The organism is Prevotella sp. P5-92 (assembly GCF_002251245.1).
GTDB lineage: Bacteria > Bacteroidota > Bacteroidia > Bacteroidales > Bacteroidaceae > Prevotella.
The window spans coordinates 57,672-115,342 of record NZ_NPJG01000001.1 but is presented as its reverse complement, the minus strand read 5'-3'; the positions used below and the strand labels follow the sequence as shown (position 1 = coordinate 115,342).

Here is a 57,671-nt window from a genome sequence, read left to right as displayed (position 1 = left end):
AAGCCGCTTCTTCACTCTCAAGACGGGCGACATCATCTATACCGGCACACCGGCAGGAATAGGTCCTGTGCATATCGACGACCATCTTGAGGGATATATAGAAGAACGCAAGGTGCTGGAATTCAACTGCAAATAACATGACTCGAAGATTTGTTTCCGTCATCATCCTCTCGCTCGTCTGCATGTTTTCTTTCAGTCAGACGATCAGAAATCTTACCGCGCAAGAGGTAAGGATAGATGACGCATTGCCCATGGTGAGCCAAGTGTTTGACATAGACGATGTTGATGGCGACTACTATGTGACGATAGACTATCCCACATTTTTCAACATGACATCGTCAGACATCAGAAGGCTAAAGAGGATAACCTCCGACACCTTTCCTGCCTCACCCGAGATCATCATCAGCAAGGGCGTGGAAAAGAAAAAAGCAAAGTTGAGAGCGTCGTTCATCCCTGTGGTCTATCGCGACGGACAATGGAAGAAGATAGTCAGCTACCAACTGACGCTCCACAGACGGCCGTCGATGCGCGCCAAGACCCGCGCTGGCGAGGAGTCGTTGCGCTACGCCTCACATTCGCTGCTCAGTAGCGGCAAGTGGGCGAAGATAAGGGTGGCGGAAACGGGCGTTCACGAACTGACGGAGACCGTGATCCGAAAGGCGGGATTCAAAGACCTCTCGCGTGTGGCTATCTACGGCTATGGCGGCAACCTTCAGCCTGAGGTGCTTACAGACAGTTATCTGAGGGAGAACGACGACTTGAAGGAGGTGCCATCGTGTGTGGCAGGAGGCAAACGTCTGTTCTTTGCCCGCGGACCAGTCAGCTGGAACGAGGCTGGACGCATACGTAACCCTTACTCTGACTACGGTTATTACTTCATCACCGAGCGTGACACGGCTGTGGCCACGCTCGCCGAGGATGAGTTTATAGACACTTTCCACCCCGCTCCCGAAGAGAAGAATGTGCTTTACGAGGTGGACGACTACGCCTGGTATCAGGGCGGCCGTAACCTGTATGAGGAAGCCACGATAGGCAGTGGAAACACGCGGCAGTTCTTGCTTAACTCCTGCGCCAAAGAGTCAGGAACGGTGGTATTGAACTTGTCGGCCGACAGGGCTGTGTCGCTCGACGTATCACTCAACGGCAAGATGATTGGCTCCATTTCGTTCTCAAAACCTGGCGAATATGAAGAGGCAAAGATAAGCGGAAAGACATTTCTCGTTGACCTTACGGGAAAAGACACTTTGACCATAAAACAGAACGCCGACGGAAACGTACGCCTCGACTATCTTGCCCTGATGCCCTACAACGACGCCGAACGACCTCAGCTCACCTCGTCTGACTGGAAGGTAGCGGAATATGTGGGACCGATAGCCAACCAAGACCTGCACGCCGACCACGGCATCGACATGGTCATCGTCATGCCCGAAGGACTGAAATGGCTCAGCGAGGCACAACGGCTGAAAGCCTTCCACGAGGAGCACGACGCACTGAGAGTGAAGATAGTGGCGCAGAACGAGATATGGAACGAGTTCTCCAGCGGCACGCCTGACGCCACTGCCCTCAGACGATATATGAAGATGCTTTACGACCGCGCCTCAACCGAGGCCGAAATGCCTAAGTATTTGCTTCTCTTCGGCGACGGGGCATTCGACAACCGCATGAAGACATCGATGTGGAAGAATGCTGACCCGAAGAACTTCATCCTCTGTTTTGAAAGCGAAAACTCGGTGAGCCACGTTGAGAGCTTCGTCACCGACGACTACTATGCCTTGCTCGACGACAACGAGGCGCTGAAAACCGGGACACAATATACGGGTCTGCCCGACGTGGCCGTAGGACGACTCTCGGCACGCTCGGCTACAGAGGCGAAAATCCTTGTGGACAAGATCCTGCACTACGTGAACGACTCAGAGACAGGTACGTGGAGGAACACCGCGGTATTTATGGGCGACGACGGCAACGGCAACCTGCACATGAACGACGCCGAAAAGGCGGCACAACTGTTCGTCAGCCTGCAACCGTCTATCGACGTGAAGAAAGTGATGTGGGACGCTTATCCTATGGTCACCACTTCTACGGGCGACGGATATCCTGAGGTGACAAAGCTGCTGAGACAATACATGCAGAACGGAGCTCTTCTCATGAATTACAGCGGACACGGACGCGCCGACTGCATATCGCACGAGATGGTGCTTAAACTCAGTGACTTCAGTTCCATAAAGACTTCGCGACTGCCTATGTGGTTTACTGCCTCGTGCGATATCATGCCTTTCGACTCGCAAGAGGACAACATCGGCGAGACGGCCATGAGCTATGCCGACGGAGGGTCGATAGCTTTCCTCGGCACCACACGCACCGTCTATGCCGACCGCAACAGCACCATCAACCGCGCCACGATAAAAAATCTCTTCACCAAGGGCACGGACAATAAGATGCCTACCATAGGCGAGGCGGTGAGAAAGGCAAAGGTGGAACTGGGTACCGTATCGCCGCCAGGCACAACGTCTGAAGGCAAACTGCAAGACCTCTCGATCAACAAACTTCAGTACGTGCTGCTCGGCGATCCAGCCATACGTCTTCACACTCCCGAACTGACCGTCGTGGCAGACACCATCAACGGAGTACCGACAGCCGGCGACAACCTCATCACGCTGAAGGCGGGACAGACGGTGAAGGTGGCAGGACACATTTCTGACGGCAACAGACAGCTCAACGACTTCAACGGCACGATGACTGCTACCGTGAAGGGAGCGGAAGAGACCATCGTCTGCCGACTGAACAACACCAGTTCCGACGGTGCTGAGACGGCATTCTCGTATGTTGACCGCACAAACGTCTTCTTCCGCGGCACAAACAGCGTCAGCGCCGGACGTTTCAACTTCGAATTCATCGTGCCAAAAGACATCGTATATAGCGACGAACCAGGACAGATACTCCTTTATGCAGCCTCCACCGACGGACGCCAGGCAAACGGACAGACCACCGACGTGGCGTTTACGGGCACGGCGCTCGACGCCAACGACAACATAGGCCCCGCGGTGTTCTGCTATCTTAACTCTGCGGCATTCACCAACGGCGACATAGTGTCGCCATCGCCCTATTTCATTGCCGAGATCAACGACGAGAGCGGCATCAACACCTCGGCAGCAGGCATTGGACACGACATGACCCTTACCATAGACGACAGCGAAAGCTATACACTCAACGACTATTTCTACTTCGACTTCGGCAGCTATAAGAGCGGCACCGTAGGTTTCCAGATACCATCACTGGCCGACGGCGAGCATAAGCTGACGTTCCGCGTATGGGACATCTACAACAACTCGACCGTGTCGATGCTGCAGTTCAGGGTTGACAAAAACGCTGCGCCAAAGGTGTTTGACATCGACTGTACGAACAATCCAGCTTCCACTTCCACCACGTTCCGCATCACTCACGACTGCATAGGAAGCGACGTTGACATGACGGTAGAGATATACGACATGTCGGGACGCAAGCTATGGACAAGACGACTGCAGGAAACGCCATCGTCAAACGTGATCTCACTCGACTGGGATCTCACCATGTCGGGTGGCGGCAGATTAGGCAACGGCGTGTATCTCTACAGGGTCAGAATGATAACAAAGGGCGGAGAACTGAAGACAAAGGCAAAAAAACTCATCATCCTAAGCAATAAATAAGCATGAGATTACGTTTATAACAATATAAACAAACAGAGAATGAAACGGATAATTATATATATGGTGCTGCTCTTTGCAGCCTTCGAGACAACCTCGGCTCAGGAAGACAAACTCCAAGAGTTCAACCAAGTGGAACATGCGGTGATATCACAGACCATCGCTCCTGACGCACGTGCGGCCGGTATGGGCGACGTGGGCGCGGCCACCGACCCCGACGTCAACTCGCAGTTTTGGAATCCCGCAAAATATCCTTTCTGCATCAGCAGGGCAGGACTCGCGCTTAACTACACGCCATGGCTCCGTCAGCTCGTCAACGATATCGACCTCGCTTATCTCGCTGGTTACTATCGCATAGGCGACTATAGCGCCGTGTCGGGTTCGCTCCGCTACTTCTCGCTGGGTGAGGTTATCACCTTGGACGAGTCGATGACGGTCAATCCGTATGAGATGTCGCTCGACGTGGCATATTCGCTCATGTTGAGCGAACACTTCTCCATGGCAGCCGCCTTGAGATGGATCTACTCCGACTTGCGCTATGACTATTCTGAGGATTCGGCTCCAGCATCTGCCTTTGCCGCCGACCTTGCCATGTATTACAACAACTATTTCAACATGGGCAGCCGTGAATGTCAGCTCGGCATCGGTCTCAATATCAGCAATGTAGGTAGTAAGATTTCTTATTACGGCGACGACCGCAGCCAGTTTCTTCCAGCCAACATGCGACTCGGTCTGTCGCTCCTCGTGCCTGTTGACGAGTATAACCGCTTCTCTATCAATGCCGACGCCAACAAGCTCCTCGTACCCACAGTGCCAAGACAGGAAGAGGGCGAGAGCTCTGCCGACTATCAGGAACGCGTCATCCGCGAATACAGCGACGTGAGCGCTATCTCTGGCATCTTCAAGAGCTTTGGCGATGCGCCTGGCGGATTCAAGGAAGAACTGCAAGAGATACAGTGGAGTGTGGGTGCTGAGTATGTGTATCACGACCAGTTCTCACTGCGTGCTGGTTATCACCACGAGAGCCAGAACAAGGGCAACAGAAAGTATTTCACCGTCGGCGGCGGCTTCAGGATGAACGTGTTCTCGCTCGACGTGGGTTATGTCATCTCCACCGCGCAGAGCAACCCGCTCGACCAGACTTTACGCTTCACACTGGCGTTTGACATGGATGGAATAAAAGACTTGTTCAGAAGATAAGGAGGTTGACGAGATGACAAGTAAACAAGTTGACAAGTTAATTACTCCAATACCCGCCGATGTGGGATCTTACTTCATGTAAGACCGCAGCCCGATTAATTGCTCCAACGCTGCCATAAAACCACGGTATTCGTGTGATTTTCAACAAGACATACCAAATCGGCTCTCGAAAGCAACAACTAAAAAACAAAAAAAGATGAAGATACGTGTAGGATTCGGATATGACGTCCATAAATTGGTAGAAGGACGCGACTTGTGGATGGGAGGAATAAAAATCGACCACTCGCTCGGACTTTTGGGACATAGCGATGCCGACGTGCTTATTCACGCCATCTGCGACGCTCTTCTCGGCGCTGCCAACATGCGCGACATTGGCTATCACTTCCCCGACACCTCGGCCGCCACTCTCGACATCGACAGCAAGATACTGCTGAAGAAAACCATCGGACTAATAGCCACCAAAGGATATAAATTGGGAAATATCGACGCCACCATATGTGCCGAACGGCCAAAGATGAACCCGCATATTCCCGCGATGAAGAAGTGTCTCGCCGACGTGATCGGATGCGACGAGGACGACATCTCCATCAAGGCCACGACAACAGAGAAACTCGGTTTCACCGGTCGTGAAGAGGGAATAAGTGCTTATGCAACCGTGCTTATTGAAAAAAGCCAGTCTGACTAACGTGTCTTAAACTTCTGTAACTCCCGCAATGACGGCAGCGCACAGCCAGTCTTGTTGTCAAACAGTCCGCGGTTGAGGTTGCCCTTGGTCACTTCCTTCCCTGACGCGTTCTCCTCGGGGAACCACCAAAACAGGCCTGTCACGTTCTTATGACGGCGGAGTTCTGCCACAAGCTCTTTCGTGAACATCGTCTGTCCGTCAACAGAGATGGGATAGAACTCAGAGTATGTGTCGGGCTTCGACCACGGGTCGTTGTCGTGCGAATAATATGCGGCGGTCTCCACGATCATCACGTCCTTGAAGGGGAAGTAACGCTCTAAGGAATCGAGCGTTGCCGACAACACACCCATATTGCGGTGCCACATCGGATAGTAGCTCAGACCAATGATGTCGTAGTCGTTGCGGTGACGGCGTAGCTCCTCGTAGAATCGTTTCGTTATTGCCCAGCTGCCAGCCTTCTCGGTGTGGATAATGATTTTAGACCTCGGACACACCTCACGGCAAGCCTTAGTACCGCTTTCAATCATGCGGCACAGGATGTCCCAATTGTCGCTTTCGTTGTGGTTTATCTTTCCCACTGGCCAAAGCATACCATTGGTTATCTCGTTGCCCACCTGTATCAGTTCAGGTTCGGCTCCCGCTGCCTTCATCCTCATCAGCGACGCCTTAGTGTGCGCATACACGCTGTCGCAAAGAGCCTCCTCGGTATGAGTAGCCCACTGGTGAGGAATAAACTGCTTGCCTGGGTCAGCCCAAGTGTCAGAATAGTGGAAGTCGAGCATCAACTTCATGCCTTTCTGCTTTATCTGCTTGCCGAATCTTGCCACATAGTCGATGTCCTGACACACGCCCTCGCCCTTATTAATGCCTGGAGCCTTGCTTGGATCGACAAACAGGCGCACACGGATGCAGTCCCATCCGTTTTGCTTGAAAAAGTCGAGCGCACCCACAGCATTCCCTTCGGCATCGCGATACACGGTGCCCTTCTGTTCGTAAGAAGGCAACAACGACGCGTCGCCACCCAAGAGCCTTTCCCTTACGTCGGGCAGGTTAAACACTTCAGAGAGTATGCTCTGGCTCCAGCCGCCAATGGCAATGGCTGTCATGACAATGAATAAAAATGTTTTTTTCATTCGTTATTTCAAGTTAGTTCGTAATTACTCTTTATTCGTCTTCAGAGATAATGCAAAGATAAACATTCTTTTTGTAAGCACCAAATTTTTCTACGCTTTTCTGTTGTTTAAGGGAAAATTACCCTCGAGGATTGTAAAATCTGTTGGTGACAGTTTTATTCCTAATAAAAAAAATGGCAAAATATTTTGTCGTTTGCAGAAAAGTATATAAATTTGCAAGCGACAAACCCATCGTGTAACCAAAGACAACGAGAATGAGACATCTATTTACGTTCTTTCTATGTATGTTTCTTGCCTATATAAATAAGGTGGAAGGACAATCGCTCGACGCGAGGAGCAACCTCGCCGTACTCGACATGCATGCCGGTTTGCCACACAACTTTGTCAACGACATTTATGAAGACACCCGTGGGTTTATATGGATATCCACATACGGCGGCGGACTGACGCGCTACGACGGATATTCGTTCCTCTCATTTACTTTTGGCAACCGCCGTCTCAGCCTCCGGAGCAACTCTTGCAGAAATGTGGTGGAGGACAGGTTCGGACGCCTCTGGGTGTCGTTTGACGAAGGCACCGACGTGATCGACCTCAACAGCTATCAGAAGGCTGAAATAACATCAAAGGTAGGCGACATCAACAAGATTCTTTCGCAACCGTCAGTCGCCGTCTATCGCGACACGAAAGACAATATCTGGCTGCTCACCAATAGCCATATCTATCGATTCTCATTCGATGAAACGGGCAATATTTGCGATATTAACACGGGAAAATACACCAGCAACACTCCTGAGGTACACCTACGCGACATTAACTCCGACGGGTCTGTATGGCTTTCCTCTGGCGGACGGTTAATGCTATTCACAGCCAAGAAAGGAAATATTGTTGCAAGCAAGATATCAAGCAGTCTTGATATTATCAACAACACTTATGTCACCGACATGATAAAATATCGCGGCGAGGTTTGGATTTCAACAAACATCGGACTTTTCCGCTATAATCCTTCCACCAAGACGGTACGGACATACGACAGCAGCAGTTTCGGACTAAATGGCATAGCCTATGTCACTTCGTTAGCTGTGTCTAACGACGACCTTCTGTTGGCTGGCACACTGGGCGGCATGTTCACTATTGATGTCACTGCCGGCACGTTTACACCTTGGGACACATCGGTCGTAGGAAGACATACAGGCGATTTCGTACATTGTATTCTTGTGCGTCCTGGCGTGGTATGGATAGGAACAGAGACGGTTGGCATCTATCGGTTCTCTCAGCAACAACTGAAGATAAACAACTATGTCCACACCGACAATCCCTCGACATTGTCGCCCAATTGCGTTAACGCCATGTACGTGGAACCTGACGGTACGCTCTGGGTGGGAACAGTGGATGGCGGTCTAAATCAAAAAGAGCCCATTTCATCGGAGTTTCAGCACTTCACTACACAGAACAGCAACCTTGTTCACAACGCCGTCTCCACTCTCGCAGCCGACAATAGGCGACGACTGTGGATTGGTACCTGGGGCGGCGGTGTCGATATTCTCATGCTCGACAATCCTGATGAGATTTATCATCTTGACGTAGCGGAGAATTACAAACGACTACTTTACCATGTTGGTGCTCTTGCCTACGACAAATATAACGACGGCATGTGGATAGGAACCAACGACGGACTATTCTTCTACGATTTCCAGACGAGAACGCTGTTGTTGCCTTTCAAGGGATGTCTTGAGGTACGGGGATGCATTGGCTCACTCATTGACAGCAATGGCTTGCTATGGATAGGCAGCCAGACTGGAATGAGAATTATTGATCTGACCCAACGCAATCATAAGGCAAAATTCCAATTCACACATCGTAGCTATATGTTTAAGCTCGACCAACCCGATGCCAAGATCGTTGACAAGATAACGTGCTTCTGTCAAGCCAAGGACGGTTATATCTGGGTAGGCAGCAACGGATATGGTATATATAAGGCATCACGCGGCGACGACGGCGAATGGCATTTCAAGGCTTACTCTATGGAAAACGGCCTTGCCAATAATGGAGTAAAAGGCATTGGCGAAGACCAAAACGGCAAACTATGGATCACTACCAACAACGGCCTGTCGGTATTCGACACGCAGGAAGAGACCTTCACTAACTTCGACCAGTCTGACGGGTTGTTGTCGTCATGCTTCTATTGGAATTCCTGTCTTGTGGCTGGTGCGAAAATCTATCTCGGGTCAGACAAGGGTCTGTCTGTCATCTATGGTTCCACTCAGATGTCTGACACCGACAACCGTCTTGTATTTACAACCCTTGTCGTCGATAACCAGATAGTGTCTGCAGAAAGCGACTATCTCGACACCGATATCTCTGTAGCAAAAAGAATCAACCTGCATGAGTCTGACAAGGCGTTCAGCATCTCATTCTCGGCCCTAAGCTATGGCAATGACGCCAAGGGTGTATATTGTTACCGTCTGAAAGGACTCGACCGCGAATGGACTCGCATGCGCCCCGGCGAGCACTCTGTCCGCTACTCCGCCCTACCCTCTGGCACATACACCTTTGAGGTGAAGTATCAGTCGGCCATCTCTGGCAGCGAGGTGGCAACAGCAAGTATAGAGGTAAGAGTGTTGCCTTACTTCTGGAAGTCGTGGTGGTTCTTGCTTCTTGTGATGATATGCATCACGATAGTCGCCACCTTGTTATATAAGAGGCGCATGGCAGTGATACGCGAGCGGGAGACTTTACGTCTGCTCACTCCTATACGTGAGGCGCTCGAAAACTCCGACAACCCCGAAGTGACACAAGAGCGCATACGCAAGATTCTCGACAATCAGAAACGCTATCACGAAAACTATGTACGCATAGCTGAGGAGGACCAGCAACAAGAAGCCTCAAAACGCCGCTCGTTCTTGGATCGCCTCATGATGGTTATGAAAGAGCAATATATGAATTCAGAGCTGGACGGCGACCACCTTGCCGACGCGTTAGGTATGAGTCGCAGTCTGCTTGTAAAGAAAATGAAGAGCGAGACCGGCCAGACCACGTCTCAGTTTATCAAAGACTACCGACTAAACATTGCCCGCGAGATGCTGTCACATAACGAGGGAATACGCAATATCACCGAGATTGCCTACCGCGTGGGCTTTAACGATCCTAAATACTTCACACGCTGCTTTACGAAGAAGTACGGAATCAGTCCGTCTTCTTACGTTGACTCTATGACAAAATAGAGTGAAAAAATAGCGAATAGACGCTTTTGTCCACCTAAATTGCATGTTTTTCCACCTCGTTAGACCTAATAACCGCTAAATTTGCACCCAAAAAGTGAAAATTAACCCTAATTAAACAAACCTAAATGAATTAAAATGAAGAAACAATTATTCTCCATGTTGCTATGCTTAGGTGCTGTCGGCGGAGCTGCTATTTGCCCGCTGCCTACTTTTGCCGCCGTAGCACAGAACCAGACCATCAAGGTCAAGGGACAAGTTGTTGATGAGAATGGTGAACCGCTCATCGGTGCTACCGTAAGGTTGAAAGATGCCGCCACTGGTGTCATCACCGATTTCGACGGAAACTTCTCTATCGATTGTAAGAGCAATGCTACTCTTATCGTGAGTTACATGGGTTACAAAACCCGTGAGATTGCAGTACGTGGGCGCGCAGCGCTCGAACCTATTGAATTAACTTCTGACACTAACGTGCTCGATCAGGTGGTTGTAGTAGGTTATGGTGTGCAGAAGAAAGCAGACCTTACGGGTTCTGTATCTATCGTGAATGCGGATGAACTCAAGAAAGTTTCTAACTCCAACATCTCTACAATGCTCGAAGGTAAGGTGCCTGGCGTGCAGATCACATCTGACGGACAGCCTGGCGCCGACCCATCGGTTCGCATCCGTGGTATCGGTTCTTTCGGCTCCACCGCTCCTCTCTATGTAATCGACGGTGTGCCAATGGGTACAACCATCCGCGATTTCTCTCCTAACGATATCGAGACCATTCAGGTGCTCAAGGATGCTGCTGCAGGTGCTATCTACGGTTCGCGTGCCGCCAATGGTGTGATCATCATCACCACCAAGAACGGTAAGAAAGACCAGCCTCTGAAGGTGAACTACTCTGGTTACTTCGGTATCGACCAGATTTCTGACGGTGTTTACGACGTGATGAACGCCGACCAGTACAGCAACTATATCGGTCAGGCTTGTGCCAACTCTGGCACAACTCTCCCCGGTGGATACTCTCTTGACCCAACCACAGGCAAGTACAAATTTATGGACAACACCAATACCGACTGGTTCAAGGAAGTGTTCAAGACTGGCACTCGTCAGAACCATAACGTGAACCTCAGCGGCGGTAGTGCCCATAGTACATATAACATCTCTCTCGACTACTTCAACCAGAAGGGAACACTCGAGGGAGCAGGACCAAACTACGAGCGTTACACTGCACGTGTGAACAATACCATGGATGCTAAGTTCATCAAGTTCCGCACAAGCCTCGTTTATTCACACTCCGACCAGGACAACATGGGTCTTTCGAATGCCTCTGAGTATGTACAGGGTCTCTATGGAGACGTTACCAACGTGCTCCGCGGTACACTGCTCATGCAGCCAACCATCAAGGCGTACGACGAATCCACCTGGGTTCTCGACGACAAGGTGGGTCTCGCCAACGGCTACAAGTACGACGCTTATGGATATGGTGTTTACTACGACAACATCCACGGCGATATCTCGGCGTCAAACCCGCTGCTCGTCAACAACATGCTCCAGCGAAACACTAGGGTTGACCGTTTCGTAGGTACAGCTTCTGCTGATGTTGACCTGTTTGACATGGTTGGACTGAAGTTAAAGAATCACTCGCTCCATTACAACATCAACCTCTCTTACAGCAAGACACACTGCAAGGACTTCACCTGGATTGCAGCATGGGCACAGAGCAACCGTGTATATCTCGACAAGTCCAACGAAAAGTTGACAAAGGGTTCGCGCGACTATACCGACGCCCTGATTGAAAACACACTTACTTACGACGGCACCATCGGCAAACACCATGTGAACGTCGTTGTAGGTCAGACATACGAGGAGGAATACACCGACGAGCTGACTGGCTGGGCAGTGAACTTCCCAGAGCCATACTTCCTCCAGCTCCAGAATGGCGCAAGCACCTACTCTTCTTCTTATGAGTATAAGCACGCCATCGCTTCTTACATCGGACGTATCAATTACAACTACGACGAGAAGTACCTGCTTTCTGCTGTAGTACGTCGCGACGGTAGCTCACGCCTCTCAAAAAACATCCGTTGGGGTACATTCCCTTCAGTATCTGTAGGTTGGCGTGTAGATAAGGAAAAGTTCTTCCCATTCACACCAGACGTGATGAACATGTTTAAGATTCGTGGTAGCTATGGTGTGCTCGGAAACGAGAACATCGGTGAATTTATGTTCCAGACCACCATGAACCGCAACAACATGACATATAGCTTCGGCAATATACCTGTAACAGGTTCTGCTGTTTCTACCTTCACCGACAACAACCTTGCATGGGAGAAGAAGAAGACCACCAACGTGGGTATCGACGTGGCAATGTTCCGCAACCGTTTGGAGTTCACCTTCGAGTGGTACAAGAACGTGTCTGAGGACCTCCTCTATGCTGTTCCAGTTCCTGCACAGGCTGGTGTAAGCAACACCACAGTGACAATGAACGCCGCCTCAATGGAAAACAGCGGTTTCGAGTTCTCTGCTACATATCGCAACAACGACCACGATTTCAAGTATCAGATTGGAGCAAACCTCAGTACACTGAACAACAAGGTCACTTCACTTGGATTCGGTACTGATTCATATATCGAAGGTGCTTACAAGACTGAGGTAGGACAGGAAATCGGTAAGTTCTACGGATGGGTTTATGAAGGTATTGCACGCACACAAGCTGACCTCGACAACCACGCCACTCAGTCAGGAGCCAATGTTGGCGACTGCCTCTACAAAGATATCTCAGGTCCAGAGGGAGAACCCGACGGCGTGATCGACGCATACGACCGGACAGTGCTTGGCAGCGGTCTGCCAAAGATCAACTTCGGTCTTAACGTACGCTTCGAGTACAAGAACTTCGACTTGAGCGTGGCTACCTTCGGTGCTCTTAACTATCACGTTAGCGACGACATCTACAACAGCCTTAACTCTTGCTATGGTTGGGGAAACAAGGACGTAGCAATGGGCGATGCAAACCGTTGGTCGGAGGATGGTACCACATACCTGTCAAGCGTTCCACGCACTTACGCAGCAAACAACGCCACACTGGCATGGAACGACCTCTTCAGCGAACGCAAGATTCAGAACGCAGCCTACTGGAAGATTGCCAATGTAGAGCTTGGCTACAACTTGCCCGACAAGTGGTTCGGCAACTATGTTTCAGGAGTTCGCGTATATGTATCTGCCCAGAACCTCCATACCTTCACCGGTTACAAGGGCTACAATGTTGACTATGCAGGCGGTACATTCACTCCTGGCTACAACTTCTGCTCTTTCCCAAGCGCACGTAGCTTCATGGCAGGTCTGCACTTCACATTCTAATCTTACACATTATATAATATAAGGAATAGTAATATGAAACTATATAAATATTCACTTGCCCTCATGATGGGCCTCTGCACCTTCTCTTCGTGTGGAGACAAGCTGGACATTACAAACCCTAACCAGCAGACATCAAGTACGTTCGGCGAAACTGCCGACGACTTGGAGGAGAGCGTAATAGCTGCCTACAACCATATCCGTATGGAGGGTACATACGCACGTGTAGGTTACAACATCGACGTGTGCCGCGGCGACGAAGTGTGGAACTCTTCACAGGTATGGTACATGCCGTTCGACGACCTCAACGAGCCTGTGACCGACGAAATCGGACAGTGGTCATGGCGTGACTGGTACTACACCATCAACGTGACCAACTTCATCCTCTCACGCACCGGCGACGACAATGCCGCCCTCTCAGACAGGATGAAGCGCATCAAGGGACAGGCCCTCTTCATCCGCGGACTGGCATACTACAACCTCGTGAACTACTACCAGACCCCGTCGCTCATCACAAACTATGCCGACTACTCGTCGCTCGACGGTCTGTATGGAACAAACGCAACCTACGACGAGGTTGTTGACCAGATAGAGAAAGACTTCTCAGAGGCCATGACCCTGCTGCCTTCACGCGATGCCGGAGGCGAATGGGCCAAGGGACGTGCCACCTGCGGTGCTGCCGCTGGCTACTATGCACGCACCCTCATGCAGCGTCATAAGTTCAGCGAGGCTCTTGCCGTGCTGAAAGACATCATCAACAAGAAGTATGGTACATACAAGCTCATGGCTAACTACGGCGACAACTTCCGTGAAGGCTCTGCATACGAGAACAACGACGAGAGCCTCTTCGAGGTTCAGTTCCTCGACAAGGACTCACAGGGTGTTGACGACGAGTGGACACCGGTGAACACTTCTCCTAACGCTACACAGGGACACGCCATAGAGTCAAACTTCTGTCCCGGAGCATACGGCGGCTGGGCTGACCTCTCTGCCTCTCCATGGCTCTACAACCTGTTCAAGGCTGAGCGCACAAAGACCGGTACCCTCGACCCACGTCTTTACTGGACCATCGGTACATACGAAGCCGACTGGGAAGGCTTTGAGAATGGAAACGTGGCTTATTCGCAGCCAATGTCGGCTAACGACATCGTTGTGACAAACAACCTCAATGGCGGTCTGCCTATCGCAAAGTGGACAAACTTGCGTACTAACCTCGTTGACAAGGTGGTGACAGGTCTTCACTGCGGTATCAACCTCCGACTGATGCGCTACTCTGACGTGCTGCTACGTGCCGCTGAATGCGAGAACGAGGTGAACGGACCTACACAGCAGGCTATTGACTGGATTAACGAGGTGCGCCGTCGTGCAAACCTTAACGACCTGAAGCTCGCCGACTTCTCTTCTGCCGACAAACTGTTTGAGCAGATTGCAAACGTGGAGCGTCCAAAAGAGTTCGGCTGTGAAACCGGTCGTGGCTTCGACCTCCTCCGCTGGGGATTCTTCTATTCTGCAGACCGTCTGCAGCAGCTGAAGGAACACGGAACATTCCGCAAGACACTTGACGACCCGAAGGCTCCTGTAAGCTACTCTGAGGTAGGCACCGACCCAATGGTTAAGTCTTCATACGACAGCTGGCTCCCAGGTCACGAGTACTTGCCAATCTATCAGGGTACACTCAACGCCAATCCAAACCTCAAGGGCAACTCTGCCAACGATGGTATCGACAACTCAACCGACTTCTTCGGCCGCGGCTGGAAAGTACGTCCGGTGGTTGACTTGAGCAAATAACAATATAAGGTAAATAACTTATAGACACGTTAACCTGACAACAAACAACTTATGTAGTTGTCAACTCGTTAACTTGTCAACAAAAAAATAAAACATTATGAAATATCTAAATAAATTATCATCCGTATTCTGCACAGCGGCCCTTGGGCTGCTTGTGCTCACGGGATGTGAGGGCGGCGACCTTTACAGCGTCAACTCGCCCGACTGGATCTCCGAGAAGATTGACTCCATCGAGAACGCCAAGAACCAAAATCAGCAAGAGGAAGTGCTCGAAGGCATGGAAGAAGATGTTTACACCGTCGGTGCCACAGATTTCTCCTCAGGCTGGTGGTCTGAATTTTCAAAATACTATGTAATACCTGACGGAAAGAAGTTCCACCTTCAGTTCAACCTGAACATCAATCCAAGTGCCTCAAACACATACAAGAACTTCGCCATGATCCTCACCAACGATGTTGACCGTGGCGGTGCAGGTTATATTGAGTATGGTGCCATCCGTTACGACAACCAGCCTTCAGGCAACTCTGAGTGGGGTGATTATATCGACCGCAGCTGCGTTGAGAGTACACTCACCTTCAACACCGACACTGATGCTGGTGTTGACAAGCTTGGCGGCAAGGTAACAATCACTATCGACCGTACTGACCCTTCAGCGTTTAATATAACAATGTCGAACGGTACTGTAGTGAAGACCTACAAGCAGAAAACCCCGCTCGCAAACCTCAACGAGGACCAGTCGAACACCAATATTCGTATATTCCTCGTGCCAGAGGGTTCGTATATCAACGTTCTCGCTGCAAACATTGAACCAATCGGCGGCTTCACTTCTGCACTCGACAAGAACCCATTGTCGATGACACTTGAGAATGTTCCTGACGAAGTTGTTAAGGGTACATCACTTGAGGATGCCGTTGCTGGTATTTCTGCTACTGTACAGTTTGAGGAAGGCGTAACAAAGGTTATTCCTGCTGCTGAACTCCTTTTCTCAGCTATTCCTGATATGGACGAGCCAGGTGAGAAAACTCTCATCGTTATCTACAACAAGACCTTTAAGGGTGAGAATTGCAGTGCGCCTATCGTGGCATACGCCAAGTTCAAGGTGGTTAATGAGATTGCATCTATTGCTATGACTCAGGCTCCTGTTCGCAACACTTATTACTTCTACAACTCTGACGCTACAGACGGAATGGAAGGTCGCTATCTGACATTCGACCCGACAGGTATGGAAGTGGTTGCAACTTACTCCGATGGAACAACTGCTGTTATCGACAACTCCAAGCTGTCGTTCTCTACAATTCCTGCTGTTCCGGGATCTGCCAAGGTGATTGTTTCTTCTGCCAACGGCAAGACTTTCGAGACAAATGTGAATATTGAGGTTTCTGCCAGCAAAAAGGTTACACCATCTACAACTATTGTAGGTGCAGAGGATAACTCAACTGGATGGTGGGGTGCTCATGCTGAGGACATCAACGTTCCTGCAGGCGAGACTCGCGAATTTAATTTCACTAACTATAGTACTCTCGGTGGAAACTGGAACAACTTTGTGCCTATCCTGCGCAGGGCAGACCTTTCTGAATATGCCGTAGTTCGTGCCGACAATTACGGATGGGGTGCCGGATATGATGGCAATCCTTATCTCCAGACTTCTGGTGGTCAGGCAGACTGGGCTACATGGCTCGCAGCAATGAATGGTGCCAAGTGTACTGTATGGGTTACCAACTGTAATAACGGAACAGCAGATATTCAGTGCATTATGCACGGAACTGACGGTATCGACTATATCCAGTACTATCTCGGTATCCGTTACGTGGAACCAAGCGACTTGTTTGTTTCATTCACAGTTGACAGTTGTCACCTTGTATTTGAATAATCATTCATTACAGAATATGATATGACTTTTTTGAGAGGTTTTAGGCTCGCGGTTAACCCCGCGGGCCTCTCTCTCAATTTCATATTCATTGTATAATATAAACAACAAACAGATAGTATTTATGAGAAACTATTTAATGGCTTTTGTCCTGCTATGCACTACTGCAGCAAATGCCGCCGACTTGAAATGGGCAATGACTACGCAGGATGGTAAATCTGTGTTTATGAACCAATTGGCATATATCCTCTATACTGACGGCAGCTCTACGATGAGCATTGTCAAGACCGACAATAGCACTATTGAGGATGTAACCAAGGTGAGTTTTGCAAAACTCGACGCTACGAGTATTTCAAGTGCCGTGGTAAAAAACGGAATCTCTCTGCTCTCGAACGTAGTTGAAGCTAACCTTACTATTACAGGATGTAAGGAAGGTCAGGCCATTACAGTTGTCTCTACGGATGGTGCTGTTAAGGTAAAGACAGTGACAAGCGGCGACCATACAAACGTTGATGTTTCTCGTCTTGCCTCTGGTGTATATATGCTTAACGTGGGTAAGACCACTGTGAAATTCATAAAGAAATAACAATTTATCACTGAAGTGATTATGAACAAGAAAATCCTCTCTTTGATATTGATGTGCACGATGGGAATTGCTTCCATTTCGGCACAAGAACTCGTGATTAAGAAAAAGGACGGCTCGGCGCAGACTGTAGGTGGAAAATTGTATTTCAAGCAGAAAGGCGATGCCGACAAGTGGTCAGCCACTACTGATGCCAATGGTGAATATTCTTCAGACAATGACATCTCGAATATTAAGAGTGCATCCATCCTTGACGGGATCGACCTCGAACTCGTGAAATATCAGTCGCCATCATATATCGACTATTATATCTCAGCAGGTAGTTCGTGGTCAGATCGCGCCAAGTGGAATCTCGCAAATATTCATGACCCGTCGGTGATGCTTGCCGAGGATGGATATTACTATATGTATTGCACTGATGCAGGATATGGAAATCCACATCATGAGGACGTTCAGGGCAACAAACACGGACATTTCCAGTGCCGCCGCTCCAAGGACCTCGTCAACTGGGAGTATATGGGTGCCACAATGTATGGCTTGCCATCATGGGTGCAGCCCAAGCTCAACGAGATACGCAAGGCTATGGGACTTAAAAACAGTACAGCCAATTTCAGCGATGACCTGCAGTTTGGATATTGGGCACCATGTGCACGCAAGGTGAAGGACGGACTCTATCGCATGTACTATTGTATAACTTGTCCAGGATATATTGATCCAACCAAGACATCATGGGGCGAGAGAGCATTCATCGGTGTAATGGAAACAACCGATCCTTCCGACCTCTCTAAATGGGAAGACAAGGGATATGTAATCACCAACTATTCCGACCGTGACCTCTCTAAGATTTATGTTTCTCCAACTGCTTGGGAGAGTTGCTATTATAAGTACAACGCCATTGACCCATCATATATCATCACTCCAGAAGGAGAGCACTGGCTTATCTACGGTTCATGGCATAGCGGTTTTGCTGCCGTGGAAATCAATCCCGAGACTGGTAAGACCAAGGCTGAACAAGGCAACCCATGGGGACCAGAGAATGAGGCAGCATACGGCAAGCGAGTATATACACGAAAAATGAGCAGCCGCTGGCAAGGCTCTGAGGCTCCCGAGGTTATCTATCATGATGGATACTACTATCTCTTTATGGCATACGATGGTTTGGATATTCCATATAACACACGTGTAGTGCGTTCAGAGAATATCGATGGTCCATATAAGAGCATGAATGGGGTAGATGTAACAAATAAGGGTGGTGATGCACTCCCCATAGTCACTCATCCTTATCAGCTTGGAGGTAACCATAGTTGGGTGGGTATCAGTCACTGTGCCGTATTTGAGGATGGCAATGGCAACTGGTATTATGCTTCTCAGCAGCGTTTCCCTGCCGATTATAACGGCAATGCCTATAGCAACGCAGTTATGTTGGGTGGTGTGCGTGCCATACGTTGGACTGACACTGGCTGGCCTATCGTGATGCCCGAGCGATATGGTGCAGTGCCACAGGCTCCAATCACAGAGGAAGAACTCATAGGCAAATGGGAGCATATATCTATTCAATATAAATATGGTGTGGCTCAGAATTCTGTGTCAATGACTCTTGGTGCTGATCATAAAGTTCTTGATGGTTGGAACAAAGGCTATGCATGGAGTTTTGACCCTGTAGAGAATGTATTGACTATTAATAATACAAAGTTGTATCTCGCACGCGAGGTTGACTGGGAAGCTACTCCACGCAAGACAACTATAGTGTATGCCGGTTACGGTAAATATAACACTACAAGTAACCAAAGGACATATTGGGGCAAGTGGGTAGGACCGCTCGACGAAGATGAGGCCGATGAAGACGAAGAGGAGAATAATGTTCAGATTGTTGGTGCACAGGACTTTTCTTCCGGTTTCTGGTCTGCTTTCTCTGACTCATACACTATTCCCGCTGGCAATGAGCTGAAACTGAAGTTTGTCAACCATTCTTCCAAGGGTAATAACTGGAACAACTGGGTGATTGCATTGACTAATGACGTGGAGCGTCAGGGAACAGGTTATCTTGAGTACTTTGTTCTGCGTGCCGACAACTATGCTTGGTGGCCTACGGGCAATACGATGGCCAATCCAGATGCCGGCTTCTCATTGACAAGCAATTACAATTGGGAAACCTTTATGAATGATATGGATGGAGCGACAGTTGAGTTGACTGTATCCAGAAAAGGTTCTACCATCAGTGTGGATGCCGTGACAACAACTACAGCCAATAATGTATATACGGAATCATTCTCAATGCCTAATTGCGGAGATGGCACACAGCCTGTACGCGCCTTCCTCGTATGCGACGGCTCGTGGTTTGAGATAGACAATTCGGCGCTGTCAATAGCGCCTGCTAACTAATGACCTAACGATGACGGGAGCTGAACGAGAGTTTGGCTCCCGTTTTTTTCGGAAACTATCCAATAATACGCTTCAAAAAGCATATCAAGATATAAATTTATCATCACTTAATATATTTTTTGAATAAAAATTATAGCTAATTCAAAAAAATGTAGTACCTTTGCACCCAATAAGATTGGCATACAACATCATTTTTTTATAATAATTTGGTTCAAATCACGGATAATGAGACTGGGAAGTCTGAAAGAATTCCGCTGTTTCGGACGCCAAAGTGATTTGGGAAGCCGAAGCAAACTAACTTTACGTCTGGGGCGCACTCTCTCATCGGGATGCTCCCCAGACTTTTTTTGCCGTAAATTATGATAGTTTAGATAAAATAAAAAAGCATCACCCGTTGTGGATGATGCTTTTTTATGCTTAAGCCTTAGCAGTGTTAACTCGCTTCTCCTTGATGCGGGCCTTCTTACCGGTGAGCTTGCGCAGGTAGTACAGCTTAGCGCGACGTACCTTACCAATCTTGTTCACCTCGATGCTGTCAATGTTTGGAGACTCGATAGGGAAGATACGCTCTACACCTACTGTTCCTGACATCTTACGAACGGTGAAACGCTTCTTGTCGCCATGACCAGCGATCTTGATTACTACACCGCGGTAGAGCTGAATACGCTCCTTAGAACCCTCGATAATTTTGTAAGCGACTGTTACAGTGTCACCAGACTTGAACTCTGGGAACTTCTTGCCGGTTGCAAATGCTTCCTCAGCAACTTTAATTAAATCCATTGTGTGTATTAAATTAAATTTGTTTTATCGTTCCAACGCAACATAACAGGCAACACGTGACTTCCTGCCAGCGATTACGCCGAAAAGCGGGTGCAAAGGTACTACATTTTCTTGAATTACAGCACTTTTCTCAAGATTTTTTTGCTTAATAACGTCATTTTTTGTAATTTTGCACGCAAAATCATACGTTTTATGAAGCATATATCATCTTTTTTGCTCCTTCTTGCCCTCACCTTGTCGCTGACGGCTTGCAAGAGCCAACACTCGGTAAGCTCTGTATCGCGGAGCGTCATCGTCGTCGATTCTCACTACGACTCCATCCCGAATGTCGATGCAGTCAAGTTCCTCTCGTCATATAAGGCAAAGGTTGACAGTATTATGAGTCCGGTGGTGGGACATAGCGCAAAGGTGATGATAGCCGAGCGTCCAGAGAGCCCGCTATCAAACCTTCTCAGCGACATCCTCGTATGGGCGGGAAACAAATACGGCGAACGGCCTGACTTTGGCATATATAATATAGGTGGCATGCGTGCCTCGCTGCCACAGGGCGAGGTCACCTTTGGTCATATTCTTGAGGTGGCTCCCTTTGAAAACAAGATTTGCTTCTTCACCATGCAAGGCTCGGACGTGATGGGACTGTTTCGCGAGATTGCCGCCCTGAAAGGCGAGGGCGTGAGCCACAGCGTGAAGCTGAAGGTCAGTGCAGAAGGCAAGCTCCTGTCAGCATCCATCAACGACATTCCCGTTGACGAGTCGAAGACTTACCGTGTGGCTTCTATCGACTATCTCGCTGAGGGCAACGACCACATGCCCTCGTTCAAGCACCATACCGACTTGAATTCACCTAAGGGCAGCGAAAACGACATGCGCAACATTATCAGCAGCTATTTCCGCGAGAAAGAACAGCAAGGCATCATCGTTGACTCTGACGTGGAAGGGAGAATAGATATTCTGGGAATGATTAGTGTCGCTGAGACCAATAGTGGAGACAGTGCCACCTCCCGTCCCTCTCCGCTTCTTGCTGACATCACCCACGCAAATAACACGTTAGTCATTCTTCATACTAACGACACCCACAGCACCATAGAGCCGGTAAGCAAATTCACGAAAGACAAGCGAGTGGCTGACCGGGGCGGCTTCGTACGCCGGGCTGCTGTGGTCGAAGAGCAACGCTCCCTGTCGCCCGACCTTCTTCTCTTCGACAGCGGCGACTTCTCACAAGGCTCGACCTACTACACCTTGTTTAAGGGCGACGTGGAGGTGGGACTGATGAACATAATGCGATACGATGCCGCCACATTAGGCAACCATGAGTTTGACTTCGGTCTCGACAATCTCGCCCGTCTCGCCCGTCTCGCCACGTTCCCCATAGTCTGCACCAACTGCGACTTCTCTGGCACTCCCGCCGAGGGACTTATTAAGCCTTACGCCATAGTGCGTCGTCACGGCATGAAGATAGGAGTGATAGGTCTCTGCCCGAAGATCGACGGCCTCATCATGCGTGAGAACCACGAGGGTGTGACTTATCTCGACCCGATAGAGTCTGCTCGCACCACGGCTAAGATGCTGAAGCAAAAGGAGAAATGCGACCTCGTAGTCTGTCTTTCCCATCTGGGATGGAAGCTCGCTCCCGACATGGACGACAACCAGCTCATCCCTTCCATCACCGACATCGACATCGTCCTCGGCGGCCATTCCCACACTTACTTCAAACAACTTGAATACGTCAACGACGCCGACGGCAAGCCTGTGGCAGTGAATCAAAACGGCAAGCACGGTGCTTTCGTGGGACGATTGGAAATGGAGTTAAAGGCAAAATAATCTTACTTGCAAAAATAGTGCTTTTTAGCGTAACGTTGCGTTTCCTGAAGCGTAACGTTGCGTTTCCCGAAGCGTAACGTTGCGTTTATGGAAGCGTGACGTTGCGTTATTTTTATGCGACGCCATGCTTTTTTCAGCCTGTATATTTCGTTTATTTTCAGCAACTTTACGGAAAATATGGAACAAAAGACAGAAATGAAGTAAAAAAAACTTTGCAGTTAGACATTTTTTTTGTACATTTGCAGCCGAATGATTAACCTCAAGAAAAACGTAAGATGAAAAAAACTATTATCGCAATCGTGATGGCAATGATGACGATAGCATCATTCGCCAAGAAAGAGACCTCGCCAGTAGAACAGTGGGGACAACTGAAAGTGGTGGGAACACAGTTATGTGACAAGAACGGCAACCCCATGACGCTGCGCGGTGCAAGCTTAGGATGGCACAACCTCTGGCCCCGATTCTACAACGCCAAAGCCGTAAAGTGGCTTGCCGACGACTGGAATGCCAAGGTGGTTCGCGCTGCCATGGGAATAATGATAGAAGACAACTACCTCGAAAATCCGAGCTTCGCCCTCGACTGTATGGAACCCGTTATCAAGCAAGCCATTAAGCAAGGTACATACGTCATCATCGACTGGCACTCACACAAGCTGCTGACCCGCGATGCCGTGAAGTTCTTCGGAAAGATGGCGAAGAAATACGGACATCATCCTAACGTCATCTACGAGATATACAACGAACCGGTAGAAGACTCATGGACCGACCTGAAGGAATATGCCAAGGCCGTGATAGACGAGATAAGGAAGTACGACCCAGACAACATCGTCCTCGTGGGATGCCCACACTGGGATCAGGACATACACCTCGTGGCAGAAAGTCCCCTCGAAGGCTACGACAATATCATGTACACCGTACACTTCTATGCCGCCACACACAAGCAGTGGCTGCGCGACCGCATTGCCGACGCTATGCAGAAAGGCATACCTGTGTTCGTGTCCGAATGTGCCTCGATGGATGCCTCGGGCGACGGCAAGATAGACAAGACAGAATGGCAGAGCTGGATAGACTTTATGGAAGCCAAGAAGATTAGCTGGGTGTGCTGGTCGGTGAGCGACAAGAACGAGACCTGCTCCATGCTGCTGCCAAGGGCAAAGGCTACTGGTGGATGGACAAAAGACCTCATCAAGCCATGGGGAAAGATGGTGAAAGAATCGCTCATCAACGTGCCGCTGAAAGCCGCTGAAGGGAAATAAACGACGTCAATCTCACTGTGACTACGAAGAAAATAAGCCGTTTTCTTTGTAGTCTCAGCAAAAAGCAGTACCTTTGCCGCCGATTTCGAAATTTGTAATAGACACTATAGTAATATCAATAGAATGAAGATTGAAAGCATTATCAGCAATGCTGTCATCGACGCTGTGAAGGCTCTCTACGGCCAGGAGATAGCGGAGACGATGGTACAACTACAGACTACAAAGCGGGAGTTTGAGGGCAACCTGACGCTCGTGGTGTTCCCGTTCCTTAAGATTTCAAAGAAGAAACCCGAAGACACGGCACAAGAGATAGGACAGTATCTGGCAGACAACTGTGAGGCTGTTGCCGCATTCAACGTGGTGAAGGGATTCCTCAACCTCGTGATAGCACAGGAGGCATGGCTCAAGTTGCTCGACGCCATCGACAGCGATGAGAAGTTCGGCGAGAAGAAAACTGACGACACCTCTCCTCTCGTAATGATAGAGTACTCTTCGCCCAACACCAACAAGCCACTGCATCTCGGACACGTGCGCAACAATCTCCTCGGATGGTCGTTGGCACAGATTATGGAGGCTAACGGCAACCGCGTGGTGAAGACAAACATCGTGAACGACCGCGGAATACACATCTGCAAGTCGATGTTGGCATGGCTGAAATACGGCAACGGCGAGACTCCTGAGACCAGCGGAAAGAAAGGCGACCACCTCATCGGCGACTACTACGTAGCTTTCGACAAGCACTATCGCGAAGAGGTAAAGCAGCTCACTGCCGAATATGTCAGCAACGGCATGGGCGAGGAGGAAGCCGAGAAGAAGGCAAAGGAAGAGGCTCCACTGATAAAAGAGGCTCACGAGATGCTCGTGAAATGGGAGCAGAACGACCCCGAGGTACGCGCCCTGTGGGAGAAGATGAACTCATGGGTGTATGCCGGCTTTGACGAGACCTACAAGGCTCTCGGCGTGGCATTCGACAAGATATACTACGAGTCGCAGACTTACCTCAAGGGCAAGGCAAAGGTAGAAGAAGGACTGGCGAAGGGACTCTTTGAGCGTCACGCCGACAACTCTGTCTGGGCCGACCTCACCGCCGAGGGTCTCGACCAGAAGCTGCTGCTGCGTTCAGACGGTACATCGGTATATATGACACAAGACATCGGCACGGCAGAGATGCGCTTCAAGGACTTCCCTATCGACAAGATGATTTACGTGGTGGGCAACGAGCAGAACTACCACTTCCAGGTGCTCTCCATACTTCTCGACCGTCTTGGCTTCAAATGGGGTAAGGAACTTGTTCACTTCTCGTATGGCATGGTAGAACTGCCTAACGGAAAGATGAAGAGCCGCGAAGGCACCGTGGTGGATGCCGACGACCTGATAGCCACAATGATTGCCGACGCCAAACAGACAAGCGAGGAGTTAGGCAAGTTTGACGACATGACTGAAGAGGAACGCAACGAGATAGCCCGCGTGGTAGGTCTCGGCGCATTGAAATACTTCATACTCAAGGTTGACGCACGCAAGAACATGCTCTTCAACCCCGAGGAGTCTATCGACTTCAACGGCAACACAGGTCCGTTTATTCAATACACCTACGCCCGCATACGCTCTATCATGCGCAAGGCTGGCGAGACGGCAACTGGCAGCAGCCTTATCTCCAAGGAGCTGAGCAACGACCTGCTGTCTCAGAAGGAAATCGACCTCATACAGAAGCTCAACGCATACGGAGCTGCAGTAGAACAAGCCGGAAAGGACTACAGCCCAAGCGGCATTGCCAACTACTGCTACGAACTGACAAAGGAGTTTAACCAGTTCTACCACGACTTCTCGATACTCAAAGAGGAGGACAACGACAAGCGAACCCTACGTCTTGTGTTGGCTCAGAACGTGGCAAAGGTGATAAAGAACGGAATGGCTCTGCTGGGCATAGAAGTGCCTGAGAGAATGTAAAAGGTTCGAAAACAAAGACGTCACCACCTTATTAGAATGATAAACCCACCTGACTATAGACACGACACGGTGTTGCCACTGCCCATGGAGGTTACTGCCGACGCATGGGCAGTGGACGCCGCATGTTCGGGCAATCCCGGACCGATGGAATACCAGTGCATTGATCTCGCTACGGGCGCACAGGTATTTCATTTCGGACCGTTGCATGGCACAAACAACATAGGTGAGTTTCTTGCCATAGTGCATGCCCTCGCCTTGCTCGACAAGATGGGCAACACTACAAAGACCATTTACTCTGACAGTTACAACGCCATGCTCTGGGTAAGCAAGAGGCAATGCAAGACCAAACTGGAACGAACGCCACAGACCGAACAGTTATACCAGATAGTGGCTCGTGCAGAGCGATGGCTACAGACTCACAGATACCAGAACCCCATAATAAAATGGGACACTAAGAGTTGGGGAGAGGTGCCTGCCGACTTCGGAAGAAAAAAATGATTACTCAACATTCAACGTAAACAGGAATCTTGCACCTCCAGTGTATGTAGAGTCAACACCCACCGTACCGCCGAGCTTCTCTGCAATAAGGTTACAGATGTTCAGTCCGAGACCGGTGCCTTGGTGGAAATTGTCGAGCTTGGAGAAGCGCTCGAATATCTCTTTCTGCTTCTCAAGAGGTATGCCCTGACCTGTATCGGTAACAGAGAATGTTACCGTTTTTTTGTCTCTGTCGTAATCGCAACCGAGTGTGATACTGCCCTTCTGCGTATATTTGATGGCATTGGTGAGATAGTTTATAAGCACCTGTTCCACTCGACGCGTATCGGTCTTTATTACAAACGAATTGTCCACATTCGTCTCAAACCGCAAATCCACATCCCTACGGCGCTTGTGTTCCACGGTCTTCAGAGCCAGGAGACAGAGGCCGTTGACATTGGTGTCGCTGAGCTGAATCTCGTATCGTCCGCTTTCGAGTTCAGAGAGCGAGATGATGTCGCCCACGAGTGTGGTAAGAAGCTCCGAGTTATGCCGTATAGTCCTGGCAAACTCCTGACGCTCGTCGTCGTCAAGTTCGATGTCTGGCGAGAGCATGAGCTGCGAGAAGCCCACGATAGCGTTGAGCGGAGTGCGTATCTCGTGACTCATGTTCTGTATAAACATCGTCTTCATGCGGTCGGAATGTTCGGCATGAACCTTTGCCTCTTTTATCTCTTTGTTTTTCTTCTCAAGATGATGGGCATAGCGCAGCGACAGCACGAGATATATGACCACAAACAAAAGCAGCAACATGACGAGCGCCACGACGACAACGACGAAGACCGACGTCTGCAGTTCCTGCACCTTCCGCTGTTCGAGTGTCATCCTCGACTTCTTGTAGCTGGCACTGTCGAGACTTCCCTCCGCCATCAGTCGAGATAGCGTAAGCCTGTTGTTGGCGTTGAGCAGTTCCTGTTTTTCAGTCAGCGACTTTTCCAGCTCCGCCCGTGCCTTGTTTTCTACTATATCTAACCTGGCAGCCTCAAGACGCAGTCGAAGGTTATCTGCCTCAAGGCTGTTGATGCCGATGATGTCGTTCATCTCTGCCCTGTCGCGCTCGAAGGTACGCACTTCTTCGAGCATCCTATAGCCTTTCTCCGCCTTTGCTGTTTCGCAAGCCTCTTTCCACTCATGCCTATTGATGTGCATGGTGACGAGCAAGTGGGCAAACTGATAAGGACTGAATGCCTCTTTTGCTATGCTTATGGCTTTGTCGCGTTCGCCGTCTATCAGCATACGGTAGATCTCCATTTTCTGTTCCTTGTCGGGATATCGGTATCCATGTTTCTCTTTCATGTCAGCCACCTTGTCGTACATGCGGTTGAATGTCGATGTGTCGTTGACATGGAATGCGATAAACGCCTCTTCAATGTCGGCGAGATATACATAGCGGTTGACGCGTATGTGCTTACGTGCCTCGTTGAGATAATCGCGGCAAGCGTCGTAGTCGCGGTCGCAGAGACACATGTCACAGAGGCGGAGGAAGGTCATCGTGGGGTCATGAGTGATGTGGTTGATCCTGAAAAGACCTATCGCCTTGTCGTAACAAACGCGCGACATGTGATAGTTTTTTCTCACTCGATAAATATCGCCAAGCGAGCGGTTGCATGTATATTCACCATATTTATCGCCTTTCCGCTGGGCGTGGTCGCGCTCTTGCGTACAGCGTTTCAGTGCGGTGAGAGTCTTGTGATTGTTAAGATGGATGGCTATCTCGTTGCTGAAAGCCATATAATAATATATGGTGTCGTGTATCTGTGAGGCCAGGTCTTGCAACCTTGCTATCGTGGAGAAAGCCTCTGTGTCGTTGCCATTCATGACGTGGTGCTGCAGTTCCACGCCCAGACCGACACACTGCACATACTTGTTTCCGCGGCTCTCGCCGAGGCGGTATAGCGCGCGTGCCTTGTCAAGTCCTTCTTTCAGGTCGCGTTTGTTCTGTGCCTCGATGTATATCTTGTATGTCTCGGGATCGAGGCGGTCTTTGGTAAACTGCGCCCTTGCTGTCTGTGGCATGCCCGACGAGAGGAGCACGACGACAAGTGCCGTCACAAGACGCAGCGGATGTGTCACCAACAACTTCGCGAATCCCTCTGCAGCCTTTACAAACCTCACGCTACCTCCGAGACGGGAGATGGCGGCGCGTGCCACAGAGAGAGTACGCTTGTATGGCTCCATGTCTTCGTTACAATATTGCGTTGCATTGAACATCGTCTCGCCACATACTGCCCATTCTGTTGTCTTGTATGTGATGCTGACGCCGGCAGAGTGTCCGTCGGCCAGTTCGTGTTCCACGTTGACGAGGCGGTCGTCGGTATGGTGTGTGGCAAAGGTGAGCAATCGGTTCATCGCCGTATTGAAGATATGCTTGTCGGTGTTTATCGTCAACGTCTCATTCCCTTTCTCGGCATATCGGACAGTCACTCCCGGCTTATAGTCGCCTTGGGTGCTGCTTGTGGCAGCGAGCAATAGCTGTGGAAGGTTTTCCTCGGCTTTCTCTACCTTCTGTCTGCCGCTTTCGATATACGAGAGGTTCAGTATATCGCCCAAGAGTGTCGTCAGTGTGGTGGAGCTCTGTTCTATCTTGCGCTTTATCACGTCCTTATCATCCTCAGATAGCTCATTGCCTGGAGTAAGCAAGATGTCGGAAAAGCCCACCACCGCATTCAGCGGCGTGCGGATGTCGTAACTGATATTTTTTACGAATCCCGACTTCAATCTCTCGGCTTCCTTGGCATGGTCGAGAGCCTCGGCAAGGGTCGTCTGGTTGCTCTTCAGTCTCTTGATATATCTTCGGTTGAGCCACAGGGCGAGCAGGGCGAAGCTAAACAGCAACAGCACAGCTGCTCCCAATCCGTAGGCGAGCATTATCTTTTGCTCGCGTCTCGAATTGACTATTGCCATCTCCGAGAGCTCCGATTCCTTCTCCACGGCGAGTTTCATGCTGTCTGCTTTCATCTTCTCTATGGCGAGCGAGTCGTTGGCGAGCTGCATCATCATATTCTCGTGAAGTTTGTTTTCCAGTTCCGCCTCAGCCTTTACCTTCAGCAGTTGCTGTTCAGCCATCTGAAATTCGAGCAAGGCATTGTCGCGTTGTAGCTTGCTTTGAGCAAACGAGGCGTTGAATTCAGCCACCTGATATACGGGCGACTCATTGCGGTCGGTGTAGATGCTCTTCTGGTTGAATTTCCAATATAGCTCGTATGCCTTCTTATAGTCACCCTTATGTTTTGCCAACAGTATCTTGGCGTTTGACAAGGTCTCGCCTGTCGCTCCCTCAACAATCTTCTCTGCCGTAGCCACATCGTCTTCCAACAATGCTTTCAGCACCATGACATATTCTTTTGAAATGGCATTATGTCTTGGTGTGTTGAGTATGACTTGCTCGTATTTCTTATACGTATCGAGAAACTCCTGCCGATAGAGTTCCTGTTTTTCGTAATAGGCTATGAGAAGACCATAGACCACAGTGAAGGTGTTCTCGGGATTCATTATACATCCTAACGCCTCTTTACTGTATCTTATCGACTCTTCCACTTTGTTGTTTTGCAGCAGCGTCATCGACAGTCGTGAATACAAGGGGGCAAGGTCTTGGTCTTTCACGTGTTCCTTCATATATTCAAGTGCCTCCCTCAATCGCACCTCAGCCTCCTTGTAGTCGCATTGTATATAAAACAGATTTGCCCTGCCGCGCAGCGCAAGGACAATGCCATAGGGGAAGTTGTCGGCTGTAGCCTTGCGATACATGTCTTCCACTCGTTGCAAGGCAATGAGATACTGGTATTTGTTGAGTGCTATGGTGCATCGCGACGACAATGCGTAATAGGCATACTGCAAAAGTCCACACTGTCTTGCATAGTGTTCCATCTTGGCACACTCCTTGGCGTGTTCCTCTTCATTCTTGGCATAGAGATAATAGGTAATCTTAGGAATAAAGGAAAGGCAGACAGCCTTATGGTCGCCTTGGGTCATCGCCTTATGATACATGGAGTCTGCCACTGCCAGACATTTTGGCGTGGCTCGCAGGCGTTGTGCTCTCTGATAATAATCAAAGAGATTATCCGCTATCTTGTACTGGTTGTTCTGGGCTGCAGACACTAATGGCAAGAAGAGCAGAATAATGGCGATTGCCAATTCTATGGCATGGTTATTCTTTCTTTTTGACATATAACACAATATTCCCATCAATTTGGTCTCTTTTCATGACCTCTGCCGCTTTCGGGAGAGCAGGAGCCGGTGTTCCTTTGCCGAGGAGCACTGGCGAGATCTCTATGCGCATTTCGTCCCATAGGCCACTGTCGATGAAGTGTCGGAGCGTCGTCGCTCCACCTTCCACCAGCAGCGACTGTATCTTCCTTTCGTATAATGCATCCATGAGTTGCTGCAATACCGGAAGAGAGAAGTCGATGCCAAGACATGGGCGGCTACTGTCCAACACGATACGCATCGGAGACCGGCCCGACCAATGACGCACATCGAGAAGGGGATGCTCACGCTCGTCGGTGACACGCCCCACGAGGATGGCGTCGGTCTCTGACCTTAGCTTGTGGACAAGCATACGGGTAAACGGTGTGGAGAAGGCATAGGCTTTCCCGTCGTGGTCGATAAAGCCGTCAGCCGACTGTGCCCACTTCAGCGTGACATAAGGCCGACGGAGCTGGTTAAAAGTTATAAAACGGCGATTAAGATGCTTGCACTCTTCTTCCAGCACCCCCACAGTGACCTCAATGCCAGCCTCGCGCAGTATGGCTATTCCCCGTCCGCTGACCTTGGCAAACGGGTCAACACATCCCACGACACACCGTCTGACACCTTTCCTCACAATCAGTTCGGCACAAGGCGGAGTCTTGCCATAGTGAGCGCAAGGCTCAAGGCTGACATAGATGGTGGCGTCTTTCAGCAGATAGCTGTCAGCGTCTTTCACCGAAGCGAAAGCATTCACCTCGGCATGACCCTCACCACACCTCACATGATAGCCCTCGCCGATGATGCGTCCTTCGGCGACGATGACAGCTCCGACCATTGGGTTCGGGCGTGCGTTCTGCAATCCGTTTGCCGCCAGTTGCAGGCAGCGTCTCATGTATCTCTCGTCTGTTGTCATATTATATCTGGTGGTGAGGGGTTATGGATTTCCACCTAAATTGCTGCAAAGTTACAAAATATACATTAAAATGACAAAAAACATAGCAGAAAGTTTTGTCTTTCGGCAATATTATTGTAATTTTGCCGCGTAGAACGTGTAAAAAGACATTCTAATGAGGGTACTTATTGTAAATACAAGCGAAAGAACAGGAGGAGCGGCTGTTGCGGCCAACAGAATCATGGAGGCTCTAAACAACAATGGAGTAAAGGCCAAGATGCTCGTACGCGACAAGGAGACCGAACAGATCACCGTGGCAAGCATAGGCAACCACATGCTCCAGCAGTGGCGCTTCCTGTGGGAACGCTTTGTTGTGTTCTGCCACCTGCATTTCTCAAGAAAACATCTTTTCGATATCGACATCGCCAACACCGGAGCCGACATCACCACGACAAGGGAATTCAAAGAGGCAGACCTCATTCACATTCACTGGATAAACCAGGGATTCCTCTCCCTACGGTCAATAAGAAAGATACTCGACAGCGGCAAACCAGTAGTATGGACCATGCACGACGTGTGGCCTGCCACCGCCATCTGCCATCTCACGATGAACTGCAGACGCTTCGTCAGCCGATGCCAAGGATGCAGGCTCCTGCCAGACAACGGCGGCGACAACGACTTGGCGTCGAAGATATGGCAGCGCAAAAAGGAAATCTATGACACGCACGACATCTCGTTTGTAGCTTGCAGCAAATGGCTTGCATCTGAGGCAAAAAAGAGTGCGCTCCTCACCGGACATCCCGTGGCTGCCATACCCAATCCGATAGACACACACGTGTTCTGTCCCGGCGACCGCCAGCTGGCTGCAAGGGCCTCATCGCTGCCTGCCGACAAGCGCATCATACTCTTTGTATCTCAACGCACCACCAACCCATACAAGGGCATGGACTATCTCGTCGAGGCTTGCGACAAGTTGGCAAGCCAATATCCTGAGATGAGGGAGAACACCATCGTGGCCGTACTTGGAGGACACTCTGAGGACGTGGTGGAGAAACTGCCCTTCAAGTCTTTCCCACTGGGATATGTCAACGACCCGCGACGTATCGTCGATATTTATCGTGCCGCGGATGTCTTCGTCTTGCCTTCGCTGTCAGAAAACCTCCCGAACACTATCATGGAAGCCATGGCATGCGGAGTGCCGTCAGTAGGGTTTAAGGTGGGAGGAATACCAGAGATGATCGACCACAAGCGCAACGGCTATGTAGCCAACTACTGCGACTCCACCGACCTTGCAGCCGGCATACACTGGGTGCTCGACGAGGCTGACTCACAGCAGACCAAGGAAGAGTGTCTGCGCAAGGTGAGCCAATGCTATTCGCAACATAGCGTGGCAATGAAATATATAGAGGTGTATAACCAAGCCATTGCCTTCAAACGGTACAAGATATGATAAAGTTTACGATCGTCACCATCACATTCAATGCTGAAGGAGTGCTGAAGCGCACTCTCGACAGTGTCCTCGCGCAACACTTCCCTCACGTGGAGCACCTGATAATCGACGGGGCTTCGACCGATAGCACCCTACAGATAGCCAACGACTACAAGAGCCTTTCAGACAATGCGCACCTCGGACACGATATCCGAATAATGAGCGAACCCGACAAGGGCATATACGACGCAATGAACAAAGGACTCAGGATGGCAACAGGCGACTACATCTGCTTTCTCAACGCCGGCGACTTCTTCCCCACTCCACACACCCTTGACACCATCGTGGAGAAAAGCTGTCTCGAGAGCGTAGCATCTACACAATGGCCTGCCGTGATATACGGCAATACCGACATCGTTGACTCTCATGGCCACTTCCTTCGCCACCGCCGGCTGACTCCGCCAAAGAAGCTCTCATGGCGTTCGTTCCGCAAAGGCATGCTTGTTTGTCATCAGGCATTCTACGCGAGGACAGACATTGCCCGACATACTCCCTACGACACCCGCTACCGTTTTTCAGCCGACGTTGACTGGTGTATAAGGGTGATGAAAGAGGCTAAGCGACGAGAACTACAGCTGCGGTATGTGGAAGATGTGGTGGCAAACTACACTATGGAAGGCCAAACGACACTGCATCACAAGGAGTCGCTACGCGAACGTTTCGACGTGATGAGGTCTCACTATGGCATCGTGGTCACCATCGTCATGCACTTATGGTTTGTAGTCAGGCAGATAATAAAGAAGTAAGGTAATCTTGGGAAGTTCAGGAAGTCAAAGAAGTTAAGGAAGTTAACTTCCAAAAGCTGAGCCATCATCATAGTTATATGAAAAGAGGGGCTGTTTCTCAACAGCCCCTCTTTCAAATCTTAAAAAACTAACTCACTACATTATCCTACATATCTAAATTACCTCAAATAAAAGTACTAACAACCTATTTTATTATGAATGATTTTCTCCTTTTAGATGTAAACCTACATTATTTCTTATGACGGTGCAAAGGTACGACGATTTTCCTATACCTGCAATCTTTTTATACATTTTTCTGCATCATCATATGTGCAAACGTTTGCACATAGCACATTATTCTTCATTCACCACAATCTTCTGACCATTAACAATATACATGCCGGCAGGCAGTCCTCTTACAGCCCTACGGCTATCTGTGTCAGCATCATACTTTCTAAGGAGAACGCCAGACAGGCTATACACCTTCACCATCTTGTTGCCTACTGGCACATCGGCCTCGATGCCTTCTACGCCCGACGTCGTCATGTCGCCAAGCAGTCCGAACCTGTCATAGAATCCGCCTTCCACATAATCCAAGTCGCCCGTCTGGGGCGAGCCTTTGACAGAGAAGATGATTCCCGTGGGCTGTCCCTCGGTATTGGCCGGTCCTACCCATTTCCATACCTCAAGTCCTCTCTCACTAACGCCAACCTTCGTACACTGGACGCCAGGCCAGGAGCCGCCCGTATAGTTCTTTTCATTGTCCCAACACCAGCAATATATGCCATTAGTCGTGTTCCAATTATTTGGCACTTCAAAGAAAGCATACATCTTTCCTTCCTCAGGCGTACAGAATTCCGGCATCTTAAACTCCGGTGCCTCCTGGTCGTTCAGTCCGTCGAGGGCTGATATGTCGAGAGCATTATCCACATAGATCTTGTATTTCTCGCCTTCGAGAGCCAGTTTCATGCCTTCGGTGTCTGCTCCGGTAGTATTGCCTAAGAGTAGTAGCGCCGAACCGTTGTCGCCTTTCACCTTCACACTATAGCCCGCGGAGTATGCTTTCTTATCAGAGATGAGGCTTTGGTTACTTATTCCTACTATATTTCTAATGTAGATCATCTTCTTGATGGCTCTCTTGTATCTACTCCAGTGTTCAAGGAACACGCATGGTGTGCCTGGCATCATGAGGATATAGGCATTGGCTGTCTCAAGGTTTGCCACACATTTGTTGTTGTCTCTATAAGTGTCGTGATTGTCAACAAAAGTCACCGAGTAGCGGTTGTAGGTGGCGTCAGAAGCGAGGCTGCTGCCGTCAAGACGGCTCCACTGTCCCTTGCCGATGGCATCGTTGATATAATACTTTAGTGCAAAGTCGAAAGCCGCACTTTGTATCACACCATCCACCTTAGTACCGTTTATCCAGTTTTTCAAAGCGTTGACATTTCCGTCCCAGTATTCGCCGACAGAGTATTTTACTCCTACCTTGGCATTATACTGGCCGGTATATTTCGCCGAATATCCCTTGACAAAGTCATAACGGAATCCCTCATAGCCGATATCGTTTCTGAGGAAGTCGAGATAAGCGTTGACATTCTCTTGTACGTTGGCACTCGTATGGTCGAGGTCGCGTGCGCCATCCCATCCCTCACCGGTGTCGCGTGCACCCGTAGGCTTATATCCCTTGTTGGCACACTCGTCGTTGCTGCAGATGTCAGAAAGTCCGAGCTGATATGTCTTTCCCTTATACGTCTCGGCAGGGAAATCTACCCACGAGCCTCCCACTCCTACACCATTGCGATGGTTGATGACAATGTCGGCAACAAATCCCACACCCAGCTCCTTGTAGGTATTTATCATCGAGCGCAGCTCTGTCTCAGTACCGAAAGCACAGTCTTGTTTAAACCAATAGACAGGATGATAGCCCATGTTCATCGTCATCGAACCGGCATAAGCTGAGTTTGGCACCCATATCAGGTCGAAGAACTCTGATATCTCATGTGCCTGACTCTCGAGCATGCTCCAACTCGACTCGGAATACGAATCCCATGCAAAACCCTGCAACATCACTCCTTTGTATCTCTCCGGCCATCCCTGGGCCGAGACATTAAGCACCACAAAAAGTAGTGCCAAAACTGTTGAATGAATCTTTTTCATCTCTTGCGGTCTTTAATCATTTATGCTGCAAAGTTAACACCTTTTATTTAATGAGTGACAAGAAAGGAAGTCTTTTATACTATTTATAATGTGCAAACGATTGCACGACATGGCGCCAGTCATATACAAAATAAAAAACGTCACTACTCATCAACGAGCAGTGACGTTAAAAGCCTATGTTTAACTAAAAAATCCTTTTATTACAATCATAATTGTTGGCTTAGTCTCGGTGTTTAGTCTGAGTCCCGAAGCTATTAGTATAGCTCGGGGCGTCATAACTAAAACCTAATACTAATTGAAAGTTTTAAAAGGGAGCCTCGCGGCGGCCTCTGCTATCCACATTAAAAAACTTTCTTTCTACCAATAACTAAAAACCTAAAACTATAAATATTACTACTAACCTAAAACAATCTATTAACCTTTTGACGGTGCAAAGTTACAACTATTTTCTCTCCGTGTCAATAGAAAAGTGTTATTACTTTCATTTTTTATATAATTCTTGACGTAAATCAATATATGTTTGCGCACACAATGCATTTTCTCCCGATTAATATTCGTTTTTATCCGCCTTCTGTTTCCAAAGTTCGAAGGCTTCTATAGCCTCGTCTGCCATAAACACCTCAACGGCCTTACGGCGCTGACCCACTGGCAGTTCGAGTTCCTGATAAATGAAATCATCGTCAAAGCCAATGGCAGCCGCATCCTTACGGTCGTTGGCGAAATATATCTTATCTATATGTGCCCAATATATTGCGCCAAGGCACATTGGGCATGGTTCGCACGAAGAGTATATCTCACATCCGCTCAAGTCGAATGTGCCCAACCGGCGTGTAGCCTTACGTATGGCGTTCACTTCGGCATGTGCCGTAGGGTCGTTGTCTATAGTAACACTATTTGAGGCCTCTGCTATTATCTCGCCGTCGCGTGCCACGACTGCCCCGAATGGTCCTCCGCCCGCTTTCACACTCTCTATCGAAAGCGCGATAGCCCTTCTCATCAGTTCTCTTTTGTCCATATATAGTTTATCAGGTTTCATGAAGTAATACATCAAATTCAACTTCATTCTCGCTTATATTCAACTCTTAGGAGTTAAGGATTTTGTGTTTAGTACCTGAAAAATTGTTCTCATTCTGAAACAGCTTTAAGATAATCCTCAAATGTATCGCATACTGTAACATTACGTTTTTCCTTGGCATCTTTTATAGCTTTCAAAGTTTTCTTTCTTGTATTAGACTCGTATGTTTCAACTTTAAAGACACCAAGAGAAAGCAAAAAATTATCTTCTGACTTTAGCATATTACAATGCCCTCATTTTGAATATTCTCATAAAAGTTATCTCCCTTTCTTTTCTCCCAATCTCGTTTTGTATATAAGATAGGATGAATCATTGAATTGGTTTTCCAACCAAGTTCCCAAAATGGATAAGTATATTTGTCATGGTCTAAAATATCTGCTTTTTCCTTATCCAATAAGATAAGCAGATCCCAATCAGAATCTTCTTTATTGTCTCCACGGGCTCTTGACCCAAACAAGATCACGTTTGAGTTTTGGGGCATGATAGTCTTTGCAGTGTCATATATTGCATCCACTACATTGCCTGATAAACTATGGTTTGAAAGCAATGTCATATTCACAATTTTATATTTCACGCCGCAAATATACGAAGAAATATCTAAACCTCCAAACATTTGACGGAAAAAAGTGAGAGGTGACGACATTGCTGCCGCCACCTCTCGGGGAATAGATTATAATTTATTGATGAAGGGAAAACATCATCACTTGATTTCACCTGTGCCCTTGGCAAAGTTCAGATAAGCTTTCTGCCCTACCTTGACAGCAACGCGTTCCTGATCGCCACCACGTCCGCGATAAGCGATATCTCCACCTAAGATGATAAATTCTGTCTTCCACCAGTCAAAGCCTTCAATGCTTACGCACATACGAAGCTCTGCGTCGTTAGCGAAAGCAGGAGATTCGAACACGCCATCCTCTGTTGTAGGAATAGTGAACTTATGTGAGTCAGCCACGTTCCATTCGCCAGCCGTATCGCCTATGAGATAAACATTAGGCTGTAGAACGGTGAATGTACGTTCAGAACCATTGTGGATATAAAGGAGATACCATCCTGCCTTACCTGCAACGAGGTTTGTTCCGTCAACAGTGATATTTGCTCCTGCAACATCATTTACAGTAGCCTGACCACCGAAGTCATCACCCCATCCAGCCTGAGGAGCGAACTTGAACTGCTCTCCCTCATGGAGATAGATGATAGTCCAGAAGTCCTCGTCAGAACCATAGCAAGGAGTCATTGGCAACCATGTAGCACCCCAGCCGTAGTTACTGCCGGTCATATAGAGTTCCAATGGCTGCTTTGTTATGCTATAGGTACCAGCCATCATATCTATCGTCATGATATATTTTCCTGGCTCCTCAATCTTTCCTGCCTGAGCGTTTTCAGTTACTAAGAAGCCAGACATTGAAGCATCACCGTCAACAGCAACACCAACAACTCCTGGATTTGCCCAAAACTCACCATTATCAATATTCTTTTGAGGAATAATCTTCCAATATTGATTGGCTTCAGTTGTAGTGAATTTGATTGTGAATACAGGATCGTCATAGATATTCACATCGCTATGACTAAACTTCAACATGCTTGCCTCGTCCCATCCACAGAAGTCACCTACGAGATAATAGTTCTGTGAAATGTCGGGTGTGATGAGAGTAACCTTTACATCAACAAAGTTTGAGTGTGCATAGAATGATTCGCCGTCTTTTGACAAATAAATGGTGGAAGCAGCCTTAAGAGTCCTCTCTACCGGAGCCTTTCCATAGATTGACTCTACCAAAGATACAAGATCTGCGGTAGCTATTGAACCGTTGGCATCAGAAGGCAATACGTCAACCTCCTCCTCTGTAGCTCCCACTTCCAGTTCATAGCCTGTAACAGTGAATCCTTCAGGTGCTTCAAAAGTTGTAGAGAACAGGTTGATTGTTTCTCCAGTTACATTATTCATGTCGATTGTCGCACCATCGGAAGCTGTGAGGGACACGTTTTGTGCCTCCTCTGCATCATAGCCCTGCGGAGCTGCCCAGTCGTCGTAGTCGCCCTTGCAACTGCTCATGAGAGCAGTCGCAAGAACCATACCGTATATTAATGACTTTTTCATATAATTCTAATTTTTGAAAATTATTACTTGTTAAAGAAGTGATAGTAACCAGTGATATCGTTGAAGATTACTCTGTAGTCACCTGCACCAACCGGAATGTTTGGTCCATTGCCAACACCCCAACCGTATGGGAATGTGCTGTTACCCCAGTTAGGATTCCATGAACTGTCAACGAGGAACTTGAGTTCTGTACCGTCTGTTGTACTGATGTCGTACATCCAAACGTGTGGACGAGCTCCTGCATAGGTGTCGCATGGAGTCATTTGAACGTCTGATGCCCAACCGTTGAAACCACCGGAAACCAACATCTGTGAATATTCCTTCGGATCTTCCTCAAGAGCAGTAAACTTCAGCTCGTTGGTGTTGGTGTTGAGGTCGATGCGATAGTAACCGGCTACAGGAACCTTAAAGTCGCCACCTTCACCAGAGTCGTCCTTTCTCTTAGGATTGTCGATGCTTCCATCGACACCACCCCACTGATCAGCCCATTCGCCAGGAACACGAACAATCTTGAAGCCAAGGTCTGGTGTGAAGTAGCCTGTGAAGGTAAGAGGTCCACGGCCTGTCTCGTCGTTAAAGTCACCGCCTTCAACAGGAGACATTGGATAAACGGCAGTACCAATTGCAGAGCCCCAAGAGCCATCTCCGACACAAGCTCCAATAAGATACCACAATTCAGGATCAGCAGCAACAAGCACTGCAAAGAAAGGCTTTACTGTTGTCTGAATGGTGTTGGAATAGCATGTCAAGCCTGAAGCCAACTTAGCCCTGAGCCTAATATACAGAGGTGTGGTCTCTGGCATTTCCTCCTCGTTGGCATATCCTCCCATCTGCATGATGGCTTTGTTGATATCCTTGGCATTAGCCTTCAACTTTGCGGAAGTGGAATAGTTCTCCAACTCCATCATCTTCGGGTTTCCTACGACCTTGCCTTCTTCATCAAGTTCGTTCTCCCAAACGTCAGTGAGCGAAATCTGCATATAATATGTGACAGCTGCAGTATAGCCGTAGTCAGGCTGCTTGCATGTGAACACGAGAGAATCTGAGTTCTCAAGGTCGTAAATGTTGCCGGCAAGGGCTGGCGCATTGAGGACGAAACTTTCGGGAGTGTTCAATGTTGGATTTGAATCCCTGTCATCCTCACACGATGTCAGTCCGAAGAAAGCGACACCGGCAAACAATGAAGCTAAAATATATTTTTTCATGTTTATTGTCCTTTATTAAATTAGTTATAACCTTCGTTCTGTTTGATGTTAGGATTGTTTGAAATCTCATTAACAGGCAGAGGGAAGATGTTCATGTATGCTGGGAACTGGCTTCCTTCATAGACGCCTCCCATCCATTCCCATTTGTAGTCAGACTGGCCTCCAAACTTACCGAAGCGAACCAAATCCATGCGGCGGCGGCCTTCGAACCAGAACTCACGGCTCCACTCATCGCAGACATCGTCGAGAGTGTATGTGCTCTTTGGAGTAGCATGAGCACGACTACGGAGTAGGTCGAGTTTTGCCTTGGCATCGGAGTTGCCTGCAACGCCATTTTTGCGGATTGAAGCCTCGGCGTATGTCAGATAAGCCTCAGCGACACGCATTATAGGAAGATCTGAATTAACAAACTCAATCACATCGTTGTTTGAGCCGTCTGAATTTACATTACGGAACTTCACACAGTTATAGCCTATGGCCTCATCAGTACCCTCATCGCTAATTGCAGGTTTAATACCCTTGTTGTAGAACAGGGCACGATCGTCACCGGCTGCAGCTATGAATTCTGCCAAAGTGTTATACTCGGCTGGTGTTTCTTTGAAGAACTTCTCGACAAGGTTCTTACGTATGCGCAAGCACTTTCCCCAACTGTTGTTTGCTCCAGATGGTGCGTAGGTATCGGTAAGATAGTCTGTCTTATTGGAATAAGAAGCTTGAATAAGGAAGTTCATACCTCCGTAACTCTGCGTCTTGACACCATCTGACAATCCAACAAGAATGTTCTCATACTGAGCTCCATTTCTGTCGTTGTCGGCGAGGAAGAGCATCTGGTAAGGAGTATATACTTCACCTGTAGTTTGATTAACAGCACTCTTATCGTTCAGCTTATAGTAACCATTATTAATTACCTTGTCTGCATAAGCCATTGCGTCATCCCAACGTGCCTTACCGGTATATACTTCAGCATTTAGATAGATTCTTGACAACAAGTTCCATGCAGCCACGCGATCGGCACGACCGTATGTAGCCTGACCAGGCTGAGCCATCTCTTCAGAACACTCGAGCAGTTCCTTCTCTATATATTCAAAGAACTCCGGACGGGTGTATCTGACAGCATAATCTGCCGATACACTCTCTGTAAATGCCGCATTGCCATAAAGGTCCATAATCTGAGCGTAGTTGTAGGCACGGATGAACCTTACCTCAGCATTTCTTTGAGCCTGATCGGCAGCATTTCCTTCCTGCGACAGATAGAAATTACACAGGGTTATTGTGAAATAGAAGCGATAATAGAGGGCAGCAGAGAAAATACAGCTCTCACCCCATGAGTTGTGGAGAAGTTCAGGAAGTCCGGCGTCAGTGGCCCAAACCCAGTGTGCTTCATCAGCTGTAAACTCGTTCAGATAGAACGCCATGCGGAACAAGTCGGAACGTCCCTCGTCAACATCGTCCAAGTCGCCATTTCCGCTTGGTCCTGTCTGTCCAGTCAAGCTGAAGCTGGCATATATTTTATTGAAAACGGCATCGTTGTCGAATTCCATAGTTTGCTGCGGGTTGATTGGATCAACATCCAAATCACCAACGCAAGATGTCAGGCCGACTGTCAATGCCAGTGCCGCAGCAGGTATAATTGATTTAAACATTCTTATTTTCATAATACTCATTGTTTAAAGATTTAGAAATTAAGGTTAAGACCAAGAACACCTGTGAATGGACGTGGATAGATGTTGCCATCGTAACCTCCGTTTATTTCCGGGTCAATTCCCTTATATTTTGTAATGGTGAACACATTCTGTGCTGTTGCATAGATACGTCCGCTGATAGGCAACTTGAAGAGTTTCTCAAAGCTATATCCAACAGTGATGTTGTCACACTTCAAGAATGATGCGTTCTGGATGAAATAGTCTGAAAGACCATCCTCTGTTGACACATAATTCCATTTCTTCTCCAAAACCATTGTTGGAACATTGTGCCATGAACTACCATTATAGAGGCGCTCTACTTCTACATTTGAGTTGCCTGCATCTACGGCATTGTAAGCATAGTTGCCAAGACTTGCGCGTAGTGAGAAGCTGAAGTCCCAATTCTTATAAATAAGTTTTGAGGTGAAGCCCATAAGCACGTCTGCATCTGCCTTCTTGTAGAAGTAACGGTCGTTGGAGTTGATGATACCATCACCATTGCGGTCAACGAATTCTCCCTCTATTGGCAAACCGTTTTGGTCGTAAACCTGCTGATATGTATAGTAAGCAGAAACTGGATGGCCTACAGCCCATGCTTGGATACCGTCAGAACCTGAGTCACCTACAGCAAGTCCGCCGTGCAGAATCTTATAGTTAGGATCGTCGCTTGCTACAAGTTTGTCTATCTTGTTGTCGTTGTAGGTCAAGTTGTAACCAACCTCCCAACGCCAATCCTTTGTTACGATAGGACGATAAGTGAGCGAGAACTCAAGACCCTGGTTGTGGAGCTCACCGACGTTGCTTGTAACCTTGTTGCGGAAGTTAGAACCAGCTGCAACGGTTACAGTGTTGATAAGGTCAGTTGTCTTACGATAATAGTAGTCAATGCTTGCTGTGAATCTGTCGTTAGCAAAACCGAGATCAAGACCTGCGTTGTATGTAGTTGTCTTTTCCCATGTAAGGGCAGTGTTAAAGGCATCAGGACGATATGTCAAACCATCGCCAACGATTGGATAATATGCTCCGATACTGTTGGTTGTATAAGAGGCAAAGTAAGAATAGTCGCCAATACCTTCCTGCTGACCTGTCTTACCCCAGCCAAGACGGAGTTTCATGTCGCTGATTGCCTTTACATCGCGAAGGATAGGCTCCTCCTTGATTTTCCATGCCAAAGCTGCAGATGGGAATACGCCCCAGCGCTGATCCTTATGGAAACGTGAAGAACCATCGTCACGGATAGTGAATGTAAAGAGGTAGCGGTCGAGGAGTGAATAGTTCAGACGACCAAAGAATGAAACAAGATAGTTCTCGGTCTTGTAGAGAGTGTTCTCTGAAGGCTGATAAATCTCATTGGGATGTTCGATACTTGTTGAAGGATATGTACCATAGTAGTAGTAGTCGGTCTCCTTGTTGAAGTGCTGCCACTCATAGCCACCCATCACGTCGATATGATGAATCTCAGCAAAATCCTTCAGATACTGTGCATAGAGGTTGAGCGAAAGGTTGTAAGTATCCTGAGTGTTCCAACCCTGGCTTCCATAATAATAGTTGTCATAGTAATAACGGCTATATTCCTTGTTGCTCTTACCAGACTTGAGGTCCATTCCGGCATTCATGTGAATGTGGAGGTCTTCAAAGCCATGAATCTTATAGTCAAGCTCGATATTTCCTGTCAACTCTTTACCCTTACCCTTGTCGGAAGCTTCGTTAAGGTAATGCACTGGGTTGTGTGTAGAAAGAGAGTTCTGAGAGAATCCCCAAGCTGTGTCTCCACGGTCAACAACACTATGATACTGGAAGTAGCCACCGAAGTTCTGCTTATAGAAGTCATCGTTCATATAAACAGGCTTTGTGGGATCCATTGACACAGCAGAACCAATGGCACTTGTGCTTGCGTAAGAAGTCTTTGAATACATACCCTTGGCGTTGAAATTAACTGTAAGGTGATCGTCGAAGAATGTAGGATTCAAACTTACGCTTGCTGTATAACGCTCATAATCTGATGTCTTGAGTACACCCTGTTGCTTGGTATAGCCGAGAGATACACGATAGGGAAGATTCTTATAGGCACCGGTAAGTGTCACGTTCTGGTCAGTAGATACTGCTGTACGATAAATCTGGTCCTGCCAGTCGGTGTCGGCAAAAAGATGCTGGGCTCCATCTGCTGGAGTTCCGTCGGCATTGTACTTTGACCAATAACCCATGTTCTTGTAATAGTCGCTTGCCTGCCACTCTTCATCAGTCATGCCACTGTTTGTCTTGATATAGTCCATGAATTCAGCGGCGTTCATTACGTCAACCTTCTTGGCAACAGCACTGACAGAAACGTTGCCATTATAAGAAATGGTTGGCTTCATGTTCTTGCGTCCCTTCTTTGTAGTGATAATAATCACACCGTTAGAAGCACGGCTACCATAGATAGCGGTGGCAGAAGCGTCCTTCAAAACTGTGAAGCTCTCGATATCGTTAGGGTTTACAAGGTTGAGGGCGTTTGACGAACCCTGCATGCCATAGTTGTCCATAGCCAAACCGTCAATCACGATAAGTGGGTCGTTTGATGCGCTGAGTGACGAACCACCACGAATTCGAATGCTCGCACCACCACCAGGCTCACCTCCGTTGTTTTGAACGTTAACACCAGCTATCTTACCGGTAATCATGTCTTGTGCACTTACCTGTACACCCTTATTCATGTCGTCTGGCTTAATAGCAGTCACCGAACCAGTAAGGTCGTTCTTCTTTGCACGGCCGTAACCGATGACAACGACGTTTTCGAGCACCTTGGCGTCGTCCTGAAGAGTAATGACAACGTTTGGAGCTGCCTTCACGTTGGCTGGCTGATAACCTACGTAAGTGACATTGAGAGTTGCTCCCTGAGGAGCCTTAATCTGGAAGTTACCGTCAAAATCTGAGACAGTACCTCCATCTTGACCTGCAACGCGAACGGTTGCACCGATGATCGGTTCGCCTGTGGCATCCTTTACATGTCCGTTGACTGTAATCTGCGCAAAGGCTCCGATTGAAAGAACGAGACCGAAAAGAACGGCCATCATTCTAAGAGGAATTCTAAATTTTACCTGCTTCATCATACATGTTTTAAAAATTTGTTATTTCTATGTTATCTAATGTTTTTTTGTTATTTTGGCCTCTATAGCGATTGCTGTTGAAGTTTTCGGGTGCAAAATTAGAAATAATTTCCTCTCGTTGTTCTTTTTTTGATATAAATCAGTATATTTGCATGCGCAAACGATTGCACAACGAAAACATAATAATTAATTATTGTATCATAACAACGTTGCGAATAAATGAATATCTTTGCAGCGTCAAATAATCACAACCAAAAATGAAGGAGTTTACACAGATGACAATGAAAGACATCGCGGCCCACTTTGGCACATCGGTGGCAACGGTGTCGAGAGCATTAAAAGACTCACCGCGCATAAGTGTCGAACGACGGAAGGCGATACAGGAATTTGCCCGCGAGCACAACTTCTGCCCGAACATGATAGCAGAATCATTGCGCAACAGCAAGGTGATGCAACCAAAGATTATCGGTGTCATCATTCCTGAGTTTGCACACTACTTCTTCTCTACCGTACTGGCGGGAATAGAAGAGAAGGCACGCGAACACGGCTACCGCATCATGGTGGCACAAAGCGGCGAAAGCTACGAAAACGAAGTGAAGATCTGCCAGTCGTTCTTTGAAAACAAGGTTTGCGGCATCATTGTCTCTCAGGCTAAGGACACGACAAACTACGACCACTTCATCAGACTAATCGAAAGCGGTGTCCCACTGGTGTTCTATGATAGAATATGTACGGGCGTGGAAGCCAGCCGTGTGGTGGTTGACGACTATAAAGGTGCATTCACCGCTGTTGAGCACATGATATCCACCGGATGCAAGCGCATAGCGTTCTTCGGTTCGCCCATGACGCTCGAGATATCGAAAAACCGGTTTAACGGATATAAGGATGCCTTGCTTAAGCACGGGTTAACGATCGAACAGACGTTGACAAGATTCTGCGACAACCGTGCCGATGCTGAGGTAATCACTCCTGAGATAATGAAGAAAGGCGACCATCCTGATGCTTTCTTTGCCGTAAACGACGATACCGCCATCGGCATCATGTATGCCGTGAAACGGCTTGGATATAAGATTCCCGCCGACATCAGCATCTGTGGATTTACTAACGGACAACGGGCCATCGCCTGCGACCCCATGCTCACCACCGTAGAACAGCGCGGACACAAAGTAGGCGAAGAGGCGGCAGACATTCTCATCAACCAGGTGGAGGGGCACACTCCCAATGGGAAAGTGGAAAGACGTATTGTGAAGACAAGATTGGTGATAAGAGGAACAACAAAAGAAGTAAAATAAAAATAAGATAATATGAAAAAACGACCCGATTTACCTTTCATGAAGCTTTGGAACATTAGCTTCGGTTTTTTTGGAGTGCAGATAGCTTACGCACTCCAAAGCGCGAACATCTCCCGCATATTCGCCACATTGGGAGCCGACCCTCACCAGCTTAGCTATTTCTGGATTCTTCCGCCACTGATGGGCATCATCGTACAGCCTATCATCGGCACCTTGAGCGACAAGACATGGTGTCGTTTTGGTAGAAGAATACCTTATTTATTTATAGGCGCGGCTATTGCTGTTCTCGTCATGTGCCTGCTGCCCAACTCGGGCTCGTTTGGCATGGCAGTCAGCACAGCCATGGTGTTCGGTCTCTGTGCCCTGATGTTTCTCGACACAAGCATCAATATGGCCATGCAGCCGTTTAAGATGCTGGTGGGCGACATGGTGAACGAGAAGCAGAAGGCCCTTGCCTATTCCATTCAGAGCTTCCTCTGCAATGCAGGTTCGCTCGTGGGCTATGTGTTCCCGTTCCTATTCACCTTGCTTGGCATCAGCAACATAGCTGCCAAGGGCGTGGTGCCAGACACTGTAATCTACTCGTTCTACATAGGTGCAGCGATACTCATCCTCTGCGTCATCTACACCACACTGAAGGTTAAGGAGATGCCTCCTGCAGAATATGCGCAGTATCACGGACTGAAAACCAACCTCGACGAGGAAAAGGTGAACGTGATTAAACTGCTGAAAAACGCTCCAAGGGCTTTCTGGACTGTCGGACTGGTTCAGTTCTTCTGCTGGGCGGCGTTCATGTATATGTGGACATACACCAACGGAGCCATTGCCGAGACTTGCTGGCAGACCACCGACCCTACCACGGCAGGCTATCAGGCAGCAGGCAATTGGGTTGGAGTGCTCTTTGCCGTGCAGGCAGTGGGAAGTGTGATATGGGCAATAGTGCTTCCAAACATTACCGACCGCAAGCTGGCATACTCCATAAGCCTTTCTATTGGAGCAGTGGGATTCTGCATGATTCCTTTTGTCAGCGACCAATATATGCTCTTCATTCCATACGTCATGATAGGTTGCGCCTGGGCTGCCATGCTTGCCATGCCTTTCGCCATTGTCACCAATGCCCTTGAGGGCTACGGACACATGGGAGTGTATCTCGGACTGTTCAACGGAACCATCTGTATTCCACAGATAGTGGCTGCCGCTTGTGGAGGTGCAATACTTTCTGCTGTGGGCAGTTTCCAGTATAACATGATGGTGGTGGCTGGAGTGTCGCTCATAATAGGAGCCATCTGCGTCTTCTTTGTGAAAGACAAGACATTGCAGAAAATGTAGTCTATGCAAACGTTTGCGCAGACTCTTTGAGCCTTTTTTTGAATTATTATCCCTCAAGCACGAAATAATTAGTACTTTTGGGCATTAAAAACTTAAACATTTGATTATGACTATACTATTCAATCTGTCGTACAACACGGTTTACGGCGAAGAAATAATGCTTAATATCATATCGGGCGACGATGCCTCGACAGTAGAAAAGTTTAAGATGGCAACACGCGACGGCAACACTTGGACATGCACAGTGAACAGCCTTGCCAAGCCGGGAGCCACGCTGAACTACTACTATAGTGTGGTGAAGAATGGAATTGAGACGCGCCGTGAATGGCTCGTTGAGCCACACCAACTCGTCATGACATCTGTGAAGGGCATCAACTATAATGTCCACGACAACTGGATTGACATTCCCGAAGACTCATACCTCTACAGCTCCGCCGTTACCGACTGCGTGGCGGCAAGAAAGAAAGGCACGCTGAAGCCCGTTGACTACTCGAAGACCCTGAAGATAAAGGTGCGCGCTCCGCAGCTCCGATCCAACGAGAGACTTGCCGTCATGGGCGAGATAGCCGAACTTGGCAAGTGGGAGGCCCTGAAGGCTTATCCCATGACCGAGCAGCAGCCTAACGAGTGGGTTGCCGACATCGACGCCACAAACATCACCGCCGAAGCTTTCGACCTGAAGTTCGTGGTTCTCGACGAGAAAAAGGACTACACGCCTATGTGGGAAAACAACAACAACCGACGCATCGTGATGCCGAAGATGAAAAACGGCGATGTGGTTGCAATAGAGATGGGCATAGCGCTCTTTTCCATATATCCTTGGAAGGCTGCCGGATGTGTCATTCCAGTATTCTCACTCCGCTCAGAGGGCAGCTTCGGCGTTGGCGACTTCGGCGACCTTAAGATGATGATTGACTGGGTGGCAAAGACAGGACAGAGAGTGTTGCAGATTTTGCCCATCAACGACACCAACATCACCCACACCTGGACCGACTCATATCCTTACAACAGCATAAGCATCTATGCCCTTCACCCACAGTATGCCGACCTGCGACAGCTCCCGGAACTGAAGGACAAGGCTCGGCGCGAACATTATGCCGCACTGCAGAAGGAACTTAACGCACTGCCGCAGATTGACTACGAGCGGGTGAACAACGCAAAGATGGAATACCTGCGTGAGATATTCGCACAGGAAGAGGCCGCGCTCACAAAGAAGGCCGACTTCAAGAGCTTCTTCGCCAACAACAAGGAGTGGCTTGTGCCATACGCTGCGTTCTGCTACTACCGCGACCTTTACGGCACAGCCACATTCAGTGAGTGGCCCGACCATCACACACTGCCCGACAAGGAACGTGAGGCAATGTCGAAGCCTTCCACTGCATTATACAAAAAAGTGGCGTTCTGGTATTTCGTGCAGTATGTGCTCGACAAGCAGATGCGTGCCGCTCACGACCATGCACGCAAGAACCGCGTAATATTAAAGGGCGACATTCCTATCGGCATCAGCCGCGACGGAGTGGAGGCTTGGGTAGAACCGCGATATTTCAACCTTAACGGACAGGCCGGTGCTCCGCCAGATGCTTTCTCCGTGAACGGACAGAACTGGGGATTCCCCACTTACAACTGGGACGAGATGATCAACGACGGATGTTCGTGGTGGGTAAGACGCTTTACCAAGATGGCAGAGTATTTCGACGCTTACCGCATCGACCATGTGCTTGGATTCTTCCGCATCTGGGAGATTCCCATCAACGCCGTGCACGGACTGCTCGGCCAGTTCTCCCCATCGCTTGGCATGACCGCCCAGGAGATAGAAAGCTACGGACTTCACTTCAACGAAGACCTCTATACACGTCCATTCATCACCGACTGGACTCTCGATCGTATGTTCGGCGAACGTGCCGGCGAGGTGAAGGAAAAGTATCTCGACCGTCTCGATGGCGAGCGCTATCAGATGAAGCCAGAATACGACACCCAGCGCAAGGTGGAACAAGCATTTAAGGGTGTGAGCGAAGAGAAAGAAATATGGCTTCGCGACTCGCTGTATGCAATGATAAGCGACGTACTATTCTTACGAGACCGTAAGGACGAGAAGAAGTTCCATCCGCGCATTGGTGTTCAGCACGACTTCATATACGAGTCGCTACACGACTCAGACAAGTATCTCTTCAACCGACTGTACAACGACTATTTCTATCGTCGCAACAACCAGTTCTGGTACTATGAGGCAATGAAGAAACTGCCTCGACTGACAGAGGCAACACGAATGCTCGTTTGTGCCGAAGACCTCGGTATGGTGCCCGACTGTGTGCCATGGGTGATGAACCAGTTGCGCATCCTCAGCTTGGAGATTCAGTCGATGCCGAAGGACGACAAGGTACGATTCGGTCATCTCTCACGCAATCCTTACCGCTCGGTATGCACCATCTCCACACACGACATGTCAACGCTGCGTCAGTGGTGGGACGAGGACTACGCACAGACTCAGGACTATTATAACTCGATGCTACACCGCGGTGGCGCCGCTCCTCATCCGCTGCCGGGATGGCTTGCCAAGGAGATAGTGTCGCGCCATCTCACGAGCCCCTCGATGCTCTGCCTCCTGTCGCTTCAAGACTGGCTGTCCATCGACGAGAAGCTCCGCCTGCCGGATGCCGACGCCGAGCGCATCAACATCCCCGCAAACCCACGTCACTATTGGCGTTATCGCATGCACATGACCATCGAACAGCTCATGGCTGCCGACAATCTCAACGATACCATCAAGGAATTGGTGGCACAAAGTGGAAGAAAATAAATCAGCAATTTGTAATTTTGTAATAAATAGATATGAAAAAGATTAGTGTTATCCTTTCTGCCTTGCTGTTGCCGCTGATGGCAATGGCTCAGAGCGTCAGCTCGCCTGACGGAAACGTAACTGTAAAGTTTTCTCTCGCTGAAGGTGGTGTGCCCACCTACGAAATGACTTATAAGAACAAACCTGTGGTGAAGACCAGCCGACTGGGACTCGAACTCGCCAAGGACAAGCATGCCTCGAAGGGTAAGCAGGAAACCGACCTCATGGATGGATTCAAGGTGACCAACACCAAGACTTCATCCTTCGACGAGACATGGACTCCCGTCTGGGGCGAATGGTCGCAGATACGCAACAACTACAACGAACTCGAGGTTGACCTCAACCAGCCTTCTGCCGACCGAAACATCATCATCCGATTCCGCGTGTATAACGAGGGATTCGGTCTGCGCTATGAGTTCCCGCAGCAGAAGTCGCTCAACTACTTCCTCATCAAGGAAGAGCACACTCAGTTCGCCATGGCGGGCGACCACACTGCATGGTGGCTTCCCGGCGACTATGACACACAGGAGCAGGAGACACAGGAAACAAAACTCTCCGGCATACGTGCACAGTTCAAGAAGGCTGTCAACTGGGACAACTCTTCTGTGTCGGTGTTCTCCGAGACGGGTGTGCAGACTGCATTGCAGATGAAGACCGACGACGGACTCTATATCAACATCCACGAGGCTGCCTGCGAGGACTATGCCACCATGCACCTCAACCTCGACGACAAGAATTTTGTGTTTGAGTCATGGCTCACCCCCGATGCAACAGGACTGAAGGGATGTATGCAGACTCCTTGCCACACTCCTTGGCGTACGGTGAAGGTGAGCGACGACGCACGCGACATGCTCTCCACATCCCTCACCCTCAACCTCAACGAACCTTGCAAGATTGAGGACACCTCTTGGATTCACCCAACAAAATACTGTGGCGTATGGTGGGAGATGATTGTAGGCAAGAGCACATGGGAATACACCTCTGGTCTGCCATCGGTGAAGCTTGGCGAGACCGACTATACAAAGCTCACTCCCAACGGCCGTCATGGAGCCAACACTGCACACGTGAAGGAGTATATCGACTTCGCCGCTGCCAACGGACTCGACCAGGTGTTGGTTGAGGGATGGAACATCGGATGGGAAGACTGGGCAAACATGTGGAAGCGCGACGTCTTCGACTTCGTCACTCCTTATCCCGACTTCGACATCAAGTATCTCAACGAGTATGCTCATTCCAAGGGTGTTAAGCTGATGATGCACCACGAGACTTCTTCAAGCACACAGAACTATGAGCGTCATCTCAACGATGCCTTCAACCTCATGAACAAATATGGCTACGACGCAGTGAAGACCGGTTATGTGGGCGACATTATCCCACGCGGCGACCACCACTACTCGCAGTCGATGAACAACCACTATATGTATGTCCTCAAAGAGGCTGCCAAGCATCATATCATGGTGAACGGACATGAGGCAGTGCGCCCCACCGGCCTTTGCCGCACATATCCTAACCTTGTGGGCAACGAATCGGCCCGAGGCACCGAGTATGAGGCATTCGGAGGCAGTCGTCCCGACCACACCGTCATCCTGCCATTCACACGTCTGCAGGGTGGTCCGATGGACTATACCCCAGGTATTCTCGAGACTCAGCTAAAGACATGGAGCGACAATCCCAACTATGTCCACACCACTCTCGTCGGCCAGCTTGCCCTTTATATGACAATGTATTCTCCACTTCAGATGGCAGCCGATCTGCCCGAGAACTACAAGAAGTTTGACGATGCCTTCCAGTTTATCCGCGACGTACCATGCGACTGGAGCGACTCCCGTTATCTCGAGGCAGAGCCTGCCCGCTACATCACAGTAGCCCGCAAGGACAAGAAGAGCGACAACTGGTTTGTAGGCGGCAAGTGCAATGAGGATGGTCATCTCACTACCCTCACCTTCGACTTCCTCGACAAGGGTCGAAAGTATGAGGCTACCATCTATGCAGATGCCAAGGATGCCGACTACGAGAAGAACCCAAAAGCTTATACCATCACCAAGAAAATCATCAAGCATGGCCAGAAGCTCAAGATACAGCAGGCTCGCGGCGGTGGCTTCGCCATTTCACTAAAAGCCCTGTAATTATTTTAAAACCACAGAGAAAAAGAGATAAAGAGTTCTTCTTATATTGAGATAGTTGCTTGCGCAACGAGAGTTCACAGAGATTGTGCGACAATAAATCTCTTTACCTCTTTATCTCTGTGGTTAAAAAACATTAGTATTATGAGAATAAATAAAAAAATAACAACGACAGTGGTCTCTTTGATGTTAGCAGGAGGAGCAATAAGCGCCCAGCAAACATTTAACGAGATGACTTACACCAAGGATGTATCTACGTTCAAGCTCAACGCCCCGTCGAAGGCGAAGAGCGTGAAGGTGAATATATATAAAGAAGGTGTAGGAGGCGAGGTGGTCAAGACCGTGAAAATGAAACGCACGGGCAACGACCTCTGGACTGCCGACATCAAGGGCGACCTCAAGGGAATGTTCTACACATTCCAAGTAGAAACCAAGAAACAGAAGATGAACGAGACTCCGGGTGTCTTTGCCAAGGCAGTGGGAGTGAACGGACGTCGCGCCGCTATCATCGACATGCAGGAAACCAATCCTGAGGGATGGTGCTGCGACAAGCGTCCAATGACCAAGCAACCCACCGACCTCGTCATCTACGAGATGCACCACCGCGACTTCTCTGTGTCGCCTCACTCAGGACTCACCCACAAGGGCAAGTTCTTGGCACTGACAGAGCCAAAGGCCGTATATCATCTGAAAAACCTCGGTGTGAATGCCATCCATATACTGCCATCATACGACTATGCCTCGGTGGATGAGTCGAAGCCCGACGTGCCTCAATACAACTGGGGCTACGACCCTCTGAACTATAACGTGCCCGAAGGTTCTTATTCCACTAATGCCGAATGTCCAATAGCCCGTATAAAGGAGTTTAAGCAGATGGTACAGGCGCTCCACAAGGCAGGCATTCGCGTCATACTCGACGTGGTGTATAACCACACATTCGACGTTGACAACAGCAACTTCAACCTCACCTATCCCGGCTATTACTACCGTACTACCGCTGACGGCAAGGTCTCCGACGGATCAGGTTGCGGCAACGAGACAGCCAGCGAAAAGCCTCTCATGCGCCAATTTATGATTGAGTCGGTGCTCTACTGGGCAAAGGAATACCATATCGACGGTTTCCGCTTCGACCTCATGGGTATCCACGACATAGAGACCATGAACATGATACGCAAGTCTCTTGACGAGATAGACCCGTCGATATATATGTATGGCGAGGGTTGGAGTGCAGGCGCTTGTGCTTATCCGACAGACAAACTTGCCATGAAGGCCAATACCCGTCAACTCAACGGCATTGGAGCATTCTGCGACGACATGCGCGACGCTCTCCGCGGTCCGTTCAGCGACGACCATAAGTCGGCATTCCTCGGTGCTATCCCCGGTAATGAGGAGAGCATAAAGTTTGGTATTACTGGAGGTATCGCCCATCCGCAGGTGGATATTAAGAAGGTGAACTACAGCAAGGCACCATGGACCAACTCTCCTGCTCAGATGATAGCCTACGTGAGTTGCCATGACGACATGTGTCTTGTTGACCGTCTGAAGGCGAGCATCCCTGGCATCACCCAAGGCGAACTCATCCGTCTCGACCTTCTCGCTCAGACTGCAGTGTTCACTGCTCAGGGCGTGCCATTCATTCTTGCCGGCGAGGAGATGCTGCGCGACAAGAAGGGAGTACACAACAGTTTCAAGTCGCCCGACTACATCAACCAGTTGCCATGGGAGAATCTTGAGAAATATCCGCAGGTGTTCGACTACTACCGTGGTCTCACCGAACTGCGTCGCAACCATCCCGCCTTCCGCATGACCGATGCCAACATGGTATATCGCAAGTTGGAATTTCTCAATGCTCCTGACTGTGTGGTGGCTTTCCGCTTGAAGGATAATGCCAACGGCGACTCATGGCGCGACATTGTGGTGATACTCAACTCCAACAAGACCGCCCAACGAATCGCCATCCCCGAAGGCACATGGACCTCTGTATGCGAGGGAGGACAAATCAACCTCGCCGGAATATCAGAGTATAAGGGCAACGAAGTGGAAGTGGCTCCACAGGAGGCTCTGATACTTTTCAGGTGATTACTATAATTACTGGAAATTCCAGAGATTCTAGAAATAAAAAACAAAAAAATGAAAAAAATACTTACCGCCTTGTTATTAGGCACAACATTGACTATGAATGCAGCAGTGAAGATAGACCGAATAGAACCTACCGACTGGTATGTGGGACTGAACGACGCAAGTCTCCAGCTCATGGTTTATGGCAAAGACATAAAGACTGCTGATGTATCGACTGACTATCCGGGAGTGAAGATAGACTCGCTCGTGCGTCTCGACTCGCCCAACTACCTCCTCGTCTATATGAACGTGAAGGATGCACAGCCCGGAACTATGACCCTGCTCTTCCAACAGGGCAAGCAGAAGAAAAAGGTGGACTATACCCTCAAGGCACGTGAGATGAAAGGTTGCGAGCGCAAAGGATTCTCTAATGCCGACGTGCTATATATGCTCATGCCCGACCGCTTTACCTCAGGCCGTACAGACAACGACCAAATAAAGGGAATGCGCGCATACAAGAACGACCGCACCCAGCCATCCTTGCGCCACGGAGGCGACCTCGAAGGCATTCGCCAGCACCTCGACTACTTCAAGGAACTCGGTGTCACCGCCCTGTGGTTTACTCCTGTGCTCGAGAATGACTCGCCCGACCACGGAACACAGAGCACATATCATGGTTATGCCACAACGAACTACTACCGCGTTGACCCGCGATTCGGCAGCAACGAAGAGTATCGCCGCCTTTGCGACGAGGCTCATGCCAAAGGTCTGAAAATTGTGATGGATATGATTTTCAACCACAGTGGATTCGAACATCCCTGGACTCTCGACATGCCTTCCAAAGACTGGCTCAACACTCCCGAATGGCTGTCACCTGAGAATCAGGCAAAAGCCGTGGAGATGAACACCATGGACGGAGCCGCCAAGGTGAACGACAAGTATCTTCAGACCAGCTATAAGCTCACTCCTGTGATGGATCCCTACGCCTCAAAGATTGACATGCACGAGACCGTTGACGGTTGGTTTGTACCCACCATGCCCGACCTCAACCAGCGCAACCCTCATGTGATAAAGTATCTCATTCAGAATAGTATCTGGTGGATAGAGACTGTAGGTATCGACGGCATACGTATGGACACCTATCCATACGCCGACCGCGACGCCATGGCACACTGGATGAAGGTCATCTCTGAGGAATATCCTAACTTCAACACCGTGGGCGAGACATGGGTCACTGAGCCTGCCTACACTGCCGCATGGCAGAAAGACTCTCGGCTCACCGACCGCAACAGCTATCTGCCCACCGTCATGGACTTCAGCTTCTACGACAAGATCAACCAGGCAAAGAACGAGGAGACCGACGACTGGTGGAAGGGCTTCAACCGCATATACAACAGCTTCGTGTATGACTACCTCTATGCCGACCCGTCTAATGTGATGGCATTCCTCGAAAACCACGACACCGACCGATTCCTTGGCAACGGCAAGGACACCGTGGCTCTCAAGCAAGCTCTCGCCCTGCTGCTTACCGTCAACCGCACACCACAGCTCTACTACGGCACTGAGGTGCTGATGAACGGCACAAAGGAAGTGACCGACGGCAACGTGCGTAAGGACTTCCCCGGAGGCTTCCCCGGCGACACCAAGAACTGCTTTACCCGTGAGGGTCGTACCAAGGCTGAGAATGCCATGTTCGACTGGCTCAGCCGTCTGCTCCACTGGCGTCAGGGCAACGATGTCATCATCAAAGGCAAGCAGACGCAGTTCATTCCCTTCAAGGGCATTTACGTCATCGCCCGTCAATATCAGGGTAAGACAGTTCTTACCATCCTTAACGGCAATCATAAGCAGACAGAGATGCAGCTCGACCGCTATCGCGAGGTGATAGGCGACACGACACTGGCCACAGACGTAATGACCGGACGAAAGGTGAAACTCGACAATACCCTTAGCCTTAAGTCTCGTCAGACATTGATCTTGGAGTTTTGAAATATAATAGACTTTGTGTCTAATTTATATACACTGTGTGTCCAAATAATGGACACACAGTTTTTTGTTTATAATAACTTAGCCTTAATAATCAGCACTTTACAATTTTGGCACGGTTTTGGCATGGAGAATGTTGAGATAATAGAAAATAGATGTAAATAATTTGTATTAACAATATGAAAACAACAATTTTCGCAATGTTGCTCATGCAGTCGCTCTGCTTGACGGCACAGACGCCAAGGCAGGATGCAGCCGACACTATTTCTGCTGTTTGGACTCTCGACAGATGTATCGAGTATGCCATGACCCATGCCACCGATATCAGGAAGAAAAGAGTGGAGGCAGACAATGCCAGACAAGACAGAGGAGCGGCAATGGGCGGATTCATGCCGTCGGTGTCGGCAAGTGTAGGGGCTCAGTTCTCGTGGGGACGTAATGTGGATCCCGAGACCAATACCTACAACACCATCACCACGTTCAACAACAGCTATTCCGTCGGGGGGTCGCTCACGCTCTTCGACGGAGCACAGACGTGGAACGCATTCCGCAAAGCTCGTCTAAACGTAAGAAGAAGCGACAATGCACTTGCCATAGCACGCGACGAGAAAGCCATTGAGGTGATGGAGAAATATGTGGATGTAGTGTATAACGAGGCTTCGCTTAGGATAGCCGAAGATAAGCTCAATGACAGTCGGGCGCTGCTTGAGAAGACACGACGCATGGAGGAGCTTGGCGAGAAGGGTTATCCTGATGTGGCGCAGATTGAGGCACAAGTGGCTGAAGATGAATACAACGTGGAGCATCTAAGGACGGCGGCTGAGAAGGCTATGGTGGAACTGGAAAAAACGATGGGAATCCCCCCAGGCTCCCAGAGTTCCTCTTCCCCCCGGTGCGGGGTGAGCCTTGCTGGAATAGAAGGCATAGATGACCCGACCTATACCCCACTCCAAGAGGCTGGGGGGCTGGGGTCGTGGCTCCTTTTGGCTTCAGAATACAATCTGGCTTCCGCTCGCCTCGACCATAAGATTGCTTGCGGTAGGCTGTGGCCTTCCATCTCCATTGGCGGCGGTATATCCACGGGATATTACAAGAATCTGTCGTCGGATGCTCTTGGTACGAGTTTCTCTCGTCAGATGAAGGACAACCTTGGTGAGTATGTATATGCATCGCTGACTATTCCTCTATTTAATTTCTCGGCAATCAAGAACGTGAAAAAGGCGCGCAATAATAT

General features: G+C 49.0%; 34 protein-coding genes and 1 pseudogene (2 of these 35 cut by a window edge). 23 read left to right on the top strand and 12 right to left on the bottom strand.

The window, feature by feature from the left end; translation table 11 throughout:
- The 4 genes from CIK99_RS00410 to ispF form a co-directional block, all read left to right on the top strand.
- Nucleotides 1-136, top strand: partial view of a fumarylacetoacetate hydrolase family protein gene (locus CIK99_RS00410; protein WP_094378631.1) — the final stretch only. 482 nt of this gene lie to the left of the window's left edge; only the last 136 of its 618 coding nucleotides appear in the window; the start codon falls outside the window, past its left edge; the stop codon is at nt 134-136.
- Nucleotide 137: 1 nt separating this feature from the next.
- Nucleotides 138-3,683, top strand: a complete 3,546-nt coding sequence (gene porU, locus CIK99_RS00405; protein WP_094378629.1) for a type IX secretion system sortase PorU — start codon at nt 138-140, stop codon at nt 3,681-3,683.
- A gap of 39 nt (nt 3,684-3,722) precedes the next feature.
- Entirely contained in the window at nt 3,723-4,880 is a 1,158-nt protein-coding gene (porV, locus tag CIK99_RS00400; RefSeq protein ID WP_094378626.1) for a type IX secretion system outer membrane channel protein PorV, read from the top strand.
- A 196-nt stretch (nt 4,881-5,076) separates the two neighbouring features.
- The gene (ispF, locus tag CIK99_RS00395; RefSeq protein ID WP_094378624.1) at nt 5,077-5,565 is read left to right on the top strand and encodes a 2-C-methyl-D-erythritol 2,4-cyclodiphosphate synthase; all 489 of its coding nucleotides are present in this window, start codon (nt 5,077-5,079) and stop codon (nt 5,563-5,565) included.
- Here ispF and CIK99_RS00390 read toward each other — a convergent pair.
- Complete coding sequence (locus CIK99_RS00390; RefSeq protein WP_254047664.1) at nt 5,562-6,698, bottom strand: glycosyl hydrolase 53 family protein; 1,137 nt, start codon at nt 6,696-6,698, stop codon at nt 5,562-5,564. The two genes, ispF and CIK99_RS00390, sit on opposite strands and share 4 nt — an antisense overlap.
- 254 nt (nt 6,699-6,952) lie before the next feature.
- On the opposite strand from CIK99_RS00390, the gene CIK99_RS00380 reads away from it, so the two are divergent.
- The 6 genes and pseudogenes from CIK99_RS00380 to CIK99_RS00355 form a co-directional block, all read left to right on the top strand.
- Entirely contained in the window at nt 6,953-9,919 is a 2,967-nt protein-coding gene (locus CIK99_RS00380; RefSeq protein ID WP_094378617.1) for a two-component regulator propeller domain-containing protein, read from the top strand.
- Nucleotides 9,920-10,054: 135 nt separating this feature from the next.
- Nucleotides 10,055-13,261, top strand: a complete 3,207-nt coding sequence (locus CIK99_RS00375) for a TonB-dependent receptor (RefSeq protein WP_094378614.1) — start codon at nt 10,055-10,057, stop codon at nt 13,259-13,261.
- A gap of 33 nt (nt 13,262-13,294) precedes the next feature.
- On the top strand, nt 13,295-15,046 hold the full coding sequence (locus CIK99_RS00370) for a RagB/SusD family nutrient uptake outer membrane protein (protein ID WP_094378612.1): 1,752 nt from the start codon (nt 13,295-13,297) through the stop codon (nt 15,044-15,046).
- A gap of 97 nt (nt 15,047-15,143) precedes the next feature.
- Complete coding sequence (locus tag CIK99_RS00365; RefSeq protein ID WP_094378610.1) at nt 15,144-16,916, top strand: hypothetical protein; 1,773 nt, start codon at nt 15,144-15,146, stop codon at nt 16,914-16,916.
- Between the two features lie 121 nt (nt 16,917-17,037).
- Nucleotides 17,038-17,499: a T9SS type A sorting domain-containing protein gene (locus CIK99_RS00360; RefSeq protein ID WP_144007844.1), complete on the top strand. Its 462-nt coding sequence runs from the start codon at nt 17,038-17,040 to the stop codon at nt 17,497-17,499.
- Nucleotides 17,500-17,514: 15 nt separating this feature from the next.
- Nucleotides 17,515-19,302 (top strand): annotated as a pseudogene (locus CIK99_RS00355) (arabinan endo-1,5-alpha-L-arabinosidase); the annotation flags it as partial.
- 993 nt (nt 19,303-20,295) lie between these two features.
- Here CIK99_RS00355 and rplS read toward each other — a convergent pair.
- The gene (rplS, locus tag CIK99_RS00350; RefSeq protein WP_094378604.1) at nt 20,296-20,658 is read right to left on the bottom strand and encodes a 50S ribosomal protein L19; all 363 of its coding nucleotides are present in this window, start codon (nt 20,656-20,658) and stop codon (nt 20,296-20,298) included.
- Nucleotides 20,659-20,850: 192 nt separating this feature from the next.
- Here rplS and CIK99_RS15645 point away from each other — a divergent pair, with 192 nt between their 5' ends.
- The 4 genes from CIK99_RS15645 (at nt 20,851) to CIK99_RS00325 (ending at nt 26,180) form a co-directional block, all read left to right on the top strand.
- The gene (locus CIK99_RS15645) at nt 20,851-22,479 is read left to right on the top strand and encodes a 5'-nucleotidase C-terminal domain-containing protein (RefSeq protein WP_254047663.1); all 1,629 of its coding nucleotides are present in this window, start codon (nt 20,851-20,853) and stop codon (nt 22,477-22,479) included.
- A gap of 275 nt (nt 22,480-22,754) precedes the next feature.
- Nucleotides 22,755-23,735: a glycoside hydrolase family 5 protein gene (locus tag CIK99_RS00335; RefSeq protein WP_094378602.1), complete on the top strand. Its 981-nt coding sequence runs from the start codon at nt 22,755-22,757 to the stop codon at nt 23,733-23,735.
- A gap of 123 nt (nt 23,736-23,858) precedes the next feature.
- Nucleotides 23,859-25,682: an arginine--tRNA ligase gene (gene argS / locus CIK99_RS00330; RefSeq protein WP_094378600.1), complete on the top strand. Its 1,824-nt coding sequence runs from the start codon at nt 23,859-23,861 to the stop codon at nt 25,680-25,682.
- A gap of 36 nt (nt 25,683-25,718) precedes the next feature.
- The gene (locus CIK99_RS00325) at nt 25,719-26,180 is read left to right on the top strand and encodes an RNase H family protein (RefSeq protein WP_094378598.1); all 462 of its coding nucleotides are present in this window, start codon (nt 25,719-25,721) and stop codon (nt 26,178-26,180) included.
- Here the strand turns inward: CIK99_RS00325 and CIK99_RS00320 are convergent, their stop codons facing one another.
- Entirely contained in the window at nt 26,181-30,386 is a 4,206-nt protein-coding gene (locus CIK99_RS00320) for a HAMP domain-containing sensor histidine kinase (RefSeq protein ID WP_158215860.1), read from the bottom strand. It lies immediately after the preceding gene.
- Nucleotides 30,367-31,320: a bifunctional diaminohydroxyphosphoribosylaminopyrimidine deaminase/5-amino-6-(5-phosphoribosylamino)uracil reductase RibD gene (gene ribD / locus CIK99_RS00315; protein ID WP_094378594.1), complete on the bottom strand. Its 954-nt coding sequence runs from the start codon at nt 31,318-31,320 to the stop codon at nt 30,367-30,369. The genes CIK99_RS00320 and ribD overlap by 20 nt, the downstream gene beginning before the upstream one ends.
- A gap of 154 nt (nt 31,321-31,474) precedes the next feature.
- Between ribD and CIK99_RS00310 the strand changes: the two genes are divergently transcribed.
- Nucleotides 31,475-32,749, top strand: a complete 1,275-nt coding sequence (locus CIK99_RS00310; RefSeq protein ID WP_094378592.1) for a glycosyltransferase family 4 protein — start codon at nt 31,475-31,477, stop codon at nt 32,747-32,749.
- Nucleotides 32,746-33,534, top strand: a complete 789-nt coding sequence (locus tag CIK99_RS00305; protein WP_094378590.1) for a glycosyltransferase family 2 protein — start codon at nt 32,746-32,748, stop codon at nt 33,532-33,534. The genes CIK99_RS00310 and CIK99_RS00305 overlap by 4 nt, the downstream gene beginning before the upstream one ends.
- A gap of 333 nt (nt 33,535-33,867) precedes the next feature.
- Here the strand turns inward: CIK99_RS00305 and CIK99_RS00300 are convergent, their stop codons facing one another.
- The 8 genes from CIK99_RS00300 to CIK99_RS00270 form a co-directional block, all read right to left on the bottom strand.
- Nucleotides 33,868-35,670, bottom strand: coding sequence for an alpha-amylase family glycosyl hydrolase (locus CIK99_RS00300; RefSeq protein ID WP_094378587.1), 1,803 nt, complete (start codon nt 35,668-35,670; stop codon nt 33,868-33,870).
- A 547-nt stretch (nt 35,671-36,217) separates the two neighbouring features.
- Nucleotides 36,218-36,685: a nucleoside deaminase gene (locus CIK99_RS00295; protein WP_094378585.1), complete on the bottom strand. Its 468-nt coding sequence runs from the start codon at nt 36,683-36,685 to the stop codon at nt 36,218-36,220.
- A 110-nt stretch (nt 36,686-36,795) separates the two neighbouring features.
- Nucleotides 36,796-36,966 carry a hypothetical protein gene (locus tag CIK99_RS15080; protein WP_158215859.1) on the bottom strand — a complete coding sequence of 57 codons (171 nt, stop codon included), beginning with the start codon at nt 36,964-36,966 and terminating at the stop codon, nt 36,796-36,798.
- The gene (locus CIK99_RS00290; protein WP_094378713.1) at nt 36,960-37,298 is read right to left on the bottom strand and encodes a nucleotidyltransferase domain-containing protein; all 339 of its coding nucleotides are present in this window, start codon (nt 37,296-37,298) and stop codon (nt 36,960-36,962) included. Before CIK99_RS00290 ends, CIK99_RS15080 begins: the two co-directional genes overlap by 7 nt.
- Nucleotides 37,299-37,445: 147 nt before the next feature.
- Nucleotides 37,446-38,840 (bottom strand): DUF5115 domain-containing protein, encoded by a 1,395-nt coding sequence (locus CIK99_RS00285; protein ID WP_094378583.1) that lies wholly within the window; start codon nt 38,838-38,840, stop codon nt 37,446-37,448.
- 23 nt (nt 38,841-38,863) lie between these two features.
- A complete protein-coding gene (locus CIK99_RS00280; protein WP_094378581.1) occupies nt 38,864-40,045 on the bottom strand; it encodes a SusE domain-containing protein in 1,182 nt (393 codons plus the stop codon).
- 20 nt (nt 40,046-40,065) lie between these two features.
- Complete coding sequence (locus CIK99_RS00275) at nt 40,066-41,688, bottom strand: RagB/SusD family nutrient uptake outer membrane protein (RefSeq protein ID WP_254047662.1); 1,623 nt, start codon at nt 41,686-41,688, stop codon at nt 40,066-40,068.
- A 32-nt stretch (nt 41,689-41,720) separates the two neighbouring features.
- The gene (locus CIK99_RS00270) at nt 41,721-44,816 is read right to left on the bottom strand and encodes a TonB-dependent receptor (RefSeq protein ID WP_094378576.1); all 3,096 of its coding nucleotides are present in this window, start codon (nt 44,814-44,816) and stop codon (nt 41,721-41,723) included.
- A gap of 254 nt (nt 44,817-45,070) precedes the next feature.
- Here CIK99_RS00270 and CIK99_RS00265 point away from each other — a divergent pair, with 254 nt between their 5' ends.
- The 7 genes from CIK99_RS00265 to CIK99_RS00235 form a co-directional block, all read left to right on the top strand.
- Nucleotides 45,071-46,105 carry a LacI family DNA-binding transcriptional regulator gene (locus tag CIK99_RS00265; protein WP_094378574.1) on the top strand — a complete coding sequence of 345 codons (1,035 nt, stop codon included), beginning with the start codon at nt 45,071-45,073 and terminating at the stop codon, nt 46,103-46,105.
- A gap of 12 nt (nt 46,106-46,117) precedes the next feature.
- The gene (locus CIK99_RS00260; protein ID WP_094378572.1) at nt 46,118-47,434 is read left to right on the top strand and encodes an SLC45 family MFS transporter; all 1,317 of its coding nucleotides are present in this window, start codon (nt 46,118-46,120) and stop codon (nt 47,432-47,434) included.
- A gap of 106 nt (nt 47,435-47,540) precedes the next feature.
- Entirely contained in the window at nt 47,541-50,231 is a 2,691-nt protein-coding gene (locus CIK99_RS00255; protein ID WP_094378570.1) for a 4-alpha-glucanotransferase, read from the top strand.
- Nucleotides 50,232-50,263: 32 nt separating this feature from the next.
- Entirely contained in the window at nt 50,264-52,396 is a 2,133-nt protein-coding gene (locus CIK99_RS00250; RefSeq protein ID WP_094378568.1) for a glycoside hydrolase family 97 protein, read from the top strand.
- A gap of 141 nt (nt 52,397-52,537) precedes the next feature.
- The gene (gene pulA / locus CIK99_RS00245; RefSeq protein ID WP_094378566.1) at nt 52,538-54,472 is read left to right on the top strand and encodes a type I pullulanase; all 1,935 of its coding nucleotides are present in this window, start codon (nt 52,538-52,540) and stop codon (nt 54,470-54,472) included.
- A gap of 51 nt (nt 54,473-54,523) precedes the next feature.
- Nucleotides 54,524-56,440 carry a glycoside hydrolase family 13 protein gene (locus tag CIK99_RS00240; protein ID WP_094378563.1) on the top strand — a complete coding sequence of 639 codons (1,917 nt, stop codon included), beginning with the start codon at nt 54,524-54,526 and terminating at the stop codon, nt 56,438-56,440.
- Between the two features lie 176 nt (nt 56,441-56,616).
- Nucleotides 56,617-57,671, top strand: partial view of a TolC family protein gene (locus tag CIK99_RS00235; protein ID WP_094378561.1) — the 5' portion only. 292 nt of this gene lie beyond the right edge of the window; 1,055 of the gene's 1,347 nt are visible here — the first part of the coding sequence; its start codon is at nt 56,617-56,619; its stop codon lies off the right edge, out of view.

What these genes read in the sequence shown, in the direction of transcription:
- CIK99_RS00240 (WP_094378563.1), top strand. Translation starts at nt 54,524, where the DNA reads ATGAAAAAAATACTTACCGCCTTGTTATTAGGCACAACATTGACTATG.
- CIK99_RS00275 (WP_254047662.1), bottom strand. Translation starts at nt 41,688, where the DNA reads ATGTTTAAATCAATTATACCTGCTGCGGCACTGGCATTGACAGTCGGC.
- CIK99_RS00280 (WP_094378581.1), bottom strand. Translation starts at nt 40,045, where the DNA reads ATGAAAAAATATATTTTAGCTTCATTGTTTGCCGGTGTCGCTTTCTTC.
- CIK99_RS00305 (WP_094378590.1), top strand. Translation starts at nt 32,746, where the DNA reads ATGATAAAGTTTACGATCGTCACCATCACATTCAATGCTGAAGGAGTG.
- CIK99_RS00365 (WP_094378610.1), top strand. Translation starts at nt 15,144, where the DNA reads ATGAAATATCTAAATAAATTATCATCCGTATTCTGCACAGCGGCCCTT.
- CIK99_RS00285 (WP_094378583.1), bottom strand. Translation starts at nt 38,840, where the DNA reads ATGAAAAAGTCATTAATATACGGTATGGTTCTTGCGACTGCTCTCATG.
- CIK99_RS00335 (WP_094378602.1), top strand. Translation starts at nt 22,755, where the DNA reads ATGAAAAAAACTATTATCGCAATCGTGATGGCAATGATGACGATAGCA.
- pulA (WP_094378566.1), top strand. Translation starts at nt 52,538, where the DNA reads ATGAGAATAAATAAAAAAATAACAACGACAGTGGTCTCTTTGATGTTA.
- CIK99_RS00370 (WP_094378612.1), top strand. Translation starts at nt 13,295, where the DNA reads ATGAAACTATATAAATATTCACTTGCCCTCATGATGGGCCTCTGCACC.
- CIK99_RS00375 (WP_094378614.1), top strand. Translation starts at nt 10,055, where the DNA reads ATGAAGAAACAATTATTCTCCATGTTGCTATGCTTAGGTGCTGTCGGC.
- CIK99_RS00265 (WP_094378574.1), top strand. Translation starts at nt 45,071, where the DNA reads ATGAAGGAGTTTACACAGATGACAATGAAAGACATCGCGGCCCACTTT.
- CIK99_RS00290 (WP_094378713.1), bottom strand. Translation starts at nt 37,298, where the DNA reads ATGACATTGCTTTCAAACCATAGTTTATCAGGCAATGTAGTGGATGCA.
- CIK99_RS15645 (WP_254047663.1), top strand. Translation starts at nt 20,851, where the DNA reads ATGAAGCATATATCATCTTTTTTGCTCCTTCTTGCCCTCACCTTGTCG.
- CIK99_RS00255 (WP_094378570.1), top strand. Translation starts at nt 47,541, where the DNA reads ATGACTATACTATTCAATCTGTCGTACAACACGGTTTACGGCGAAGAA.
- argS (WP_094378600.1), top strand. Translation starts at nt 23,859, where the DNA reads ATGAAGATTGAAAGCATTATCAGCAATGCTGTCATCGACGCTGTGAAG.
- CIK99_RS00250 (WP_094378568.1), top strand. Translation starts at nt 50,264, where the DNA reads ATGAAAAAGATTAGTGTTATCCTTTCTGCCTTGCTGTTGCCGCTGATG.
- CIK99_RS00270 (WP_094378576.1), bottom strand. Translation starts at nt 44,816, where the DNA reads ATGATGAAGCAGGTAAAATTTAGAATTCCTCTTAGAATGATGGCCGTT.
- CIK99_RS00260 (WP_094378572.1), top strand. Translation starts at nt 46,118, where the DNA reads ATGAAAAAACGACCCGATTTACCTTTCATGAAGCTTTGGAACATTAGC.
- CIK99_RS00360 (WP_144007844.1), top strand. Translation starts at nt 17,038, where the DNA reads ATGAGAAACTATTTAATGGCTTTTGTCCTGCTATGCACTACTGCAGCA.
- ispF (WP_094378624.1), top strand. Translation starts at nt 5,077, where the DNA reads ATGAAGATACGTGTAGGATTCGGATATGACGTCCATAAATTGGTAGAA.
- CIK99_RS00380 (WP_094378617.1), top strand. Translation starts at nt 6,953, where the DNA reads ATGAGACATCTATTTACGTTCTTTCTATGTATGTTTCTTGCCTATATA.
- CIK99_RS15080 (WP_158215859.1), bottom strand. Translation starts at nt 36,966, where the DNA reads ATGCTAAAGTCAGAAGATAATTTTTTGCTTTCTCTTGGTGTCTTTAAA.
- porV (WP_094378626.1), top strand. Translation starts at nt 3,723, where the DNA reads ATGAAACGGATAATTATATATATGGTGCTGCTCTTTGCAGCCTTCGAG.
- CIK99_RS00320 (WP_158215860.1), bottom strand. Translation starts at nt 30,386, where the DNA reads ATGTCAAAAAGAAAGAATAACCATGCCATAGAATTGGCAATCGCCATT.
- CIK99_RS00310 (WP_094378592.1), top strand. Translation starts at nt 31,475, where the DNA reads ATGAGGGTACTTATTGTAAATACAAGCGAAAGAACAGGAGGAGCGGCT.
- CIK99_RS00390 (WP_254047664.1), bottom strand. Translation starts at nt 6,698, where the DNA reads ATGAAAAAAACATTTTTATTCATTGTCATGACAGCCATTGCCATTGGC.
- rplS (WP_094378604.1), bottom strand. Translation starts at nt 20,658, where the DNA reads ATGGATTTAATTAAAGTTGCTGAGGAAGCATTTGCAACCGGCAAGAAG.
- CIK99_RS00295 (WP_094378585.1), bottom strand. Translation starts at nt 36,685, where the DNA reads ATGGACAAAAGAGAACTGATGAGAAGGGCTATCGCGCTTTCGATAGAG.
- ribD (WP_094378594.1), bottom strand. Translation starts at nt 31,320, where the DNA reads ATGACAACAGACGAGAGATACATGAGACGCTGCCTGCAACTGGCGGCA.
- CIK99_RS00300 (WP_094378587.1), bottom strand. Translation starts at nt 35,670, where the DNA reads ATGAAAAAGATTCATTCAACAGTTTTGGCACTACTTTTTGTGGTGCTT.
- CIK99_RS00325 (WP_094378598.1), top strand. Translation starts at nt 25,719, where the DNA reads ATGATAAACCCACCTGACTATAGACACGACACGGTGTTGCCACTGCCC.
- porU (WP_094378629.1), top strand. Translation starts at nt 138, where the DNA reads ATGACTCGAAGATTTGTTTCCGTCATCATCCTCTCGCTCGTCTGCATG.